This window comes from Pseudomonas sp. SDO52101_S400 (genome assembly GCF_054071635.1).
In genome coordinates this window covers 57309-101327 of the sequence record NZ_JBSVWF010000018.1, presented here as the reverse complement: position 1 = coordinate 101327, position 44019 = coordinate 57309, and the positions used below count along the sequence as shown (strand labels likewise).

Here is a 44019-nt window from a genome sequence, read left to right as displayed (position 1 = left end):
ACCCGAAGGTCGTCGGTTCAAATCCGGCTCCCGCAACCAAACATCAAAAAAGGCTGCTCGAAAGAGTGGCCTTTTTTGTATCTGTGGAAAAAGTCCTTTCGCAACAATGATCTGTCACTGTGCAGTGAACCGCTCAGGATCTTCAGACCCGCCGAGTTGCGACTATGCTTGAGTCGCGGGCAAGACGTCTGCAATCCGAGACCTGCCCTCGCCGATACCCGACGAGAGGCGTAGTATTTTGTGATTATTTTTTTCTACAGGGATTGGTAACTTGGCTGGATACCCCCATCCTGTCGCGCACAATCCAAGAGGTGATTGATGCGCGCCAACTCGTCTGATCCACAAGACACCCTCATCGTGAATCCACCGATCAAGCCTGAGCCCATGCGCTTGCTGGATCGAATCAGCAAATACCGGCAACCCATTGGTCTGGCCGTCACTTTGCTGTTGTTCGCTATCGCACTGATTGCCTGTCGCCATCTGCTCAGCGAACTCGACCTCTATGCCTTGCACGACTCGATTCTCGACGTGCCGAAGCCGGCCCTGCTCGGTGCTTTCGGCGCGACCGTCGTCGGCTTCATCATTCTGCTGGGCTACGAATGGTCGGCCAGCCGCTATGCCGGCGTGACCATACCGCCGCGCACGCTGGCGCTCGGTGGCTTCACGGCTTTTGCGATCGGCAACGCCATCGGCCTGTCGATGCTGTCCGGCGGCTCAGTGCGTTACCGTTTATATGCACGACTTGGCCTGGGCGCTTCGGAAGTGGCGCACATGACCCTGTTCGCCAGCCTGTCGCTGGGCTGCGCCTTGCCGCCACTGGCGGCGCTGGCGACCCTGAGTGATCTGCCAGCTGCCTCCCAGGCCCTGGGTCTGTCCGAGGGGCTGCTGGCCACGATTGCCTCTGCCGTGCTGTTGCTCGGCGCGATTCTGGCCATCGGCATCTATCGTCGACGCCTGCCGGAGCAGCCTTACCGTGACAACCTGCTGGTCAAGGTCGGGCGCCGCACCCTGCGCCTGCCGGGTCGACGCCTGACGTTCCTGCAACTGGTCATTACCGCTCTCGATGTGGCCGCTGCCGCCACTGTGCTCTATCTGCTGCTGCCGGAAGCTCCGCCATTCGGCGCGTTCCTGCTGGTGTACCTGCTGGCTCTGGCCGCCGGCGTCCTCAGCCATGTACCGGGCGGGGTCGGGGTTTTCGAGGCGATTCTGCTGGCCGCGTTCGCCGACAAGCTCGGCGCAGCGCCACTGGCCGCCGCCCTGCTGCTGTATCGCATGATCTACGTGGTGCTGCCATTGCTGGTGGCTTGCGTACTGCTGTTGATCAACGAAGGTCAGCGTCTGTTCCAGACGCAAACCATGCGCGCTGCCTCCGGCCTCGCAGCACCGATCCTCGCGGTGCTGGTGTTCCTGTCCGGCGTGGTGCTGCTGTTCTCCGGCGCGACACCTGAAATCGACACCCGCCTGGAACACATCGCTTACCTGATCCCCCATCGCCTGGTCGACGCCTCGCACTTCGGCGCCAGCCTGATCGGCGTGCTGTGCCTGATGCTCGCCCAGGGCCTGCGTCGCCGGTTGTCGGCAGCGTGGATGCTGACCACCATTCTGCTACTGGTGGGCGCCCTGCTCTCGCTGCTCAAGGGTTTCGATTGGGAAGAAGCCACGCTGATGACTCTCACCGCCGCTCTACTGGGGGTGTTCCGTCGCTCGTTCTATCGCCCGAGCCGCCTGACCGAAGTGCCGTTCTCGCCGCTGTATCTGGTGGCGAGTCTGTGTGTACTCGGCGCTTCGACCTGGCTGTTGTTGTTCGCCTATCAGGACGTGCCGTACAGCCATCAGTTGTGGTGGCAGTTCACCCTCGACGCCGATGCCCCGCGCGGTCTGCGTTCGCTGCTCGGTGCCGCGGTGCTGTTGCTGGTGATCGCCCTGACCTGGCTGCTGCGCACCGCACGCCCGGTGATTCATCTGCCGACCCCGGACGAGTTGGAGCGCGCCTCCAAGGTCCTGATGGCCTCCTCGCAACCGGACGGCGGCCTGGCCCTGACCGGTGACAAGGCGCTGTTGTTTCATCCCAACGATGAAGCCTTCCTGATGTACGCCCGTCGCGGCCGCAGTCTGGTGGCGTTGTACGACCCGATCGGTCCCGGCCAGCAACGGGCGGAAATGATCTGGCAGTTCCGCGACCTGTGTGACATCCACCACGCCCGTCCCGTGTTCTATCAGGTGCGCGCCGAGAACCTGCCGTACTACATGGACATCGGTCTGACCGCGATCAAGCTCGGCGAAGAAGCCCGGGTCGACCTGCATCGCTTTGACCTGGATGCCAAAGGCAAAGAGATGAAGGACCTGCGCTACACCTGGAACCGTGGCACCCGCGACGGTCTGTCGCTGGAGATCTTTGAGCCGGGCCAGGCGCCGATGGATGAGCTCAAGGTGATTTCCGATGCCTGGCTGACCGGCAAGAACGTGCGCGAGAAAGGCTTCTCCCTCGGCCGCTTCAGCGACGATTACCTGAAGCATTTCCGCATCGCGGTGATTCGCTTCGAAGGGCGCCCGGTGGCGTTCGCCAACCTGCTCGAGACCTACAGCCATGACCTGGCCAGTCTCGACCTGATGCGCTCGCACCCGGACGCCCCCAAGCTGACCATGGAGTTTCTGATGGTCGGCCTGATTCAACACTATAAGAGTCACGGATACGCGCGCTTCAGCCTGGGCATGGTGCCGTTGTCGGGGTTGCAACCCCGGCGTGGTGCACCGCTGACCCAGCGTCTGGGCTCGATGGTTTTCCGCCGTGGTGAGCAGCTGTACAACTTCCAAGGCTTGCGCCGCTTCAAAGACAAGTTCCAGCCTGACTGGGAACCCCGTTATATGGCAGTGCCCGCCGGACTCGATCCGCTGGTGGCATTGGCCGATACTGCTGCCCTGATCGCGGGCGGCTTGACTGGATTGGTGAAACGCTGATGATTCAACGCTCCCTGAAGTACATCCTGGCCGCACTGATCGTGCTGGCCGTGATTGCCGGCGGCGGTTACTGGTACCTCAAACGCCCGGCACCGGAACCAACCCTCGAACAGCTAAAACCGGCTGACGGCACCGTCATGACCCGGGTCATCCCCGGCACCAAGCCCAAGGCCCAGGTGCTGGTGGCGGTCGAGGACGACAAGAAACTCACCGACAATCAGTTGACCACCCTGAGCCGCAGCGCCTCGGCGCAGATCATCCAGGTGATTCTGCCCAAGGACTGCCTGCTGCAGAGCCGCGCGCTGCAAACCGGCCTGCGTGAACTGAACGGCCCGGCGACCCTGGTCAGCGGCATCGGCCCTGGCGCGGTGCTGGCCTGGCGCTGGTTGTCCGAACAGAAGGACGACAAGGCTCAGGCCGTGTCGGTCGATCTGGCGCTGGAAAAAGGCGGCTGCACCCACCTGCTGCCCAAATCCGCCGCCCACGGGCACTGGCTGGTGGCCTGGAACGACAACCCGGACGACACCAGTGCCGGTTTCGTGCGCGATCAACCGAACGCCGAAACCAGCATCAGCGACTACGACATCAACCTGCCGCAAGTGCTGAACAACGAACTGCGCAAGATCCTCGTCGGTGGCGACAAAGCCGCCGGCGGCCTGCAGATCCCGGTCGTGGAAGTCCCGGCCGGCCAGGCCAAGGACACCGTGACCCTGTTCCTGTCCGGTGACGGCGGTTGGCGCGACCTCGACCGCGACGTGGCCGGTGAAATGGCCAAGATCGGCTATCCGGTCGTCGGCATCGACACCCTGCGCTACTACTGGCAGCACAAGAGCCCGGAACAGAGCGCGCTGGACCTGACCGAACTGATGCAGCACTACCGCCAGAAATGGGGCACCAAGCGCTTCATCCTGACCGGCTACTCGTTCGGCGCCGACGTCCTGCCGGCCATCTACAACCGCCTGCCGGAAACCGAGCAACAACGCGTCGACGCAATCATCCTGCTGGCCTTCGCCCGCACCGGCAGCTTCGAAATCGAAGTCGAAGGCTGGCTCGGCAACGCCGGCAAAGAAGCCGCCACCGGCCCTGAAATGGCCAAACTGCCACCGGCCAAGGTCGTGTGCATCTACGGCGAAGAAGAAACCGACGAAAGCGGCTGCACCGACAAGACCGCGGTGGGAGAAGCGGTGAAGCTGCCTGGCGGCCACCACTTCGACGAAAACTACCCGGCGCTGGCCAAGCGTTTGGTGGACCTGATCGAGAAGCGTCAGGTCAAGGATCAGCCTGCCGAGTGATCTGAGGCGCATCAACGAGAAGCCCCCGCAAGCTTAGGGTTGCGGGGGCTTTTTCGTTTTAGCAAACGCCCAAGATCCTTGTGGGAGTCGGGCTTGCTCGCGATGGCGGTGGGCCAGGCAACTGATTTGTAAACTGATACACCGCATTCGCGGGCAAGCCCGCTCCCACAGGGTTCTCTACTGGATTCTGATAAGTGCACAAACACAAAAAAGCCCCCGCCAGCCACAAGACTGACGGGGGCTTTTCAGTTCAGACGGAGCCTACATCTCCACCTGCGTCCCCAACTCAATCACCCGGTTCAACGGCAGATTGAAGAACCGAAGGTTGCCGTTGGCATTCTTCAACATGAACGCAAACAGCGCTTCACGCCAACGGGCCATGCCTTCGAGTTTCGAGGCGATGACCGTTTCGCGGCTGAGGAAGTAGGTGGTGCGCATCGGGCTGAAGTCGAGGTCGTCCAGATGACACAACTTCAGTGCCTGCGGCACGTCCGGCTCGTCGGTGAAGCCGAAGTGCAGGATCACCCGGAAGAAGCCTTCACCGTGAGCCTCGACCTCGAAGCGTCGTGATGGCGGTACCCTCGGGATGTCTTCGTAGACCACGGTCAGCAGCACCACTTGCTCGTGCAAGACCTGGTTGTGCAGCAGGTTGTGCAACAGCGCATGCGGCACGGCGTCGGAGCGTGCGGTGAGGAACACGGCGGTGCCTTGCACGCGGTGTGGCGGTTGGACGCGGATACTGCTGATGAAGATCGGCAGCGGCAATGCGCCTTCGTCCAGGCGCTCGACCAGCAGTTGCTTGCCGCGCTTCCAGGTGGTCATGAGGATAAACAAGGCGATACCGGCGATCACCGGGAATGCACCGCCCTGGACGATCTTCGGCACGTTAGCGGCGAAGTACAGACCGTCCACCAGCAGGAAGCCGATCAGCACCGGCACCGCGAGCACTGGCGGCCACTTCCATAGCAGCAACATGACCGCCGACACCAGGATGGTGGTCATCAGCATGGTCCCGGTCACGGCCACGCCATAAGCCGAGGCCAGCGCGCCGGAGGACTCGAAGCCCAGCACCAGCAGGACCACGCCCACCATCAGCGACCAGTTCACGGCACCGATGTAGATCTGGCCTTGTTCATCACTGGAGGTGTGCTGAATGTACATGCGCGGGATGTAACCGAGCTGGATCGCCTGACGGGTCAGGGAGAACGCGCCGGAAATCACCGCTTGCGAGGCAATCACCGTGGCCAGAGTCGACAGACCGACCAGTGGGATCAACGCCCAGCTCGGCGCCAGCAGATAGAACGGGTTACGCGCCGCTTCCGGGTTGTCCAGCAGCAAGGCGCCCTGACCGAAGTAGTTGAGCACCAGCGCCGGCAGCACCAGCAGGAACCACGCCCGGGCGATCGGCTTGCGGCCGAAGTGGCCCATGTCGGCGTACAGCGCTTCGGCACCGGTCAGCGCCAGCACCACGGCGCCGAGGATCGCCACGCCCATGCCGGCATGCACCATGAAGAAACGCACGGCCCAGATCGGGTTCAACGCCTTCAGCACTTCCGGGGAATGGCTGATGCCGTACACGCCGAGTGCGCCGAGCACCAGGAACCAGGTGACCATGATCGGCCCGAAGAGAATGCCGATCCGCGCCGTACCGTGACGCTGGATCAGGAACAGACCCACCAGCACCACCAACGACAATGGCACGACCCAATGGTCGATCCCGTCAAACGCCAGGCCCAGACCTTCGATGGCCGACAGTACGGAGATCGCCGGGGTGATCATGCTGTCGCCGTAGAACAGCGCCGCGCCGATCAAGCCGCAGACCACCAGCAGCGAACGCAGTTTCCGGCGCTCCCCCGCTGCCCGCCGTGCCAGCGCGGTGAGCGCCATGATGCCGCCTTCGCCCTGGTTGTCGGCACGCAGGACGAACATCATGTATTTGATCGATACAACCCAGATCAGCGACCAGAAGATCAGCGACAGAATCCCCAGCACTCCGTCGTGATTGACCGGTACGCCGTAACCGCCGGAAAACACTTCTTTGAGGGTGTACAACGGGCTCGTGCCGATGTCGCCGTAAACTACCCCGACTGCCGCGACCAGCATACTCAGCGGCTTGGTGGCCGAACCCTCGGCGCCTGCCGCGTGACTACTTGCCTGACCCATCCAACACTCCTGATTTCCAGACCGGCTTCTTTGAATGAAGCACTATGCTTTTTGATGCAGCATGCGCTGTTTTACCTGTTGTTACAGTCGTTTTGTTGACTGTAAAAAATTGGTAAAGCCCAACGGCGCGAAGCATAGCGCAGCACTCGTCGTATTTCCCTGCATAAAGCTGGTCAAGTGCGCTGCTCATCGCTAGAATTGCGCACTTTTTGATCAGAGGCGCACTTCAAGCGCCCGTCCGTCGGCTTCCGCCATCAGGCAAGCGGCGTCACAAAATACCGAGGTTAGACATGTCCACCACTCCTGCGCCGGCCAATCCAAAGGTTGGCTTCGTTTCTCTGGGTTGCCCGAAAGCACTGGTCGACTCCGAGCGCATCCTGACCCAGCTGCGCATGGAAGGCTATGACGTGGTGTCCACCTATCAGGACGCCGACGTGGTCGTGGTCAACACCTGTGGCTTCATCGACTCGGCCAAGGCCGAATCGCTGGAAGTCATCGGCGAAGCGATCAAGGAAAACGGCAAGGTCATCGTGACCGGCTGCATGGGCGTCGAAGAAGGCAACATCCGTGACGTGCACCCGAGCGTGCTGGCCGTTACCGGTCCGCAGCAGTACGAGCAAGTGGTCAACGCGGTACACGAAGTCGTGCCGCCACGTCAGGATCACAACCCGCTGATCGACCTGGTGCCGCCACAAGGCATCAAGCTGACCCCGCGTCATTACGCGTACCTGAAGATTTCCGAAGGCTGCAACCACAGCTGCAGTTTCTGCATCATCCCGTCGATGCGCGGCAAACTGGTCAGCCGTCCGGTCGGCGACGTGCTCGACGAAGCCCAGCGTCTGGTCAAATCCGGCGTGAAGGAGCTCTTGGTGATTTCCCAGGACACCAGCGCCTACGGCGTTGACGTCAAGTACCGCACCGGTTTCTGGAACGGCGCACCGGTGAAAACCCGCATGACCGAACTGTGCGAAGCGCTGAGCACCCTCGGCGTCTGGGTCCGTCTGCACTACGTTTACCCGTACCCGCACGTCGACGAGCTGATCCCGCTGATGGCCGCCGGCAAGATCTTGCCGTACCTGGACATCCCATTCCAGCACGCCAGCCCGAAAGTCCTGAAGTCGATGAAACGCCCGGCATTCGAAGACAAGACCCTGGCGCGGATCAAGAACTGGCGCGAAATCTGCCCGGACCTGATCATCCGTTCGACCTTCATCGTCGGCTTCCCCGGCGAAACCGAAGAAGACTTCCAGTACCTGCTTGATTGGCTGACCGAAGCCCAGCTCGATCGCGTCGGCTGCTTCCAGTACTCGCCGGTCGAAGGCGCGCCGGCCAATGATCTGAACCTCGACATCGTCCCGGACGACGTCAAGCAGGATCGCTGGGAGCGCTTCATGGCGCACCAGCAGGAAATCAGCTCGGCCCGTCTGCAAATGCGCATCGGCCGTGAAATCGAAGTGCTGGTGGACGAAGTCGACGAGCAAGGCGCAGTCGGCCGCTGCTTCTTCGACGCGCCGGAAATCGACGGCAACGTGTTCATCGACAACGGCAGCAACCTCAAGCCGGGCGACAAGGTCTGGTGCAAGGTGACCGACGCCGACGAATACGACCTCTGGGCCGAACAGATCTAAACGTCAAAAACCCCTCACCCTAACCCTCCCGAAACGTCGGACCGCCCGGAGGGAGAGGGGACTGATCGAGTTGTTCTTTCAAGCTTCGGCGACTTGGTATATCGAGTCGAACTCAAGCTCCGAAAGCACGAAGATCGGCTCCCTTCCCCCTCGCCCCACTGGGGGAGAGGGTTGGGGTGAGGGGGAAAGCTCTTGCCGGCGACACAAACAGCAAGCCGGACACCGCGAAAAATACGAAAAGCCCCGCTCTCTTTTACGAGATGCGGGGCTTTTTTACGGCTATCGTTTGTGGGGGGAAGGACTCCCCTCATTCATGACTAAGAGGCTAACGGGCATGCGTCACCATTCGGTCATCCACACGCCGAAACTCAGCGATTACCAGGAACTGACCCGGGTCTGGGAGGCCTCGGTTCGCGCGACCCATGATTTTCTGCCGGACAGCTATATCGAACTGCTGCGCAATCTGGTGCTGACCCGTTATCTCGATGCGGTAATGCTGATCTGCACCAAGGATCGCGAACAGCGTATCACCGGGTTTGCTGGCGTGGCGGCGGGCAAGATCGAAATGCTGTTCATCGACCCCGAACATCGCGGCCAGGGTCTGGGCAAGAAGCTGCTCAATTATGCGATGCAGCACTTGAACGCCGATGAACTGGACGTCAACGAACAGAACCCGCAGGCCCTGGGTTTTTACTTCAAGCAGGGGTTCGAGGTGATCGGCCGGTCGGAAGTCGACGGCATGGGCCAGCCGTATCCGTTGCTGCACATGCGCCTGAAACAGCCGGAACAGCGCACCGCACGCGGCTAAAAGCCACACGGTACAAATGCAATCGCGATTAACCGGCGCCAGGCAGGTACAATGCCCACCCCTTTTTTGTTACGGCCCTGTCATGACTGACCCGATTCGCCTCTCCAAACGCCTCATCGAACTGGTCGGTTGCTCCCGCCGGGAGGCCGAGCTGTTCATCGAGGGCGGCTGGGTCACCGTGGACGGCGAAGTCATCGACGAGCCGCAGTTCAAGGTCGGCGACCAGAAAGTCGAGCTCGACAAGGACGCCAAGGCCACCGCGCCGGAACCGGTAACCATCCTGCTCAACGTGCCGGCTGGCATGGATGTCGATACCGCCATGCAGTCGCTGAGCGCCGAAACCCTCAGCGAAGAACACCGTTACGGCAAGCGTCCGCTGCGCGGTCACTTCCTGCGCCTGACCGCCAGCGCCGACCTGCAACCCAAGGCCAGTGGCCTGCTGGTGTTCACCCAGGACTGGAAGGTGCTGCGCAAGCTCACCGCCGACGCGGCCAAGATCGAGCAGGAATACGTGGTCGAAGTCGAAGGCGACATGGTTGCCCACGGCCTCAACCGTCTGCAGCACGGTCTCACCCACAAGGGCAAGGAGCTGCCACCGGTCAAGGCCAGCTGGCAGAACGAAAACCGTCTGCGCTTCGCCATGAAAAACCCGCAGCCGGGCATCATCGCCCAGTTCTGTGAAGCGGTCGGGCTGAAGGTCGTCGGTATCCGTCGCATCCGTATCGGCGGCGTATCGATCGGCAAGGTGCCAGCCGGCCAATGGCGCTACCTGTCCGGCAAAGAGAAATTCTAAGGCCTCTGTTGCCGCCACACATTCCGGCATCGCGCCTGCGCGGTGCCCACAGCGAACGATCAGGATTGCAAACATGGTTCATAACGACGTATTGCGCAGCGTGCGCTACATGCTCGACATCAGCGACAAGAAAGTCGTCGAAATCATCAAACTCGGTGGCATGGACGTAACCCTCGCCGACGTGGTGACCTGGCTCGACAAGAAAGAAGAAGACGAAGAAGGTTTCGTGCGCTGCCCGGACGAAGTCATCGCGCACTTCCTCGATGGCCTGGTGGTGTTCAAGCGCGGCAAGGATGAAAGCCGTCCGCCGCAGCCGATCGAAGTCCCGGTAACCAACAACATCATCCTGAAAAAGCTGCGCGTGGCCTTCGAACTGAAAGAAGACGACATGCACGCGATCCTCAAGGCCGCCGAGTTCCCGGTGTCCAAGCCTGAGCTGAGCGCGCTGTTCCGCAAGGTCGGCCACACCAACTACCGACCGTGCGGCGACCAGTTGCTGCGCAATTTCCTCAAGGGCCTGACGCTGCGCATTCGCGGCTGATCCTTGAAAAAACGGCGACTTCGGTCGCCGTTTTCATGCATGCCCCTCCATTCCCTGCAAAAATAGTGGCTCCGCTTTTCGCGGCCGGCGACTAGGGTGTACTGAACCCTAGCCCTCAGGATTCGCCATGCACCCGTATTTTTCCCTGCAAGGCCGCACCGCCCTGGTGACCGGCGGCACCCGTGGTATCGGCAAAATGATCGCCAAGGCGTTTGTCGAGGCCGGCGCCCGTGTCTACGTCTGCTCCCGAGACGCTGAAGCCTGTCACCAAACCGCTGAAGAGCTCGGCGCCCTGGGCACCTGCAAAGGCGTGGCAGCGAATCTGGCGACTGAAGAAGGCGTAAAAGAGCTGGCCGAGCGACTGGGTGAGCAGATCACCCATCTGGACATTCTGGTGAACAACGCCGGCACCACCTGGGGCGCGCCGCTGGAGAGCTACCCGGTCAAGGGCTGGGAGAAGGTCATGCAGCTCAACGTGACCTCGGTGTTCAGTTGCATCCAGCAATTCCTGCCACTGCTGCGCAAGGCTGGCTCGGCGGCGAATCCGGCGCGGATCATCAATATCGGTTCGGTGGCCGGGATCTCTTCCTTCGGCGAACAGGCCTACGCCTACGGGCCAAGCAAAGCGGCGCTGCATCAATTGTCACGGATTCTTGCCCGAGAACTGGTGAGCCAGCACATCAACGTCAACGTCATCGCGCCGGGGCGCTTCCCGAGCAAGATGACCCAGCACATCGGCAGTGACCAGCAAGCGCTGGCCGAGGACACCGCGCTGATCCCGATGAAACGCTGGGGCCGTGAAGAAGAAATGGCGGCGCTGGCGATCAGCCTGGCGAGTACTGCCGGGGCCTACATGACCGGGAATATCATTCCGCTGGATGGCGGATTTAGCCTCTGATATCGGCGGTGCGGCTATCGCTGGCAAGCCAGCTCCCACAGGTCTTGTGGTTTACACACATGATGCGAACTCCCGCGAACCCTGTGGGAGCCGGCTTGCCGGCGATAGCGAAAGTCCTGCCACCACCAGACTTGAAGCCTGCCGGGTTATCATGGCCGCCCTGCTCCGCTTCGAATGCAAATCATGACTTACAGCGTCTCCCCCATCGGCTTCGTCCGCTCCTGCTTCAAGGAGAAGTTCGCCATCCCGCGCCAGCCGCAACTGGCCCCCGCCGCCCGTGGCGTGCTGGAACTGGTGGCGCCGTTCGATCAGGGCGATGCTGTGCAAGGGCTGGAGCAGGTCAGTCATGTCTGGCTGTTGTTCCTGTTCCATCAGGCGCTGGAAGACAAGCCGCGCCTCAAAGTCCGCCCTCCGCGCCTTGGCGGCAACAAGTCCATGGGCGTATTCGCCACTCGCGCCACGCATCGGCCAAACGGCATCGGTCAGTCGGTGGTGAAGCTGGACAAAGTCGAGGCCAATCGCCTGTTCATCTCCGGCATCGACCTGCTGGACGGGACGCCGATCCTCGACATCAAACCCTACGTGCCTTACGCCGATATAATCGCTGACGCCTCCAACAGCATCGCCAGTGCCGCGCCGCAACTGATCGACGTGCAGTGGGCGGACGCGGCGCTGCAACAGGCGCACACCCACGCTCAGCGCCTTGCCGAGCCTTTGGTCGAGCTGATCGAACAATGCCTGGCCCAGGATCCGCGTCCGGCGTATCAGACGCCCGCGCCTGAACGCGAATACGGCGCGCAGTTCTGGGATCTGGACGTGCGCTGGCACTATCCGACGCCGGAGCAGATCCGCGTCCTGGAAGTCATCCCCGCCAAAGCCTAATCCCCGGAAACGAAAAAGCCCGCGCTGCCTTCTCAGGCAACGCGGGCTTTCTTGTGTGGGAGCGAGCTTGCTCGCGAAGGCGGCGTGTCAGTCAACATAACTGCTGAATGTTCTACCTTATTCGCGAGCAAGCTCGCTCCCACAGATTTGAATGTGCTTACTTCTCGACGAACGCACGCTCGATCAGGTAATCACCCGGCTCGCGCATACGGGCCGAGATCTTCAGGCCAAAGCTGTCGAGCACTTCGCTGGTCTCGTCGAGCATGCTCGGGCTGCCGCAGATCATCGCGCGGTCGTCCTGCGGGTTGATCGGTGGCAGGCCGATGTCGCTGAACAGCTTGCCGCTGCGCATCAGGTCGGTCAGACGGCCCTGATTCTCGAACGGTTCACGGGTCACGGTCGGGTAGTAGATCAGCTTGTCACGCAGCGCCTCGCCGAAGAACTCGTTCTGCGGCAGGTGCTCGGTGATGAATTCGCGGTAGGCGACTTCGTTGACGTAACGAACACCGTGAACCAGGATCACTTTCTCGAAGCGCTCGTAGGTTTCCGGGTCCTGGATCACGCTCATGAACGGCGCCAGACCGGTGCCGGTGCTCAGCAGATACAAATGCTTGCCCGGGTTCAGGTCGTCCAGCACCAGGGTGCCGGTTGGCTTCTTCGAGATGATGATCTCGTCGCCTTCCTTCAGGTGCTGCAGCTGGGAGGTCAGTGGACCGTCCTGTACCTTGATGCTGAAGAACTCGAGATGCTCTTCCCAGTTCGGGCTGGCGATCGAGTAAGCACGCATAAGCGGGCGGCCGTTTGGCTGTTGCAGGCCGATCATCACGAACTGACCGTTCTCGAAGCGCAGGCCCGGATCGCGGGTGCACTTGAAGCTGAACAGAGTGTCGTTCCAGTGATGAACACTGAGGACACGCTCGTGGTTCATGTTGCTCATGTACGTGGGACTCCTGGAGATTGATCTGCGCCTGCCCGGCTGGTCTTGAAGAATGCCGACGGTGCGCAATTGCATCGCATTCTAATAGCGCCGACAATATCTGTTAACTGGATTATTAAGATAAGGGTTATCGGTTATATCGATATGCGATTTACTCTTCGTCAACTGCAAGTCTTCGTCGCCGTCGCCCAGCAGGAAAGCGTGTCCCGTGCTGCGGGTCTGCTTAACCTGTCGCAATCGGCTGCCAGTACATCGATCACCGAACTTGAGCGCCAATCCAGCTGCCAGTTGTTCGATCGCGCGGGCAAACGCCTGAGCCTCAACGCCCTCGGCAAACAATTGTTGCCGCAAGCGGTGGCCCTGCTCGATCAGGCCAAGGAAATCGAGGACCTGCTCAACGGCAAATCCGGTTTCGGTTCGCTTTCGGTGGGCGCGACCCTGACCATCGGCAATTACCTGGCCACGCTGCTGATCGGCGGTTTCATGCAGCGTCACCCGGAAAGCCAGGTGAAGCTGCACGTGCAGAACACTGCCAATATCGTGCAACAAGTAGCGCATTACGAAATTGATCTGGGTCTAATCGAGGGCGATTGCAGCCACCCGGACATCGAAGTGCAAAGCTGGGTCGAGGATGAACTGGTGGTGTTCTGCGCCCCGCAGCATCCACTGGCCAAACGCGGCAGTGCGACCATGGAAGAGTTGACGCATGAAGCGTGGATTCTGCGCGAACAAGGCTCCGGCACGCGCCTGACCTTTGATCAGGCCATGCGTCACCATCGCAGTGCGCTGAACATTCGTCTGGAACTGGAGCACACCGAAGCGATCAAGCGCGCGGTGGAGTCAGGTCTGGGGATCGGTTGCATTTCGCGTCTGGCGCTGCGTGACGCTTTCCGACGCGGCAGCCTGGTGCCCGTGGAGACGCCGGATCTGGATCTGGCGCGGCAGTTCTACTTCATCTGGCACAAACAGAAGTACCAGACCTCCGCCATGCGCGAGTTTCTCGAGCTGTGCCGCGCCTTCACCGCCGGGGTCCAGCGCAGCGACGAGATCGTCCTGCCGACTATCGCTTAAAGCAGAATCACCGCCCACACCAGGGCAATCATGCTCAGTGCCACGAATTGCGCGGCGCTGCCCATGTCCTTGGCGTTCTTGGACAGAGGGTGCAGCTCCAGGGAAATGCGGTCGATGGCCGCCTCCACCGCGGAGTTCAGCAGTTCGACGATCAGCGCCAGCAGGCACACGGCGATCAGCAGCGCCTGCTCGACACGGCTGACATTCAGGAAAAACGTCAGTGGAATCAGCACCACGTTCAGCAGCACCAACTGACGGAACGCCGCCTCGCCGGTGAAGGCTGCGCGCAAACCGTCCAGCGAGTAACCGGAAGCGTTGAGGATGCGTTTCAGGCCCGTCTGGCCCTTGAAAGGTGACATAAAGTAGATAACCGACCAAAAAGGAGTGGGGAAGCTAGATCAACGAAAGTCAAAAAAGCGTGAAGACGCCAGATATTACTGGCTCGGAATTGACTCAAGTTGTTGCAAGAGTAAAGCCGCCTGAGTCCGGGTCCGCACATTCAGCTTGCGAAAAATCGCCGTGACGTGGGCCTTGATGGTCGCTTCCGACACGCTCAACTCATAGGCAATCTGCTTGTTGAGCAGACCTTCGCAGACCATGGTCAGCACCCGGAACTGCTGGGGCGTCAGGCTTGCCAGGCCATCGCTGGCGGCTTTGGCTTCGTCCGATACGCTGACGGCTTCGAATGCCTGTGGCGGCCAGAACACGTCGCCGTCCAGTACTTTGCGCACGGCTTCCTGAATCACACTCAAGTCGCTCGACTTGGGAATGAAACCGCTGGCACCGAATTCCCGCGATTTGACCATCACCGAAGCTTCTTCCTGCGCCGAAACCATCACCACCGGAATCTGCGGGTACTGCCCGCGCAACATCACCAGTCCGGAGAACCCGAAGGCGCCCGGCATGTTCAGATCCAGCAGCACCAGATCCCAGTCAGCCTTCTCGGTCAGACGGGCTTCCAGCTCGGCAATACTCGCCACTTCCACCAGACGCACATCCGGGCCGAGGCCCAGCGTCACCGCTTGATGCAGTGCGCTACGAAAAAGAGGGTGATCATCGGCAATCAGGATGTCGTATGTGGCCATTTTTCAAATGATCCTGTTTTTGATGGCAGACCCGATGCATTCGAGTCTCACCAAGGCAACTCAAGATGCCGACGCTTTTGCAGCGGCATCCACAGGGGCACGTTCAACGCCAATCACGGACAAAAACGGCGTTTCAAACCTTGGCCGCACCCCAATCGGCGCCAAGCATGCCCAGCGAAGCCGGGGTGGTCAAGCAACACGGCCACTGCTTTAGCAGTATGGGCCAGTATCAGACGGGCACCGGCTGCGCGTTTTGAATGAACGGCAGCAACTCGGCATGGGCCGGCGTCGACACATTCACATCAAGCTGCTGTTTGGCGCCCAGATAATGCTGGCTGAACACGTCGAAATAGGCATCCAGGGCCGATGCGGCATCCGTATCGCCCGCCAGTTCCAGGCACAGCGCCGCCACTTCGGCGGTGCACAGATGCTCGCTGCGGGTCGAGCGGCGCAGACGATATCGCGACAGTTTGTCGGGCAACAGACTGAGGATCGGCAGGCGATCGAAGTACGGACTCTTGCGGAAGATCTTGCGCGCCTCGGTCCAGGTGGCGTCCAGCAGAATGAACAGTGGTCGCTTGCTGCTATCGAGATTCACGGTGTTGGTGACCCGCGAAGGCTCGACGTACTCGCCGGGAAACACCAGATAAGGCTGCCATTGCGGGTCGTTCAGCAGCGCCAGCAGTTGCTCGTCGGGTTCGGTTCGCGACCAGATGAAGGCGTGATTGTCCCGCACGATATCGGCGATCAACCAGCCGGTGTTGCTTGGCTTGAACACTTCCTTGCCGGTCATGATCAGGCAGACACCGGAGCGGGTTTCAACGGTCGGGCGCCAGGCGCACAGGCAATGACTGATGATGACCCGGCAGTCACGGCACCGTTCGGAGCGAAAGCCACGGGCCTGGATCGGCTTGATACCCTCATCCTCGCGCTGATCGCGCAAGCGGGCCACGGCGTTGGGGGCATGGTTCATTGCGGACGACGCCGACTGACAGAAAAACTCGACACGAACAACTCTCGGCAAGGCAATAAAGGCCGGCAGTTTATCAGAGCGCCGGGCACAAGCCTGTACCCTCCCGACCGGCTCCCCTATAATTCGCCGCCACTGAACGCACAGCCACGGGGCTGGTCGAACCACCAGTCACTGAATCAGGAGAGTTTCATGCTGCGCCTTATCGTTCCTACCGCGGCCATTGCGCTTGCATTGTCCTTCAGCGCACAGGCTGCGTCCCTGAAAGAGCAGAACCTGAACAAGGAACTGCAAAACGTCGCCGCTCAAAGCAGTGCCGGTACGCCACGAGCAATCAACGAAGACATCCTCGATCAGGGTTACACCGTCGAAGGCACCACGCTGATCAACCACCTGAGCGTTCAGGCAAGCCATGCTGAAAAGATGCGCGCCGATCCAAAGGCTGTGTACTTCCAGCTGGGCGCTTCGGTCTGCAACAACCCGTCGTACCGCAAGCTGATGGCCAAGGGTGCCGTGATGCGTTACGACTTCAGCGAAGTGAAGACCAACAAGGCAATCGGCTCCGCCAGCTATCAGGAATCGGATTGCCCGAAAGCTGCCCCGGCCAAGAAAAAGTAACGCTGCGGAAAAGTAACTATCTGGAATTGGCGCGCCGCTGTTCATCCTCGGCGCGCAGTTCGGCCAGCAAGGCCTGCAGATAACGCGAACGGCGATCCCCTCCCGACAAGCGCCGGCAGCACTCCTCTTCGAGACTCACATGATTGGTCTCGGCCGATGCTTTCAGCATTCGATACAGCTGCGTATCGATCTCCAGAATGACTCTGGTCATGTGTCCCGCCTCCTTGCCACCCGCAAATCCTTGAAGTGCGTGCACCTTGCGTACGGTCGTTGACGCAAAGTTGTCGTACGGCGCCTTTAACTTAGTAAATCAGAGCATTCAGCCCTCGACGTGGCATCAGACGAGCGGTGAAAACACTTCGCAAAGCGACAATAAGCAGTTGCCAGGAAAGACTTTGCGGCGCAATGCTCAATGAGCGAAAAATGCTTTGAAGGTCTAGATTCAAAGTATTCCCGTTCATCTTTTCGACGGCAGGAAAGGAGCTGCCGGATGTTTGTTTTCTTGCAGCGCGGCACTGACGCCGCACGTCAGGGCCGAAGGCTCTGTGCAGAAGGAGAAGTTGCATGCCTTACCAACCGAATGACCTGCTCAGCCGTCATTTTCAGGAAAGCGGCCACGACCTCACCGGCAAGGTCGAAGAACAACTCAACCTGGTTTCTCCCAATAGTCCGAACATCCCCATCTACCGCGACATGATCCTGACCGTGCTGCGCATGGCCCAGGAAGATCACAACCGCTGGAATGCCAAGATCACCTTGCAAGCCCTGCGTGAGCTGGAGCAAGCGTTTCGAACGCTCGAACAGTTCAAGGGCCGGCGCAAGGTCACGGTGTTCGGCTCGGCGCGCACGCCCGTCGAGCATCCGCTGTACGCCATGGCTCGTGAACTGGGCGCAGCACTGGCCAGATCAGACATGATGGTCATCACCGGTGCCGGTGGTGGAATCATGGCCGCGGCGCATGAAGGGGCCGGTCGCGATCACAGCCTCGGGTTCAACATCACCCTGCCCTTCGAACAGCACGCCAACCCTACCGTGAACGGTACTGGGAACTTGTTACCCTTCCACTTTTTCTTCACGCGCAAACTGTTCTTCGTCAAGGAAGCCGATGCCCTGGTGCTGTGCCCCGGCGGTTTCGGCACGCTGGATGAAGCACTGGAAGTACTGACCCTGATCCAGACCGGCAAAAGCCCCCTGGTACCGGTGGTACTACTGGACGCGTCAGGTGGCACGTTCTGGCAAGGCGCGCTGGATTTCATCCGTCATCAACTGGAGGAAAACCGCTACATCCTGCCAACCGACCTGAAACTGATGCGGCTGGTCTACAGCGTTGAAGAGGCGGTGGAGCAAATCAACCAGTTCTACAGCAACTTCCACTCCAGCCGCTGGCTCAAGCGGCAATTCGTGATTCGCATGAACCACAAACTCAGCGACCAGGCACTCGATCACATGCAGGAAGCCTTCGCCGATCTGTGCCTGAGTGACCAGTTTCATCAACACGCCTACAGCGGCGAGGAACAGGACGAGGCCCGGTTCAGCCATCTGACGCGACTGGCCTTCACCTTCAACGCCCGAGATCACGGGCGCCTGCGTGAACTGGTGGACTTCATCAACCTGCCGGAAAACTGGGCCCATTCCAGGCCACAAACGACACAACACAGCCGCGAACCGTCGAAGGTAATCTGAAGGCAAAAAAAACGGCCCGCTATCGAAATAGCGGGCCGTTTTTTTTATTTTTTGATTGAAGCTGGAGCCGATTTAATCGTCCATCCCTCTGCCGCTGAACAAGCGGTTGATCATCTCCATCGAGAACCCCCGGTACGCCAGAAACCGACCTTGCCTGGCTCGCTCCTTGGCGTCGACGGGAAGCTGTCCGGAGAACTTACGTTGCCAAGTGTCCGTTAGCTGTTCTTGCCAACTGATACCGCTCTCGCGCAAGGCAAGTTCGATATCGGCACGCTGCAAGCCGCGCTGGCTGAGTTCCTCACGAATCCGTAACGGGCCATAACCTGAACGGGCGCGGTAAGAAACAAAGCTTTCCAGATAACGGGCTTCGGAAAGCAGCCCTTCTTCCGTCAAGCGGTCGAGGGCTGTTTCGATCATCTCGGGTGGGGCGCCGCGCTGACGCAGCTTACGCGTCAGCTCGACTCGACCGTGCTCGCGGCGAGCGAGCAGGTCCATTGCGGTTCGCCGCACCGCGACGAGGGTATCGAGTACGGCGGTTGTCATCGGTGCAATCAGATGTCAGCGTCAGCCAGGTCATCTTCGGTCTCTTTGACCGCAGAAGCCTTGGAGTCGGCGATCACGGCTGGCGACAGCAGTTTGTCACGCAGTTGCTTCTCGAGCTTGGCCGCGACTTCCGGGTTGTCTGCCAGGAACTTGGCCGAGTTGGCCTTGCCCTGACCGATCTTGGTGCCTTCGTAGGCATACCAGGCGCCGGACTTCTCGACGAAACCGTGCAGCACGCCAAGGTCGATCATCTCGCCGTTCAGGTAGATACCCTTGCCGTAAAGAATCTGGAACTCGGCCTGACGGAACGGCGAAGCCACCTTGTTCTTCACAACCTTGACGCGGGTTTCGCTACCGACCACTTCGTCGCCTTCCTTCACCGCGCCGGTACGGCGGATGTCGAGACGAACCGAAGCGTAGAACTTCAGCGCGTTACCACCGGTGGTGGTTTCCGGGCTGCCGAACATCACGCCGATCTTCATGCGGATCTGGTTGATGAAGATCACCAGGCAGTTGGCGTTCTTGATGTTACCGGTGATTTTACGCAGCGCCTGGGACATCAGACGGGCTTGCAGGCCCACGTGCATGTCACCCATTTCGCCTTCGATTTCAGCCTTCGGCACCAGTGCAGCCACGGAGTCGACGATGATCACGTCAACGGCGTTGGAGCGCACCAGCATGTCGGTGATTTCCAGGGCCTGCTCACCGGTGTCCGGCTGGGAAACCAGCAGGTCATCGACGTTGACGCCCAGTTTGCCGGCGTACTCAGGGTCGAGGGCGTGTTCGGCGTCGACGAATGCGCAGGTCGCGCCGGCCTTCTGGGCCTGGGCGATCACGGACAGCGTCAGTGTGGTTTTACCAGAAGATTCAGGACCGTAGATTTCAACAATACGGCCTTTTGGCAGACCGCCGATGCCGAGCGCGATGTCCAGACCCAGAGAGCCGGTGGAGATAGCCGGGATCGCCTGACGATCCTGATCGCCCATACGCATTACGGCACCCTTGCCGAATTGACGTTCGATCTGACCCAGGGCCGCAGCCAAGGCTTTCTTCTTGTTGTCGTCCATTAAAGTCCTCACGTAATCAATAAGGCCTGACGGCCAACACCTGTATAAGTAGCCAGTATTATTCCACAGCGTTCGCGGATCGCCTACCCCTGATTTTCGATTTCTCGTGCCGCTAGTCGCAGGAGCCCCTCTAGCGCGGCCTTCACCGTTTGTCGGCGGACTTCATCGCGGTTGCCGGGGAAGTGCTGCACCTCGCTGGAAACCGCGTCGCCGACACCCCAGGCCAGCCACACCGTGCCCACCGGTTTGTTCGGTGAACCGCCATCCGGCCCGGCGATACCGCTGACCGCCACGGCGAAACGCGCACGGCTGTGTTTCTGCGCACCGCGCACCATCGCCTCGACCACCTCGCGACTGACGGCGCCCACCGTGCCGAACAGTTCCGTGGGGACGTTCAGTTGCTGGGTTTTCTGACGGTTGGAGTAGGTCACATAACCGGCCTCGAACCATGCCGAACTCCCCGGAATCCGGGTGATCGCTTCGGCGATGCCGCCGCCGGTGCAAGACTCGGCCGTGGTGACGTGGGCATTGAGCAACTGCAAGCGTCGGCCAAGTTCGGCCGCCAGTTGGGTGAGATCTTTCACGGCGCTCTCCAGATCAGGTGGAATGGCTACCACCGTACACGAGCCGGTTGCGCTTTCAATACACAGACTCATTCAAAATGTGCAGGCGCCAGCGCTCTGATATAGGCCTGACAAGCCTGAAGGGCAATCAGTCCGCGGTCGCCTTCACCGGTGATGGCGACAATTCGTTGAGCATGCGCCGGGTCAAGTCGGGCGCGTACGGTTGCATGATCCACGCCGCCGGTGCCGGAGGCGGCTGGCACACCACAGCCTTGGGCAGCGTCGCCTGCGTCGATGAGGACTGACAGGCGCAGATCAGCAGTGGCAAGACGATCGCGCAGGCGATCCTGATCACGTTGGGCATCGTTCAGTGCTCGATAATGGGTTTGTTCGCTGGCCGCGAGCCGTTGCTCCAGGGCCAGACGCTTGTCCTGCTCGGCCTGTTGCGCGGTGGCGGCCGCCTGGGTCATTTGATTGAGGGTTTCGGCGTGCAGCCGCGCCTGCTCGGCCAGTTGGCGGCCATAGCGCCAGTCCTGGAATTGCCAGGTCAGCGCCGCCGCCCCCGCTGCCAGCAACATCAGGCCGATCAGCCGCCCGATACTCAGACTGAAGGCAGGCATAACACCGCCCTCGCCCGCCCCCAAAGCTCCAGCCGATCCTGCAAACCGTTCAACCCGCCGTTGATACGCCGGGTGATGCTGTTGAACTGGTCACGGTCGGCCAGATCATTCAAACCGTTCTGCTCCCAGAACCAGGCGGCAGACTCGGCCGCCCACTGCGGTTGCTCCAGCAGTTCGGGCAAGGACAGCAGCCGCTCATCGCCGAACAGTCCAAGACTGCACTGGCGATAGTTGGTGCGGCCGGTGATCTGGATCAGCCCGCGACCGCGATACTTCTGCCCGTCACCATCGGCCTCGGGCGTGTTGCCTAGACGCAAGGCCAGCGTACCGGTGTCGTACTTGCTCAGGTATTGGTTGTTGCCAAGTTCACGCACGTACTGCAATTGGCCGGACTCATGCCCGACCTGGGCGAGAAATGCGGCGATGCGCTTGGGCGTGTCGATGCGATGGCGGGCCATGGCGTCGTTGAGCGGTGAAACAAAAACGCCCGCTTGTCGGCGGGCGTTGGGCATGATGTTGAGTAAGTTGTCTTCAGTAATTTGCATAATGCTTGATCCTCCCTGGATGTGCTGCGATTGAATCATGACTGGAGACCAGGGCCTGCCAGCCATTTCTTTCCGGAGTTTTCCGCGCCAGGATCCTTGTGGAATACAGCCGACTCAAAGTGCCGTTGCCAACCAGCGCGGCGCCACTGGACGATGCTCGCTGAACGGGAAAAACGAAGCCTGTGGCCAGTCCCGCAATGCACGCCGAAACGCTTGCAGTTCGGCATATTGCTCGGTGGTCAGCGTGGTGCCCCCGCCGTCCTCCAGCTCATCGCGGTCGCGGGCCACCAGGCCATCGGTGGCTGCCAGTTGTGCGGTTCGCCAATTGCGTTCGGTTTCGCCCGCCTGTTCTGCCGAAGGAGGCGGCGGATCGACCAGTATCGGATAACCGGTTTGCGCATCCACACCGATGACTTTCGCAGTGACCGCCAGTTGCTGGAGCAATGAAATCCAGTAGGCCTTGGGAATTTCGATGACGTCGTCCGGAATGTCCGACGAATTGATTCCCGGCACATAAACCCCTCGGGTACGTGCACTGAATAAAACGTTGAAGTCGTTCATTTAATAGCCCTTGGCAAAATAAAATACGGTCCAGCCAGCCGCGACCTGGTTGAGCGCGTTGCGTACTTTCAAGCGAACGCCTTGTTTGGTGGCCGAGCCGCCGATAACAATGACCATGGCGCCGTCACCGCCAACATGAGTGGCGACACACGAGAAAAACGCATTCGGGAAGGAAATCGGGAAACTGACCCACATTTCACCATTGGCATCGGTAGTACCGAATCCCCATTGATCGATGTTTCCACTGGCGTGTTTCTGGTATCCAGGGTTACCAGACCAGCCGGAAAACAGCGCTGCATATTTCAGACTGGCCGTGCCGTAAACCGTCCAGATACCGTTCTCTTTGACAACGTTGGCACTCTCGCCGCTGTTCATCACAATCGAGCTCAGATAGGCGCCTTGCGGACTTATTTGCGTATTGCCCATGCAGGCAATGGTGATCGCTGCGTTGCTGCGACAGTGAAAGCCGATCGTCGCGCCGTTGGGCAAGTTGAGGATGTCCGGCAAGGTCACGGTGTATGCCGAGTTGCCGCCCAGGCCGATTGAACATCCGACATCCGCGGCCGTCAGTTGTGTGGCCGCAGACACACCGCGCGCGCCGGCATAGTTGCCAAGTGCGCGCTGGACAAACTCGGACGTCGCCGCAGAACGACTGACATCGAATGGCGCAGCCGTCTGGAACAGTTGAGAGCTGCGAAGTGCCCCCAGCAATTGCGTATTTGACGCCTCGCTCGGCGTCAGACCGCCGGCACGCACAACACTCAGAATTTCCTGTGTAACACCGTTGCCCCAACTGGCTGGAATCAACGATCCCGGTTTACCTGTGATCAGGTCTTCATCAACAAACCGGCCATTGACCAGGCCGGCGCTCGGGACGCTGTTTGGATAGTCCATTGCACTTCTCCCTGTGTGGAAATCAGATATTCACCGTTGTGCCGGGCACAACGGGCCAGGTGATTTCCACGGGGAAACCAGTCTGTTTTTCGATACGGTTCAGTTCCACGCTGTAGAGCTTCCATTCGAGCAACTGCAGTTGCTCTTCGTGGCTGGCATCGCCGATGTCTTCGGCGTATTGCAGAGGCGCAATGCGCAGGACAGCGTCACGCAGCAGCGCGTCACGCGTCTCCCTGGCCTGTTGGCTGATACTGGCCAGACGGACTTGCGCATCCAGTTGCCAGGCGTTGTCGCGCCACACATGGAACTCTCCGGGCCAGGGTTGCGCCGTCAGGGTGTCGGGCAACTCGCCCAACTCATTCCAGATCTGTTGCGCGCCGCCGTCCTTGCGATAGACCAGACCACGTCGGTCAATCACCTCTCGCGGTACTCCATTGATCAGCGCCCAGGCGTGACCGCTTTCCAGTTCAGGCAATTCGAACGACAACTGGACTGCGTTACTGGGCAGTTGAATACCGATACCTGGTGTCACGAAAAACTCGACAGGCCCGGACAAGGCGCCCGAGCCATCAAACAGATAATTGAACATAGGTACCTCAGATGAGTTTGATACGGCCGGGATAGGCGATGTTGCGGGGGCGGGACTTGAAGGCCAGCAGCAGGGTATTGGCAGCATCACGCTGGTAAGTCGTATTGGCAGGGAAAATGGGGCCGCCATTGAGTAGCCCGGATACGTATTGCGGTTCTTCACGGGTTTCGGCACCGAAGCCGGTCAGACTGTCCGACCAATACGCTCCGACCGCACCGCTACCATTTGCGCCTTGGGCGTAGGAGTGAATCGAACCGCCCTGAAAGGAACCCATGGCCCGTGCCGCGTCCACGCCCCGGCCCTCGTCCAGCACTCGCAGAAACTCGCCTCGCCCTTCCGGGCCACGGAAGGTCGCCGCGCCGTCGCCCGAAGTCCATTTACCTTCGTTGCCTGCACGCGCCGCTTCAGTGCCCAGCATTCCGGAGAGCTGGGCGTGATCCCACAGCCACGGCCACTCGGTACGCTTCATGACCGTGCCGTTGAGCGCGCCGTAACCACCGGGGCTGAGCAACGTGGTCGTCTCGAAAAACGGCCGTCCAAGGGGGGTGTTGTCGAAGCGACCGACTGGCCACCAGCTTCCAGCGCCGTCGCTACGCAAATGCCACCAGTCACCGCCGCCCATCAGCACCAGAAACGGGTAACCGCTCGCAGACAAATGCGTATGAAAACGGATCCGGTCGGTTCCGGATGCCTGCACCACCATTCGATTGCCGCTGTTGTCGACACGACGAACAATCACGTCGCGCACACCCAGTCCGACAGTGGCGCCGGGCAAGGTGATCGTCGTGGCACCGGGGCTGCCATCGATCAGTACCAGACCGAGTTCCTGATCAATCAGTGCCTTCGAAGCGGCAAGCCGTGTCACCACCGAACGCATTGGGCTGGCGGCACCGATGATCGATTGAATGGCTTTGAACAACTGGCCGGTATCGACCTCGTTGGCCGTCATTCCGGCACCGCCGATCACGTTGAGAATTTCTTGTGTAACGCTGTTGCCCCACACCGCCGGAATCAAAGAACCCGGCGTGCCTGCCACCGGGTTTTCATCGACGAAGCGGCCGTCGACCAGGCCGACGCTGGGGACGCTTTTTGGATAATCCATGGGATGTTCGTTCCTCTGTCATGACAAATGAAACGTCGCGGCGCGAAGGCTTTCGCAACGGCGCAAACGCTTCTGTTCCTGAAAATAAAAAGCCCACGGTGACGTGGGCTTGGGTGAGGCGGGATGCGATTACGGGTTGGCGTTGTCCGTCAGTCCACGAATGGCCAGCAGCACTTCGTCCGTGGCGGCACGCGCCTGTTGCAGCTGATTTTTGCTGGCGTACTCACGGATCCGGGTCTTGGCCTTCAGGCGCAAGGTGCGCAGGGTCAGCAGGCTGTCGCTGACCTGAGCAGCCTTGTCGAGGATCTGCTCGGCCGCCTGTTTCGCAGACCTGCCTTTGGCGACCCACGCGGCCACGGACAGCGGCACTTCCTTCTTCGGATAACCGGCGTCCTGAAAGGCCTGAGCGTCAATGGCTGCCTGGGCGTACTCCAAAGCCTTGAGCGGATCACCGGCCAACACGCTGCGCGCACTGTCGGCGGCAGCATCGACCCGGGCAAAGAGGCGTGCGGTTTCCTGTTGTTCCAGCAGCGCGACTTTCTCAGGGTTGACGACCCATTGTTCACCGTCCCAGTCATGGGTGGCGGACGGCTGCGCAGGAAGCAACTCTCCATCGATCTGATGGAGTTCCTGAATGACGATCATCGAATGAGCTCCCACGACAGCTGCACGTTCACAGCATCAGAAAAGTTGATCGGAATACCGACGCTGTAGTCGGTTTGCGGATGGTTTTTGATGCCCATGCTTAACAACAACTCATCGCTATCGGCTATGGTTTGCCCCAGCGTGTGTTCAGCCTGGAAGCTCTGCCAGAGCGAGCGCAATTGCATATGGTCGAAACTGGCGGCCAGGGTCGACACCGTAACGTCATTGAGAACGTTGTTGGTAAACAGCACGCATGGATACAACGTCGCCGGATTCCAGCCGGTAGCGTTGTTGGCACTGGTCGTCGCAGTAGGTGACAGATAGCAGTAGTTGCCACCGGACCATCCCGTGCCAGGGAAAGCCATAGTGGTGACAGCGGTCGAGGAAGGCGTCGGGTTACCCACGATCAACCGTGCAGCACGTGCATGCGGATCCAGTGGCAAAAACACCGCACCGGTGCCATTGACCGTCTGCGTCCAGGTCAGACGCGCCCGGTTGTAGATCGCACGCACTACCGGAACGGAGCCCGGCGCGCCAGTCACCACCCAGGCCAGGCACATGTCCAGCACCGAACTCTGGAAACCACCGCCTGCAGCACCATTGACCGTGCCCTTCAGAGTGTCGGGCGTCACGTCGTAAATCGTCCCGCGCTGCATGTAGAACGTCAGTGCACCACTCACCACCTGCGCCCGCAGAAAGTAACCCGAACTCGGCAACAGATCGGCGCTGCTCCAGGCCTGAGTGGTGAACGTCCGCGAACGTCCCAACTGCCCCGCCACCACTTCCTGACCGATGCTGACGTAAACACCCGCCGGCACCGACACCCGACCGCCACTGGTCGAAGCGGCAGCCGGTGTGATCGACATTCGCGCATCCGGTGTAGCGACGGTTGGAAGCGGCAATGCCGCCAGCGGCAATGCCAGATCCTGATTCCAGCCCTTGGCCGAAACACTCTGGATCGCCTGCAACAGCTGGTCGTATTTCTTCTCGTCCGGGTTCAGATCCCCGGCCTTGATCACGTTGAGAATTTCCAGCGTGACACCGTTGCCCCAGTCTGCCGGAATCAACGATCCCGGCGTCCCGGTCATCGGGTTTTCATCCACAAACTTCCCATTCACCAGACCGGCGCTGGGCACACTCTTGGGATAATCCATCCCATCACTCCTTTCTAGTCATAATTGATGTGCACCTTGGTGTGCGCCGGTGCCGCCCGGTGGATCATGCATTCGAGCGCCGAGCCCGGGTTCACGCCGAAGCGTTCGCCCCAGTAACTCGCACCGAAGCGCCGGCCGAGCAGCAGTCGGCCGCCAGTGTTGAGCGTCCACATGAACTGCGCTTCCCAGGTCCCCCAGTGCGCCGCGCCGAAGCGCGAACGCCCCATGCGCGGGGCTTCGAGTTCGGTGATGGTGGCGTTGGGGTAACCCTGGCTCTTGGCGATTTCCAGGTAGTAGCCGACGGCCTGGCTGCCGACCGCCAGCAAGCGGCGGCGCACAGCGAGGCGACGGTCGTCGAACAGCGGTGTGGCGCCCAGGCACGGGTCGGGCAGGTTCATCACCTGCTCCCAGTCAGGCACCAGTTCGCTGACACCGGCAGGGTCCATCTCGTTGAGCAGATCGGCGGCGCGGGCGTCGAGGCGTGCCAGTTCGACGGCGACGCCTTGCAGCACTTCATCGAGCTCCGGCACCCGCTCCGGATCCCACGCCGGACCGCTGGGCAGCAAGGCGCGCAATTGCGCCTGGTATTGCGCGGCGGTTCTTATGCCCCCCATACGCAACCTCCGAAGGTCAGCAGCTCGCTGTCACCCGCGGCTACGTTCGCCACCGGGGCCGAAAGCACGTGATCGGTCTCACCCGCTGCGCTGCTGATTGCTTCGCGGATATGGCTGATCAACAGATCCGCGCCGAGGTCGGCCTCGCGGTTATGCAGATCGCGCAGCTGGGTTTCGACCGCGGCGCGCACGGCGGTGGTATCGGGCGTCAGCTTCAACTGATAGGTCACCGGCTTCTGCACCGGTGGGAGCACATGCACTTCGGCGGTCACCGGGCGCAGCGGTTCGATGTGGGCCTGCACTTCGGCCAGTTGATCGGCATTCGGCACCGGTTGCGGATCGTCGTCACGCATGATGTACACGCCCACGGTGCCCGGCCCGAGGAAGCCACCACGGCACCATGCACGTGTCACGCCTGGCACTTCCAGCGCCCAGGTCTCGTAGTCGCTGGCCGAGCCGCCGTGGGGGATGACGCGATAGGAACGAATCACCCGCGAGCGCAGCGACTCCAGGCTTTCGCGCGCCACCCCGCCGTTGAGCCCCGGCGCCATCACCACGAAGCTGTTGCCAACCACACCGGTGATCGGCTGCACCGGCGTCAGCGCCAGACCGGCCTCGGCATTGCCCAGGCTGCCGGCATCCAGCGCGGCGATGCTGGTGCTGTTGACGCCATTGACGGTGGTGCGGGCGGCGGTGACTTTGAAGGTACGACCGTCGCTCGACTGCAGCAACGTATCGACGTCCAGCACCGCGCCCGCCGTCGCGTTGAAGCTGACGTTGCCGGTGGCCACTTGCGCCGGTTTGCGCGGCTGGTTCAGGCGCAGCGCGGCGATGCGTTCCAGGGTCGACTCATCGGCGGTGTCGGGCAGGATCTGCTCGGCAATCCAGTCGAGGTAGCCATACAGGCCATACGCGGCGCCGCCGAGTGTGCGGGCCAGGACTTGCGCATCGGACTGGCGCAGCGAATCGCCGGCCAGGTCGCTTTGGGTGCGCTTGATCAGCACCGGCAGCGAAGGGGTTTCAAACGGCATAGATCACCTGCCAACTGTTTTCGGGGTTGATGTCCAGACGTTCGCCGTCGGCCAGGGTCAGGACCGTACGCAGGTTCAGGCGCTGGGCGTCGAGGCGTTCGCTGATGATGTCGATGGCGCTGCAATGGCCGTCGTCGATCAGCCATTGCAAGGCTTCGCGGGCATAGAACTCGGCGTCCATCTGGGTCTGTCGGGTCAGCTTGACCCGGCGCAGCAGCCACAACCGCGAACCGATGCGGTCGTCGGCTACGGTGGGAAAGGTGTCGCCCCACCAGCCGTAGCGTTCCTCGTCGTCGAGGGCATCGTCGTCGGCCGCGCGGCGCCAGGTGAACAGGCTGATCAGCACAGCACGGGTCAGTGCGGCATGGAGGTTTTGACTGAAGAGCATCATTGACCTCCTGCCGGCGCACCGGTCTGTCCGCTGCCGCTCTGCACGCCGCCATGCACGTGCTTGATCTGGCTGATGCCGCCAGCCAACTGATCGCCTTTGGAAACGATCTTGCCGCTCTGGTTGATCACCGGCGTCTCGAAGTTCACGGCGGTGCTGGCGCGGATGTTGAGGGTGGAGGTTTCGATGTCGATGATCCGCCCGCGCTTGAAGTGGATCCTGTCGCCTTCGTCGGTGTAGATCGCGACTTCACCAGCAGCCAGCGATTGCAGGCGATAACGGCGATCGGCGACTACCAAAGCGATGGCGTGGGAACGGTCGCCGCCCAAAAACGTTACGACGCCTTCGGCACCGGCCAGCGGATGGCTGGTGAAGCCGTAGGGCTCGAAGTGCTCCATGTCGTCGTTCACTTCACCGGCGGTGAGGCGCATTTGCAGCGATTGCAGCTTGGAGGCCGAACTGGCGAGCACGACAGTGCCGCGCGCCAGCAGGCGTGTCAGTAGGCTCATAGGGTTTCCTCTAGACCTCGGCCAGACACTGGCAAACCCTGTGGGAGCGGGCTTGCCCGCGATGGCGGTCGTTCAGGCAAAGATGTGTTGCAGCCACCACAGCTTTCGCGGGCAAGCCCGCTCCCACAGTGTCCGGTGGTGTTTGCAGAACTTGGGCTCAGGTCTTTTTCGGGGGAGTCGGGTTCGCGTCGAAGGTATGCGGCGGCGCCACTTGCAGGGTGGTGATCGAGCCTTGCGCCGACAGCGAGTACGTCACCTTGGAAATCAGCATGTCTTCATCGAACCCGAGCACCGGATCCTTGACCCGCACCAGGGTGTTGTGACGCCACAGGTCGCCGTTGGACTGACGCCAGCCCTGTACCTGATACGTGGTGGTCAGTGCCCGGCCCATGCGCGTCGCGCTCTCCCATTGCGCCCGTTGCTGGGCCAGTTCGAAGGTCAGCTGCGAGCCTTCGTTGATGATCGTGGTGCGCCGGCGTTTGAAGCTCAGGTCGGCCGCCGTCGATTCCACTTCGCTGGCCGCCGCCCCGCTCTTCTTGTCGTTGCCCTTCTGCTGACCGATCACCCGGTACTCGGAAAACACCTGGCTGAAATCCATCGGCGCATTGGCCGAAAGAATGTTCTTGCCCAGCTCCAGCGCGTCACTGGCGCGACCGGCGCTGCCGGGTTTGGCGAGCACCAGCCGGCCTTCGGCGTCATCGGTGGAAAACACCCGGTACAGCGAGAGCAGACGATCGATCGACTGAAACACCGTTTCACCCGGGACGATCGTGTGTTTGCTCAGACGTGCGGTCTCGGGAATTTCGTTGACCACCATCAACGCGTACTCCATGGCCAGGGCCTGGACGATATTCAACAGCGACTGATCCTGCCATTGGCCAGGGTTGTTTCGTGCCGCACAATCCACCAGATCCTGGGTCTTGGAACTGCCTTCGATGCTCAGGCTGATCTGCCGCCCGTCATAGCTGATCGGGGCCTTGAACACATACCCGGTGAGCACCAGATCCTTGCCGATCCGCACTTCGCACGGGTCGCCGGCCTTGATCCGCTGATCCACGGTCTGCCCCGGCCATTGCCAGGTGATGTCCAGCTTGAAGGTGCGGAACTGGCGCTCCAGGTCCGCGGTGATCTGCACGCTTTTCCAGCCGCCGTATTCCATGTTGCCGACGGTCAGCGTGACGCGGTTGTCAGTCTCGTTCATGGCTCACTCCCCGGAGACTTTGACTTCGTTGGGGGCATACCCCGGATGAGCCAGACCATTGCGCTGAATGACCTCGGTCACACGGGTGGCATCGCCAAACTGCTTGTATGCCACGACCACCGCCGGAAAGGTTTCCTGGAAGGTTTTGCTGACCAGTCGCACACCGGACGAAGCCACTGACTTGAGGTGCGCGATCAGCGCTTCCTTCACATCGGCGATGGCCTGGTAGTGCGCGGGATCGGCCTTGTCCTGAGCCATTTGCAGCACTTCGTTCAACGCTTTTTGCAGCGTTTGCAGGTCATCCGTGACCGGCACTTCCTGACGGCTGACCGGCTGTTTCGATTGCTGGTCCAGCGAAGGAGTCGAGTTGAGTTTCACCGGCCTCGACGCCACCGGCATCGAGGCCACCCACTGCGCCACTTTGACGATCAGTGTGTCCTGCACCAGATTGGCCAGGGCCTGCGCCGCAGCGGTGGTGTCCTTGCCGGTGGTAATTTTCGGAGCGTCGGCCTTGCGGATGGCTTCGATCTGTTGGGACACGTCGGCAATCACGCCACGGTAGCCCTCCTTCGCGAATTCCTTCAGCTCCTTGATATCGCCGAGCAAACCCTTGAACTCCGCCGCCACTTCCTTGGGCAGCTCCTTGACGGCCCTGACCAGTTCGGTGATCTGCTTGTACTGCGCGATCAGCGGTTTGAGTTGCTCCTTGATCACGTCGTACACGCCGGTGAGGCTGTTGCGCAGATTGGTGATGCCGATCCGCGCCGCCTTGATCAGGATCATCGCCTGTTCGAAGCGCGCCACCGCCGAACCGAGCAATCCGTCGGCCTTGATCAGCAGGACTTTTTGCGTGCTGACTGTCGCCGTCGGAAACGGCAGCGGCCGGTCGGGGTAAAACTTCAGGGTGAAGGTCACCATCCCGCCGTCCTGGCGGGTATGAGTCATGTCGCACTCGCCGACCTTGACCTGCAAGCGTCCCAGCCACGGATGCACCAGTTCGCCGCTGCCCTGTTCCAGCGCCTGGAGCAGCTTGTCGCGCTGCTCCAGGCAATCGGCACCGATGATGAACGCCGTCAGATCGTGGGTCTTGGCCTGCTGGCCGAGATCCTCGAAAAACGGCAGATCGCGTTGCGGGTATTCGTGCAACTGCCCCTTGCGACCGACCGGGGTTTTCGCCTGGTCGATCCAGAAGCCGACACCCCGAAAGGATGCCGGCAACAAACGGTCACGCCAGTTCATTGGAACCTCCTGCCGACAGCGAGCGATAGCCGATGCGCGAACTGAGCGCCAGCCCCGGTTGATTGGTTTGCGGTTGATCGGTGCGCAACCCCGCCGGCGCATTTTCGAAGCGAACCGTCAGGCCGCCTTCGAGTTGCGTGCGGTTGTTGACAGCGCTTTGCTGGATCAGTGCGCCGGAGGACTGCGGCAAGGAACCGCCCTGCAACGCACTGCCACCCTCGGATTTCGGGCTGGCTCCGAAGAAGGCCGGCGCCAGTTCACCCTTGCCTTCGGCATTGGTCTGGCGTTGCGCTTCGGTCAGAGTTTCGACCTTGCCGGTGACCTTGGCGATCAGCCCGGCGAAGCCGCCATCGAACAGTTCCTTGATCGGTGCGATGACAGTTTGCAGCTTTTGCCATAGCTCGCCGAACCATTCGGTGATCGGTCCCCAGTTCTTGATGATCTGCCCCAACGGAGTCCATTCGAACATGTTGTGCAAGAACTCCAGCACCGGCGCGGCCAATGCCTGCACCACGCCCCACAGCGCCGAAAACACTTCGCTGATCGGCTGCCAGTACTGCGCGATCTGCTCCAGCGGCGACCATTCGAACAGGCTCTGGAAGAAGCTTTTGACCTGCTGTGCCGAGGCTTGCAGCGTGGCCCAGATCGGTTCGAAGAACGTCACGATGGCGCCCCAGTTGTTGATGATCATCCCCAGCGGGGAATAGTCGAACAGGGTGCCGAAGAAGTCCTTGATGGCTTGCGCCGCCGGTTGCAACGCTGCCCAGATCGAGGCGAAGAAACCGGTGATCGCGCCCCAGTTGTTGATGATCATGCCCAGTGGTGTCCAGTCGAACAGCCCCTTGAGGAACGAAATCACCGGCACACTCAAGGCCTTGAGCAATTCCCAGATCGCCGAAAACAGACCGGTCAATGGCCCCCAGTTTTCCAGGATCATGCCCGCGGGCGACCACGAGAAAACCGACTTGAAGAAGTCGATCACTGGCGCGGTCACAGCCTTGACCTTGTCCCAGATCCCCGAGAAGAAACCCGTGACCGGTTCCCACAGCGCCGCCATTGCCTCCAGCGGCCGCCAGTCGAGCACCGAACGCAACGTCGCCATTGCACTCGCCCCGGCGTTTTTTACGCCCTCCCACAATCCGGTGAAGAACGCGGAAATCGGTGTCCAGTTGGCAACGATCAGACCCGCCGCCACGGCAATGCCCATGGCGATCAGCATGATCGGATTGGTCTTGAGCACCATGCTCATGACGTCCATCACCTGAGTCATACCAGTGACGGCGGTCTGCATGGCGGAAAACGCAATCGCCCCTGCCGCCAGGCCTTCAACCAGTTTCGGGTTATCGGCCAGCAGGCTGCCGACCTGGGTCAGCATCGGCTCAAGCCCGACCACCAATGCGCCCACCGCCGGCACCAGTGCGGCGTCCACCGCAGCGGAGACCTTTTCCATGGACGCGCTCAACACGTTCATGTTTTGTGCGGCAGCCTTCGGCGCGGTGGGCAGGTCGACGGCTTTCGCCGATTCGTTGACCTCGGCCAGCTTGCCCTGAAAGGCCGCGGCGGATTTGATGCCGTCCACGAACGGCGTAATCACGCTGCCACCCTTGAACAGACCGCTGATGTCCAGTTTGCCGAGGCCGGTCTGTTCGAGGTTTTTCTTGAAGTCATCGACCTTCACTCGCAGGGCGCCGAGTTTGGGTGACAGTTCGTCGATGCCGGTAAGCAGCACCGACGCTTTAGCTTTGGTTTCTTCTGCCATCACTGCACCTGCTGCATCGCATTGATCCGTTGCGCGTGCTCCAGCGATTCGCGGAGCACATCCAGTGGCCTGGCCATCATCTGTTCAGGGTCAACCTTCCAGAACCAGGCCAGGTCATAGGCGACCGAAATCAGGTCGGTGATGGCTCCGACGCCGCACTCATGAAAAAACTCGCAACGGCCCAGCTCAGCGCGTTGAGGTCAGCCAGATCCAACTGGTTGACCGACGACGGCGGAATGCCGGCGCACACGGCGATGTATTTGGCCGCCACGTCCATGTCGAGGCTGACCTCTTCGCTCTTGTCGATCTTGTACGGCAGCGCCTTGATCGCTCGCACCTCCTGCACCGTCGGACGGCGCAGGACGAGTTCGGTCAGGGGCTCGCCGTGAGCTTCGATCGCAACTTGAAGCTTCACGGCGCCGCTCATTGCCAGGTCCCCTTGATGCCTTCGAATTTCAGTTCGATGGTGGCGTCATCGCCTTTGGAGACTGGCTCTTCGACCAGGTACGCACCGGCCAGCACATAGACTTTGCCGTTGCTGAATTCGCAGGTGACGGTGATGTCGGTGCCTTCGATCAGCTTCTTCAGCGGGAAGTCGGCAGTGTGCAGCGCGGTCACCTTGAACGACGGCGCAATGTCGGTTTCCTTGTAGAAACCCGGTACGACGGTTTCGCGTTTGACGGCCATCAGCGGGGCTTCGCAGCCGCCATTGATAGTCAGTTGTGCACCGTCGACCTTGACGTAGCAGGTGCCTGCAATCAGTTGACCCATGGTGTTACTCCCTTCAAATAAAAAGCCCACGCGAGGTGGGCTGAAATCACAGTGTCAAACGGGCCGATCAGGCGACGTCGTCGTACTGCAGACGGAACTGGTTGAGCAGTGCGAACACGCGCAGACCGTTGATGTAATCAGGCGGGAACAGCACGTTTACGCGGCTCGGGTCCTGCACGTCGCGTTCGACGATCAGGTGCTCGGCGAACAGCTCGGCGTTTTCCACGTGGCCTTCGAGTTCGAGCTTGGCGTACTGAGCGATCAGCTCACCGCGAATGGTCGCCGGGGTGACGATCGGCTGGCCGGCGCCGAAACGGGTGCCGTCGGAGGCCAGTTTGTGGCGACCGTATTTGCTGGTGATCACGCTTTGCAGACGACGTACGATGAACGCCGACTGGTGCATGGTTTCGCTGTCCAGGTACGAGTTGTCGGCTTGGCCGTAAGCGTTTTTCTGGTAGGTGGTGATCGAGCGCTGGATGCGCACGTAACCGCCTTCGTAGTACGCGGTGGCGATGCCGTAGTTGAGCAGCGACTGACGCTCGGTCAGGGTGAAGCGCTCGCTGGCCGGCGCCGGATCAACGCCGGGCAGGCTGCCGCTCTGGGTCGGACGGCTGGCGTCAGCCGAGATGAACACCGAAGTGCGCGCGGCCAATGCTGCAGCTTGTACCCACACCGGTTGCGGAACGCCCGGCTCCAGCGCCTGAATGGTCATGTGCTGGTCGTTGCGCGCCTGACCGGCCGCCACCAGAGTGCCGACGGTGCCGCGCTTGGCGCTGTAGACGTGACCGAACAGTTGCTTGGCCCACGACCAGCGACCGGTGCTGTCGTCCATCACTGCTTGCCAGGTGTTGAGGGTGGCCAGGTCGGACCATGGCAGCGTGATGAACTCAAACGGCTCATCGCCCAGTGCTGCAACGGCAGCCACTTGATCCGGTACACCCACGCCGCCAGTCATGGCAGTGATGGCGGTGGTCAGGCCGGCCGGGGTTTCCTCGCCGTTGCTCTTGCCCAGGCGATTGAATTGCAGGCTGATGTCGTTGCCGCTCTCGCCGGTCCATTTGGCGTTCAGGGTGACCACGCCTTCGGCAGCCGCAGCGCTCACCGGCAGATCGGCGGTGGCGTTGATTTTCTGCGCCAGGGCGGTGGCCGCCTGGGCAGCGGTGGCACCGTTGACCACGGTAGCCTGCACACGGACGCCGCCGACATACAGGTTGAGCAAACCAGCCTGAGTCGCGGTGCCGGTCAGGGTCAGCACGCCTTTGGCGATTGCGCCGGTGGCGTTGTGCAGCGGCAGGCACCAGATCTCACCGATCGGGTCGGCCTTGCGGAAGGTCTCGTACATCGACGCCAGCATCGAGCCCTGGCCACCAATGCTCTTGGCCAGTGCCACGCTGGAGACCAGCACCAGTTTGCCGACTTCGCTTGGGGCGATGTTGTCGTTGACCTGCGCCACGATCAGGCGACGCATGGACGAGGACGCGCTATTGGCGGCCGAATTGTCCATTTCGGCATAGAACAGCGGTACACGAATGTCCGCAGGGATGTTGCTGAATCCGATCGCCATTATTTGGCTCCCTTTTGTTTAGCTGTTGCGGTTTTGAGGGTGATATCGCCGTCGGCCAGACGCCGGCGCCACCAGGCGCTGTCCAGCACTTCACGGCCTTCCAGTGGCAGCAGGTCGCCGGCTTCCGGGTCCGGCACGGCACGGCCGGCGGCCGGCACTACGGTGATGCGGTTGCTCATGGGGTTACGTCTCCAGAGAAAGTCATTTCCACGCGCCCGTCAGGGCCGGGATGTTTCAGATTGGGGTCGGCCGGGTCGATCGCATCGACCCGCACGGTGACCCCGGTAAAGGACGACAAACCGTCCAGTTCGCGTTCGTGCCAACTCTCCGCAGGCTGACTTGGCAGATTGCGGCCCAGCTGGAACTCGGCAAAAAAGCGCAGCCGGTAGAACGCGCGGCTGCTGTTGATCGAGACCGTTTCGCCGCCGTCATAAACGATGGCGCTGTAGTCGGAAGCGGGCTTGAAACCCACCAGCGCACGCCACAGTTCGGCGCGCAGTTCGTGCAACAGATCCAGCGCTTTTGTGGCGTCCGTGGCATCAAGTGCCAGGATGATTTCGAAGCGGTCGCGGATCGGTTGGCTGAGGGAGTTCTGTGCGGTGTTGGCGCTGGCCAGATCGGCCAGCGGTAAAACATGTGCCGAGGGTGTCGCCAAATTCGGGTCGCCTTGCAGAAGCGCCAGGTCGATACCTGTCGCGATATGGCCGGCAAGGCTTGGGCATTGCGCACGCAGCTGCGTGAGGATCGGGGAGATCTTCATGGGGAGCGTTCCAGGTTTTGTGAGTGGCCACAGTGAGGGGGGGTGGCGGTGAGATCGGGGGATCAGTCCTTGGCTTTTGCCTCGGGATCCCGGCCGTTTGCTTCGATCAGGCAGCGATAGCTTTCTTCGGGCTTGCCGCTGGCAGTCACCTTTTCAATCGACCAGCGACCGCGCATGAAGTCCGGCCAGGTGTCATCGAGCACCAGCAGTCCCTCGGCAACCAGCAGCGGATCGCCCGGGCAGGTGACCTTCAGCTTGTATTTCTCGCGCAGCATCTTGCGCACTTCGGCTTCACCGATGGCTTTGGCTTCTTCCACACTGGCCTGTTTCTGACGAACGACCTTGTAGGGTGCCGAGCCGGTTTTCACCTCCACCTGCTTGCCGGCATTGGCGTCCCAACAGCAGACTTTGCACCCCTGATTCTGGGTGCGGGCGGTTTCTTCCAGCGTGGCGCTGATGAAGGCGTGATCGCCCGGCCGATTGTTGTGGGTCACCGACAGCCTCACATTCGGTATCACCTGACCCGAGAGGTTTTTGAGCTGCGCCGGTTTCGCCAGTACGTAGAGGTCGTTGAACGGTTTGGCCACCGCGTCGTACTTCTTCGCCAGTCGCGTGATGAAACCCATGTCGGTTTCGTTCGACTGGTCGACATGAGCGATCCTGATCAGCGCCAGTTCGGGATCGACGCGCGGCGAGAAACCGTGCGGCTCGACCAGTTTGCGAAACAGCCCGCCAAGCGTCGTGGGGCCATGACTGGCCGTGCGCCGTTCCTTGAATCCGGTTTCGTCCTTGCCGCTGAAAGGCGCGGCGGTCGCGACCAGCGTCAGGCGCAGCGGGAACAGCGTCGGTGTCAGTCGAGTGACCTTGAACTGACCCTTTTCGACCAGCCCGGTCTCCAGATACCCCACCCGCAGGCCGATGACGCCGCCCAGGGTCGGCAAGCCCTCAAGGCCTTCCATGTCGAGCACCAGCGTCAGTTGATCGGACTCCATCCCGGCAGCATCGATGTGTTCCCAACTGATCAGGCGCTGGTTCAGCAGGTCCTTGTTGGCGCCGTAGATTTCGATCGCCGGCGTAAATCCCTGTGCCATGCAGCCTCCTTAATCCCAGGCCAGAACCGGTTTGATCGCGGCCGGTTTGCTATCGAGTTCCGGCAGTGTCACCCAGACACCCGCCGGCAGGATCGGACCGTGCTCGGCCAGGGTCGGGTTGAGTGTCCACAGGGCTTCTTCAGCGCTGTCATCGCTGCGACCGGTTTCGCGGTAGAGCAAAAGATTCACCGAATCGCCGGCCACGCTTCGTACCTTACGCATTGTTGAACTCCGTCAATACGATCACCCACTTGATCACCATCGCGGTGCCATCATCGATGACCTCGCTCTGGTTTTCGTCGATGCTGGTGATCCGCCACAAACCCCAGTTGCGGCCAATGCCATCAATCAACGGCAGCGGTACTCTCAACGCTTGCAGCGCACGCAGCTCATCGAGCCGGTCCATCGCCACGGCGTACATCGAGGTGCCGGAGATGGTCAGGGTTTCAGGCTTCTGTCCTGTCTGGTGGGATCTGGGTTTGCTGTTGAGGATCTGCAGCTCGGTCCAGCCACCCTCGGACTTTCGCGACAGCGTGCTGTACGCAAACTCCCGGGACAGCCCGAAGATGAAACTGCCCAGTGCCATTTGTTGTTTCATGTGGCGACTCCATCGGTCAGGGCTGCGTCACGGCGGGTGGCCAGTGGGTTGCTGTTCATCAGCGGTGTGAATTGGCTATCGAACTGACTCTGCAGTTGCTGCGTTACCAGCAATCCAATGTTTTCCGAACTGCCCGGATCGCTGCAGTACACCTGAACCGAAGGCGCGTACGTGACTTGCTGGTTTACAGCCTGGGCGCTGGCCAGATCCTTGCTGACCTGGCCGGGGGCAGACAGTGTGTCTGGCGCAATGAATACAAGCCTTTCAGCCAGCCCAACGCTTGTGTCCCTGTCTGAGGCCGGAACAACTTGTGAGCGAGGGTCGATTGAAACGGCCGAACGCAACAGGCCCGGCGCGTCGCCCCATGACGGTTGTTCGCCGACTTTCATTACCCTGACAGCAGCGGGATCCAGACTGGCAATTCCCGTCACGGGCGTATCCGTTGGCAGCCTTGTTGCAGAATCCTGGGTAGACGTCAGGTCGGGTTTGTCAATGGTCGCCTTGCCGGGTAGCCGTTTTCTTACACGGTCTTTCGCCTCATCGACAGCCGCGTCCAGCAGAATATCGAATATCTTTTTCAGGGCTGAACCCACGACGATAACCGCAGCGCTTATGTTCGGATGGGTCTCGGCAAAATCGCTCATTCGGTCAGTGTTTTTTCCAGCAAACTCAAGCACCTCAGGAGATGGCGACACCGCATTGGCGCTGGCGATGGCCAGACGCTCGTTACGCGCAAGCTGAACGTTCCATTGACCTTGCTGGGTATTGGAGAGTGCCAGTGCAGACTGGCGCACCGAACTCTGCTCACCGGCCTTCGAAGTCGCGTATTGCCCCTTGTCCTTTACTTGCGAAAAGGCCTCGTTGACGCCACCAAGGTTCTGCGCCAGCAACTGTGCGGCATCATCGCTATCGGCAAACAGTGTCCGCGCCAGCGTGGCGCGTTGCTCGACCGGTCTGGCGTTCAGCGCGGCAAGTACCGAGAGTACCGCACCCTGTGCATTTTGCTTGTCCGGGTCGCGCATTGCCGCCGCCACGGCGACGGGATCAAGCCCCAGTTGTTTCCAGGCAACACGCTCGGCGCCCGATGTTTTGTCACCTTTGCCCAGCGCAACGGAAAGGCTCTTCAACGCCTCGCCGGCATCGTCTTTCTTCATCCCGCTGTTAAGTAATGCTGCCGAGAGCGCAGCGGCCTGCTCGGGTTGCAGACCTGCCGAGATCGCCGATTCACCTGATTGCTTGAGGACTGCACCGATGTCTGACGGTTTTGCCCCACCCGGTATTTTGCCGAGCTGATTGGTCGCATCCGCGAGATCAAACGCCTGATCGCGACTGAGCTTCATCGAGGTGCGCCACACCACCATCATTTCAGCGACATCCTTGGCGGGGACTTTGAACGCTGACGCAATGATCGCAGCGTCATTGGCGAAATTGAGCAACTCAAACGGTTTGTCCGACGCCTCGGCCAGGCCATTGCCAACTCCCGCATCGGCCGCAAGCGTTGCGACCTTGATCAACTCGATCCCGCGAGTTCCTCCCGCAGCCACCAGTGGCTTGCTGGCCATGACCAGGCTTGCCAGCTCTATCTCCTTGGTCTCTTTTTGTGACAGTTGTGCGGTGCTGCCCAACTCGGCCGCAGCCAGGTTCAGGGCAATCGACGGCTGAAGAAACCCCGGCGCTTCAGTCCGTTCACTTGACTCCTTCGGCGTCGCTGATTCACCGCCGTAGTCATCTTTGGCAGTGGTATTCGCCGAAATTGAACGGTGGGTGGACAGTGCCAACCTCAATGCATCTATTGCAGTGGTCAGCGAATCGATGCTGGCACTTGCTTTAACGAGCGCCTGATCAAGGATGGAAATCCGGTCTCCGGCAATTTGCCCAGAGCCATTGATCGACGCCAGGTTCAAGCTGATATTGCCGGGCGCTACGGCTGAATTCTCACTGGCGTACATGAGCGCATTCTTGCTCTCTGCCATGCCGCTCTACTCCTTTTTCACGCCAAGGCGAGTGATCGCTATGTCGTAGCGGCGCAACGCCTTTTCGGCGTCCCACTCCAGAATTTCCGCCTCACTTACCGGGTAAATGAGCGGCACGATATCGAGGATTACTTCGATGTCGCGCTCTGAAAGAAGGCCGCCGGCTGGTTTAAAAAATCGTCGATGCGCACCTGCAATTGCGTCCAGTCCGGGACGGTCATCAGGGCCAGATCGGGAATCATCAGGCCGGTGCAATGGGCGGTGATGAACTCGGCGCGTTCCTTGGCCGTTTTCAGTTTCTTCATCACTTTCGTGGCCCGCAGCGCCGGCATTTCCAGGCTCAGCGAGGTCACGGTGCGGCCGGTCACGGCGAGCGGTTGCAGCAGTTGCACCTGATCGGGGTCGTCGGACTTTTCCGCGTCTTCGACCTGGTCGAGAAAGTACGACGCCGGACGGGTCGACATCTCGTGTACGTACTGCGCGATGCTCACGTAGTCCGGACGTTTGAGCTGGTCGAGCTCCTTGACCGACAGCCCGGTGGCCAGCAGCGCCAGTTCGAAGAACTGATCGTCTTCGTCATCGCCGGCGCGTTCCAGCGCTTCTTTCTGGGCGGCGTAGAAGAGGGGCTTGAGCTGGATTGATTCGATCTGCGAGCCGTCGTCACCGGTGATCGGCGATAGCAGGTCATGCTTGGGTGGCATCCACGACATGTATGAATTCCTTGGTGATTCTTGAGGGGGTGTTGCAGTCCCTTGTGGGAGCGGGCTTGCCCGTGGTGAGGTCGGCACATCCAACATTGATGTCGATTGATCCGCCGCCATCGCGGGCAAGCCCGCTCCCACAGGGTTTGTGCACGGTCTGCCGAAAGGCTTACGGCATCAGCACCGCACGACGGGCATCGCCGAGGATGTCGACGCCGTTGAGCACGAACTTCTGGGTGCGCACGTCGATGTCGATCACCGGGATGCCGTTTTCCAGGCGGGTGTAGGTGCGGCAGGAGAGCTCCAGGGTGGTCTTGGGTTTCTCGCCCATTTTGATCGTGCCCTCATCGAGGATCTTCAGCTTGCCGCCCACGGTGTGGTAGGTGAACCAGGTGTTGCCGTCCTGATCCTGACCGGCTTCACGCACGTTCAGCAGGATGTCTTCGCCCAGCTTCACACCCAGTGCAAGCATGATTTCCGGGCCGGTGCCCTGCAGGATCAGCTTGGCGCCAAGTGCCTTGGCACTCTTGGCCATTTCCTCGACGATGAAGCGGCCGCCGGTCATGTTTTCCACGTCGAATTCGATCTTCGGCGGGGTGAACTCTTCCACGGTCGCCGACAGCGGCAGGCCTTGCAGGGTCGCCGCGATGGCTTGTCTATTGCGGTTGGTAAACATTAGAGAACGTCCTCCAGGAACTGCTCGATGATTTCATCGCGGGCGTTGAGTTGATAAACCATGTGTTCGTTCGGCGCGTAGCGGCCGTAGTCGATCACCACGTACCAGGTGCCGTTCTTGTACTTCTCGACGCTGTTGAGTTCCGGGTGCAGGTAAACGCTGCCGCCAGGAATGGTTTCGTCGGCGACCAGGGTTTGCAGCCAATCGTTGATGCGTTTGACTTCCTGATCCATGAACGACTTGGTCAGGTTCTTGGCCATGGCTTTCTGGCCGGCCTTCACCAGCTTGCGGCTGATGGCGTCTTCCAGACCGACGTAGCTGATGAACTTGCCGGTGATCGAACGGTTGCCCAGCAGCGAGAAGCCGCCCAGGATGGTGCGGGCGTAGTAGCTGACGCCGTAGCGGTTGAGCAGATCGCCTTCGGTGGAGGTGTCGAGGATGTTGTATTCCACGACGCGGGACACGTCTTCGGCGTAGGTCACCTGGTTGCCCGGGCTTTCCCATTGCTTGACCTTGGCCAGCGCGGCAATCGCCAGGCTGGATGGCGCGAGGAAGACGTTTTTCTTCGCCGCTTTCGAGTACACGGCGGGCATGTTGTGCACCACCAGGCAACGGTCGAAACCGAGGTCGGCGCCGCCCAGATCCTTGCTGTACAGCACTTGGTCGGCAACCGAAGCGTCCTTGCCGTCCAGCACTACACGAGCCTTGATGCGCTTGCCGAACGAGGCGAACTCGCTGGCCACCGCTTTGGTGCCGGTGAAGCCCGGCGCGCCGATGATGGTCAGGTCTTCCGGGACGCTGCCCAGTGCCGCCAGACCAAGCTTGCGGCCGGTGGCTGGCTCAACACCGCCGATCACCGCGTTGACGGTGTCAGCCGGAGTCGCGCCCGCTTCGACGATCACTACGTAGACCGGCACCTTGACCACTTTGAGGATCTGGTAAACCGCGTGGTACAGGGTGCCCTCTTCGGAACCTGTCGGATCGAGCAGCGCGTGGGTGGTGAAGCTGTTGATGCGAAACGGTGCGTTACGCGGAATCAGCGGATCGGCTTTCGGCGCGGTGCCGACCAGACCGATGACGTTGTCACCCAGGCCACCCATGGCCTCAGGGGATTCGGTGGCATTGACGGTAATGCCGTTGTGCTCGAAGTTCAGAACCTCAGCCATATTCAGTCAGCCTTCTTGGCAGCGGCCTTCACGGCCTTGGTGGTAGGGGTTTTCAGCTCCAGTCGACCGGCGCTGTGCAGGGCACTGGCCTCGACATCGAGCAGATCGAGTTCCTGGCCGACGCTCGACCAGTGACCACCCCCGGTGGGGAATGGAACGAGCACGGTGTAGGTTTGGCGGGTTGCCATTTTTCGTTTCTCCATAAACGGGAAAGCCCCTCGGAGGGAGGGGCTTGGCGGGTGTTGAAGGTTTTGTGGGGAAAAAACTCCCCGGGGTACAGGGCGCTTATTGAAGTGACGGTTCAGGTTTCCCGATACCCGTCACAGCTGCCTGGATAGACTTGACTGCCTCGTCGGCAGCCTGTCGGGCCTCATCGATTGCGCCAGTCGCAATCCTGTCTCTGATCAGCTCTTTCGCCTCCAGGCGACGTTCGCGGACTAGATAGAGTACTTCTGCGTACCTGGCTGCTTCAGTCAGCATGCTTTCGGCAGCTTCCTGAGGCGTGCGACCCATGATTGCCCAGGCAGCGACGGAGCGTGGCACTGCGTCTGCGGGATAGCCGGCATCCTTGAAAGCTTGCGCTTCGGTCGTCGCTCGTTCGTATTCGAGCGCCCGCAGCGGGTCGCCTGCAACAGTCTGCCGTGCCTGGTCGGCGTAGCTATCAATCCTTGTGCACAACTCGGCGATGGTCGGCACAGGCTCGCCGTCATGCTCCCATTGACCTTTCCATTCGCCGGTATCCGGGATTCGTGTTCCCTTGAATCGCGGATTCCAGCAAGGCTGAGGCAATTGGACCGCCGTCCAGTTGGCCGCGTCCACCGGGGTATCGGCGGCGTAAAGAAACCGGCCGTTCTGATCAATCACAAAAATCATATTTCCCCCTTAAACCGTTTGAACGCAGAAGCTGAATTGACAGGCAAATCCGCCCGCGCCGGCCGTGGAACCCATCGCGTAATCCAGGACCACCTCGCCTGTAGCTTCCGCTCGCCACGACAACCACCCGAACGCGAGCGGGCTGTTGGTAGCCCAATCGCCCGTCCCGCAAACTCGGGTGATGGGCCTGTAACCTGGCGGAAGCGTGAACATGATCAACGGATCGAGACCGTTACTGATCCAGCGTGAAGCATCGATGCTCACGTAGACATTGCCGTTGGCCTTCCAGTAACGGCAGGCATTTGCGTCGGCAAAACCATTGATGAACGCCGGTACCTTGATGCTTGTCGCTGAAAAGTTTGCGAAAGCGGTGGTCACTACACTGTTGGTCTGGGCCTGGGTATAGCTGTCGGTAATTCCGTAACCCGCCAGCGAATTGGGTTTGCCTGAGGTGATCTTGCTCCAGTCCAGCGCAGGGATGTCGGATGCGATCAG

General features: G+C 60.8%; 50 protein-coding genes (1 of these 50 cut by a window edge). 11 read left to right on the top strand and 39 right to left on the bottom strand.

What is annotated here, in order from left to right:
* Positions 1-384 precede the first annotated feature (384 nt).
* Positions 385-2958 carry a bifunctional lysylphosphatidylglycerol flippase/synthetase MprF gene (gene mprF / locus ACW9HX_RS11860; RefSeq protein ID WP_457380751.1) on the top strand — a complete coding sequence of 858 codons (2574 nt, stop codon included), beginning with the start codon at positions 385-387 and terminating at the stop codon, positions 2956-2958.
* Complete coding sequence (locus ACW9HX_RS11855; RefSeq protein WP_457380748.1) at positions 2958-4250, top strand: virulence factor family protein; 1293 nt, start codon at positions 2958-2960, stop codon at positions 4248-4250. Before mprF ends, ACW9HX_RS11855 begins: the two co-directional genes overlap by 1 nt.
* Before the next feature lie 261 nt (positions 4251-4511).
* Here ACW9HX_RS11855 and ACW9HX_RS11850 read toward each other — a convergent pair whose 3' ends face one another.
* The gene (locus tag ACW9HX_RS11850) at positions 4512-6353 is read right to left on the bottom strand and encodes a potassium transporter Kup (RefSeq protein WP_457380750.1); all 1842 of its coding nucleotides are present in this window, start codon (positions 6351-6353) and stop codon (positions 4512-4514) included.
* A gap of 350 nt (positions 6354-6703) precedes the next feature.
* Between ACW9HX_RS11850 and rimO the strand changes: the two genes are divergently transcribed.
* The 6 genes from rimO to tsaA all read left to right on the top strand — a co-directional run bounded on the left by rimO (position 6704) and on the right by tsaA (position 11963).
* Positions 6704-8041 (top strand): 30S ribosomal protein S12 methylthiotransferase RimO, encoded by a 1338-nt coding sequence (gene rimO / locus ACW9HX_RS11845; RefSeq protein WP_096819558.1) that lies wholly within the window; start codon positions 6704-6706, stop codon positions 8039-8041.
* Between the two features lie 334 nt (positions 8042-8375).
* On the top strand, positions 8376-8849 hold the full coding sequence (locus ACW9HX_RS11840) for a GNAT family N-acetyltransferase (protein ID WP_457380749.1): 474 nt from the start codon (positions 8376-8378) through the stop codon (positions 8847-8849).
* Positions 8850-8931: 82 nt separating this feature from the next.
* Positions 8932-9642: an rRNA pseudouridine synthase gene (locus tag ACW9HX_RS11835; RefSeq protein WP_457380747.1), complete on the top strand. Its 711-nt coding sequence runs from the start codon at positions 8932-8934 to the stop codon at positions 9640-9642.
* Positions 9643-9715: 73 nt separating this feature from the next.
* Positions 9716-10183 carry a DUF1456 family protein gene (locus tag ACW9HX_RS11830; protein WP_457380746.1) on the top strand — a complete coding sequence of 156 codons (468 nt, stop codon included), beginning with the start codon at positions 9716-9718 and terminating at the stop codon, positions 10181-10183.
* 127 nt (positions 10184-10310) lie between these two features.
* Entirely contained in the window at positions 10311-11081 is a 771-nt protein-coding gene (locus ACW9HX_RS11825; RefSeq protein ID WP_457380745.1) for an SDR family oxidoreductase, read from the top strand.
* Between the two features lie 183 nt (positions 11082-11264).
* Positions 11265-11963: a tRNA (N6-threonylcarbamoyladenosine(37)-N6)-methyltransferase TrmO gene (gene tsaA / locus ACW9HX_RS11820; RefSeq protein ID WP_457380744.1), complete on the top strand. Its 699-nt coding sequence runs from the start codon at positions 11265-11267 to the stop codon at positions 11961-11963.
* Positions 11964-12120: 157 nt separating this feature from the next.
* On the opposite strand, the gene fpr is transcribed toward tsaA, so the two are convergent.
* Positions 12121-12900 (bottom strand): ferredoxin-NADP reductase, encoded by a 780-nt coding sequence (fpr, locus tag ACW9HX_RS11815; RefSeq protein WP_007908723.1) that lies wholly within the window; start codon positions 12898-12900, stop codon positions 12121-12123.
* A gap of 144 nt (positions 12901-13044) precedes the next feature.
* On the opposite strand from fpr, the gene ACW9HX_RS11810 reads away from it, so the two are divergent.
* Positions 13045-13971, top strand: a complete 927-nt coding sequence (locus ACW9HX_RS11810) for a LysR family transcriptional regulator (RefSeq protein WP_249485140.1) — start codon at positions 13045-13047, stop codon at positions 13969-13971.
* Here the strand turns inward: ACW9HX_RS11810 and ACW9HX_RS11805 are convergent.
* The 3 genes from ACW9HX_RS11805 to ACW9HX_RS11795 form a co-directional block, all read right to left on the bottom strand.
* Positions 13968-14330 carry a diacylglycerol kinase gene (locus ACW9HX_RS11805; protein WP_003222276.1) on the bottom strand — a complete coding sequence of 121 codons (363 nt, stop codon included), beginning with the start codon at positions 14328-14330 and terminating at the stop codon, positions 13968-13970. The two genes, ACW9HX_RS11810 and ACW9HX_RS11805, sit on opposite strands and share 4 nt — an antisense overlap.
* 75 nt (positions 14331-14405) lie before the next feature.
* On the bottom strand, positions 14406-15056 hold the full coding sequence (gene erdR / locus ACW9HX_RS11800; protein WP_095119237.1) for a response regulator transcription factor ErdR: 651 nt from the start codon (positions 15054-15056) through the stop codon (positions 14406-14408).
* Positions 15057-15285: 229 nt separating this feature from the next.
* Positions 15286-16029 carry a tRNA-uridine aminocarboxypropyltransferase gene (locus ACW9HX_RS11795; protein ID WP_457380743.1) on the bottom strand — a complete coding sequence of 248 codons (744 nt, stop codon included), beginning with the start codon at positions 16027-16029 and terminating at the stop codon, positions 15286-15288.
* 189 nt (positions 16030-16218) lie between these two features.
* Here ACW9HX_RS11795 and ACW9HX_RS11790 point away from each other — a divergent pair, with 189 nt between their 5' ends.
* Positions 16219-16644 carry a PA3611 family quorum-sensing-regulated virulence factor gene (locus tag ACW9HX_RS11790; protein ID WP_457380742.1) on the top strand — a complete coding sequence of 142 codons (426 nt, stop codon included), beginning with the start codon at positions 16219-16221 and terminating at the stop codon, positions 16642-16644.
* Positions 16645-16660: 16 nt separating this feature from the next.
* On the opposite strand, the gene ACW9HX_RS11785 is transcribed toward ACW9HX_RS11790, so the two are convergent.
* Positions 16661-16855 (bottom strand): hypothetical protein, encoded by a 195-nt coding sequence (locus ACW9HX_RS11785; RefSeq protein ID WP_096819566.1) that lies wholly within the window; start codon positions 16853-16855, stop codon positions 16661-16663.
* A 353-nt stretch (positions 16856-17208) separates the two neighbouring features.
* Here ACW9HX_RS11785 and ACW9HX_RS11780 point away from each other — a divergent pair, with 353 nt between their 5' ends.
* Positions 17209-18327 carry an LOG family protein gene (locus tag ACW9HX_RS11780; protein ID WP_457380741.1) on the top strand — a complete coding sequence of 373 codons (1119 nt, stop codon included), beginning with the start codon at positions 17209-17211 and terminating at the stop codon, positions 18325-18327.
* 72 nt (positions 18328-18399) lie between these two features.
* Here ACW9HX_RS11780 and recX read toward each other — a convergent pair whose 3' ends face one another.
* The 33 genes from recX to ACW9HX_RS11615 all read right to left on the bottom strand — a co-directional run.
* Positions 18400-18870 (bottom strand): recombination regulator RecX, encoded by a 471-nt coding sequence (recX, locus tag ACW9HX_RS11775; protein ID WP_096819568.1) that lies wholly within the window; start codon positions 18868-18870, stop codon positions 18400-18402.
* 8 nt (positions 18871-18878) lie between these two features.
* A complete protein-coding gene (gene recA / locus ACW9HX_RS11770; RefSeq protein WP_003222269.1) occupies positions 18879-19937 on the bottom strand; it encodes a recombinase RecA in 1059 nt (352 codons plus the stop codon).
* A gap of 83 nt (positions 19938-20020) precedes the next feature.
* A complete protein-coding gene (locus ACW9HX_RS11765) occupies positions 20021-20521 on the bottom strand; it encodes a CinA family protein (protein ID WP_457380740.1) in 501 nt (166 codons plus the stop codon).
* A gap of 68 nt (positions 20522-20589) precedes the next feature.
* Positions 20590-21120 carry a lysis system i-spanin subunit Rz gene (locus tag ACW9HX_RS11760; RefSeq protein ID WP_457380739.1) on the bottom strand — a complete coding sequence of 177 codons (531 nt, stop codon included), beginning with the start codon at positions 21118-21120 and terminating at the stop codon, positions 20590-20592.
* Complete coding sequence (locus ACW9HX_RS11755) at positions 21102-21665, bottom strand: glycoside hydrolase family 19 protein (protein ID WP_457380738.1); 564 nt, start codon at positions 21663-21665, stop codon at positions 21102-21104. Before ACW9HX_RS11755 ends, ACW9HX_RS11760 begins: the two co-directional genes overlap by 19 nt.
* A gap of 114 nt (positions 21666-21779) precedes the next feature.
* On the bottom strand, positions 21780-22226 hold the full coding sequence (locus ACW9HX_RS11750; RefSeq protein ID WP_457380737.1) for a hypothetical protein: 447 nt from the start codon (positions 22224-22226) through the stop codon (positions 21780-21782).
* Complete coding sequence (locus tag ACW9HX_RS11745; protein ID WP_457380736.1) at positions 22227-23120, bottom strand: gp53-like domain-containing protein; 894 nt, start codon at positions 23118-23120, stop codon at positions 22227-22229. It abuts the gene before it with no gap.
* 22 nt (positions 23121-23142) lie between these two features.
* Positions 23143-23709, bottom strand: a complete 567-nt coding sequence (locus ACW9HX_RS11740) for a tail fiber assembly protein (RefSeq protein WP_457380735.1) — start codon at positions 23707-23709, stop codon at positions 23143-23145.
* A gap of 7 nt (positions 23710-23716) precedes the next feature.
* Complete coding sequence (locus tag ACW9HX_RS11735) at positions 23717-24811, bottom strand: phage tail protein (protein ID WP_457380734.1); 1095 nt, start codon at positions 24809-24811, stop codon at positions 23717-23719.
* A gap of 129 nt (positions 24812-24940) precedes the next feature.
* Complete coding sequence (locus ACW9HX_RS11730) at positions 24941-25456, bottom strand: phage tail protein (RefSeq protein ID WP_457380733.1); 516 nt, start codon at positions 25454-25456, stop codon at positions 24941-24943.
* Entirely contained in the window at positions 25453-26610 is a 1158-nt protein-coding gene (locus tag ACW9HX_RS11725; protein ID WP_457380732.1) for a phage tail protein, read from the bottom strand. Before ACW9HX_RS11725 ends, ACW9HX_RS11730 begins: the two co-directional genes overlap by 4 nt.
* Before the next feature lie 14 nt (positions 26611-26624).
* Positions 26625-27224 carry a YmfQ family protein gene (locus tag ACW9HX_RS11720; protein WP_096819582.1) on the bottom strand — a complete coding sequence of 200 codons (600 nt, stop codon included), beginning with the start codon at positions 27222-27224 and terminating at the stop codon, positions 26625-26627.
* A complete protein-coding gene (locus ACW9HX_RS11715; RefSeq protein ID WP_457380731.1) occupies positions 27212-28255 on the bottom strand; it encodes a baseplate J/gp47 family protein in 1044 nt (347 codons plus the stop codon). The genes ACW9HX_RS11720 and ACW9HX_RS11715 overlap by 13 nt, the downstream gene beginning before the upstream one ends.
* On the bottom strand, positions 28245-28643 hold the full coding sequence (locus ACW9HX_RS11710) for a phage GP46 family protein (RefSeq protein WP_457380730.1): 399 nt from the start codon (positions 28641-28643) through the stop codon (positions 28245-28247). The genes ACW9HX_RS11715 and ACW9HX_RS11710 overlap by 11 nt, the downstream gene beginning before the upstream one ends.
* Positions 28643-29152 (bottom strand): phage baseplate assembly protein V, encoded by a 510-nt coding sequence (locus ACW9HX_RS11705; RefSeq protein WP_457380729.1) that lies wholly within the window; start codon positions 29150-29152, stop codon positions 28643-28645. Before ACW9HX_RS11705 ends, ACW9HX_RS11710 begins: the two co-directional genes overlap by 1 nt.
* A gap of 157 nt (positions 29153-29309) precedes the next feature.
* A complete protein-coding gene (locus tag ACW9HX_RS11700) occupies positions 29310-30353 on the bottom strand; it encodes a phage baseplate assembly protein (protein WP_457380728.1) in 1044 nt (347 codons plus the stop codon).
* Between the two features lie 3 nt (positions 30354-30356).
* Positions 30357-31592 carry a DNA circularization protein gene (locus ACW9HX_RS11695; RefSeq protein WP_457380727.1) on the bottom strand — a complete coding sequence of 412 codons (1236 nt, stop codon included), beginning with the start codon at positions 31590-31592 and terminating at the stop codon, positions 30357-30359.
* Complete coding sequence (locus tag ACW9HX_RS11690) at positions 31579-33351, bottom strand: phage tail protein (RefSeq protein ID WP_457380726.1); 1773 nt, start codon at positions 33349-33351, stop codon at positions 31579-31581. The genes ACW9HX_RS11695 and ACW9HX_RS11690 overlap by 14 nt, the downstream gene beginning before the upstream one ends.
* Positions 33352-33481: 130 nt before the next feature.
* Entirely contained in the window at positions 33482-33778 is a 297-nt protein-coding gene (locus tag ACW9HX_RS11685; RefSeq protein WP_003222226.1) for a phage tail assembly protein, read from the bottom strand.
* Positions 33775-34122, bottom strand: a complete 348-nt coding sequence (locus tag ACW9HX_RS11680) for a phage tail tube protein (RefSeq protein WP_007908779.1) — start codon at positions 34120-34122, stop codon at positions 33775-33777. Before ACW9HX_RS11680 ends, ACW9HX_RS11685 begins: the two co-directional genes overlap by 4 nt.
* 67 nt (positions 34123-34189) lie before the next feature.
* The gene (locus ACW9HX_RS11675; protein WP_457380725.1) at positions 34190-35686 is read right to left on the bottom strand and encodes a phage tail sheath subtilisin-like domain-containing protein; all 1497 of its coding nucleotides are present in this window, start codon (positions 35684-35686) and stop codon (positions 34190-34192) included.
* Entirely contained in the window at positions 35686-35865 is a 180-nt protein-coding gene (locus ACW9HX_RS11670) for a DUF2635 domain-containing protein (protein WP_007954893.1), read from the bottom strand. Before ACW9HX_RS11670 ends, ACW9HX_RS11675 begins: the two co-directional genes overlap by 1 nt.
* Positions 35862-36446: a phage tail terminator protein gene (locus tag ACW9HX_RS11665; protein WP_457380724.1), complete on the bottom strand. Its 585-nt coding sequence runs from the start codon at positions 36444-36446 to the stop codon at positions 35862-35864. The genes ACW9HX_RS11670 and ACW9HX_RS11665 overlap by 4 nt, the downstream gene beginning before the upstream one ends.
* Before the next feature lie 62 nt (positions 36447-36508).
* The gene (locus tag ACW9HX_RS11660) at positions 36509-37537 is read right to left on the bottom strand and encodes a phage late control D family protein (protein ID WP_457380723.1); all 1029 of its coding nucleotides are present in this window, start codon (positions 37535-37537) and stop codon (positions 36509-36511) included.
* Positions 37538-37546: 9 nt separating this feature from the next.
* Complete coding sequence (locus tag ACW9HX_RS11655; protein WP_007954888.1) at positions 37547-37759, bottom strand: tail protein X; 213 nt, start codon at positions 37757-37759, stop codon at positions 37547-37549.
* Positions 37752-38135: a phage tail protein gene (locus ACW9HX_RS11650; protein WP_457380722.1), complete on the bottom strand. Its 384-nt coding sequence runs from the start codon at positions 38133-38135 to the stop codon at positions 37752-37754. Before ACW9HX_RS11650 ends, ACW9HX_RS11655 begins: the two co-directional genes overlap by 8 nt.
* Positions 38132-40108, bottom strand: coding sequence for a phage tail tape measure protein (locus ACW9HX_RS11645; RefSeq protein WP_457380721.1), 1977 nt, complete (start codon positions 40106-40108; stop codon positions 38132-38134). Before ACW9HX_RS11645 ends, ACW9HX_RS11650 begins: the two co-directional genes overlap by 4 nt.
* Positions 40109-40236: 128 nt before the next feature.
* On the bottom strand, positions 40237-40818 hold the full coding sequence (locus ACW9HX_RS11640; RefSeq protein WP_457380720.1) for a phage tail assembly protein: 582 nt from the start codon (positions 40816-40818) through the stop codon (positions 40237-40239).
* Between the two features lie 160 nt (positions 40819-40978).
* Complete coding sequence (locus ACW9HX_RS11635) at positions 40979-41485, bottom strand: phage major tail tube protein (protein ID WP_085712871.1); 507 nt, start codon at positions 41483-41485, stop codon at positions 40979-40981.
* On the bottom strand, positions 41485-42651 hold the full coding sequence (locus tag ACW9HX_RS11630) for a phage tail protein (RefSeq protein WP_457380719.1): 1167 nt from the start codon (positions 42649-42651) through the stop codon (positions 41485-41487). The genes ACW9HX_RS11635 and ACW9HX_RS11630 overlap by 1 nt, the downstream gene beginning before the upstream one ends.
* A gap of 2 nt (positions 42652-42653) precedes the next feature.
* Complete coding sequence (locus ACW9HX_RS11625) at positions 42654-42839, bottom strand: hypothetical protein (RefSeq protein ID WP_039771239.1); 186 nt, start codon at positions 42837-42839, stop codon at positions 42654-42656.
* A gap of 97 nt (positions 42840-42936) precedes the next feature.
* Positions 42937-43524 carry a phage tail protein gene (locus ACW9HX_RS11620; protein ID WP_457380718.1) on the bottom strand — a complete coding sequence of 196 codons (588 nt, stop codon included), beginning with the start codon at positions 43522-43524 and terminating at the stop codon, positions 42937-42939.
* A 9-nt stretch (positions 43525-43533) separates the two neighbouring features.
* Positions 43534-44019, bottom strand: the 3' portion of a protein-coding gene (locus ACW9HX_RS11615) for a phage tail protein (RefSeq protein WP_457380717.1). The gene runs 1128 nt beyond the window's last position; 486 of the gene's 1614 nt are visible here — the last part of the coding sequence; its start codon lies off the right edge, out of view; it ends in the stop codon at positions 43534-43536.

Bases quoted from the DNA above. Each gene is read 5' to 3' on its own strand.
- ACW9HX_RS11750 (WP_457380737.1), bottom strand. From the start codon at position 22,226: ATGAACGACTTCAACGTTTTATTCAGTGCACGTACCCGAGGGGTTTAT.
- tsaA (WP_457380744.1), top strand. From the start codon at position 11,265: ATGACTTACAGCGTCTCCCCCATCGGCTTCGTCCGCTCCTGCTTCAAG.
- ACW9HX_RS11855 (WP_457380748.1), top strand. From the start codon at position 2,958: ATGATTCAACGCTCCCTGAAGTACATCCTGGCCGCACTGATCGTGCTG.
- ACW9HX_RS11760 (WP_457380739.1), bottom strand. From the start codon at position 21,120: ATGCCTGCCTTCAGTCTGAGTATCGGGCGGCTGATCGGCCTGATGTTG.
- recA (WP_003222269.1), bottom strand. From the start codon at position 19,937: ATGGACGACAACAAGAAGAAAGCCTTGGCTGCGGCCCTGGGTCAGATC.
- ACW9HX_RS11675 (WP_457380725.1), bottom strand. From the start codon at position 35,686: ATGGCGATCGGATTCAGCAACATCCCTGCGGACATTCGTGTACCGCTG.
- ACW9HX_RS11835 (WP_457380747.1), top strand. From the start codon at position 8,932: ATGACTGACCCGATTCGCCTCTCCAAACGCCTCATCGAACTGGTCGGT.
- ACW9HX_RS11715 (WP_457380731.1), bottom strand. From the start codon at position 28,255: ATGCCGTTTGAAACCCCTTCGCTGCCGGTGCTGATCAAGCGCACCCAA.
- ACW9HX_RS11805 (WP_003222276.1), bottom strand. From the start codon at position 14,330: ATGTCACCTTTCAAGGGCCAGACGGGCCTGAAACGCATCCTCAACGCT.
- ACW9HX_RS11680 (WP_007908779.1), bottom strand. From the start codon at position 34,122: ATGGGTCAACTGATTGCAGGCACCTGCTACGTCAAGGTCGACGGTGCA.
- ACW9HX_RS11670 (WP_007954893.1), bottom strand. From the start codon at position 35,865: ATGAGCAACCGCATCACCGTAGTGCCGGCCGCCGGCCGTGCCGTGCCG.
- ACW9HX_RS11705 (WP_457380729.1), bottom strand. From the start codon at position 29,152: ATGAGCCTACTGACACGCCTGCTGGCGCGCGGCACTGTCGTGCTCGCC.
- ACW9HX_RS11840 (WP_457380749.1), top strand. From the start codon at position 8,376: ATGCGTCACCATTCGGTCATCCACACGCCGAAACTCAGCGATTACCAG.
- fpr (WP_007908723.1), bottom strand. From the start codon at position 12,900: ATGAGCAACATGAACCACGAGCGTGTCCTCAGTGTTCATCACTGGAAC.
- ACW9HX_RS11660 (WP_457380723.1), bottom strand. From the start codon at position 37,537: ATGGCACAGGGATTTACGCCGGCGATCGAAATCTACGGCGCCAACAAG.
- ACW9HX_RS11785 (WP_096819566.1), bottom strand. From the start codon at position 16,855: ATGACCAGAGTCATTCTGGAGATCGATACGCAGCTGTATCGAATGCTG.
- ACW9HX_RS11635 (WP_085712871.1), bottom strand. From the start codon at position 41,485: ATGTTTACCAACCGCAATAGACAAGCCATCGCGGCGACCCTGCAAGGC.
- mprF (WP_457380751.1), top strand. From the start codon at position 385: ATGCGCTTGCTGGATCGAATCAGCAAATACCGGCAACCCATTGGTCTG.
- ACW9HX_RS11810 (WP_249485140.1), top strand. From the start codon at position 13,045: ATGCGATTTACTCTTCGTCAACTGCAAGTCTTCGTCGCCGTCGCCCAG.
- ACW9HX_RS11850 (WP_457380750.1), bottom strand. From the start codon at position 6,353: ATGCTGGTCGCGGCAGTCGGGGTAGTTTACGGCGACATCGGCACGAGC.
- ACW9HX_RS11720 (WP_096819582.1), bottom strand. From the start codon at position 27,224: ATGGGGGGCATAAGAACCGCCGCGCAATACCAGGCGCAATTGCGCGCC.
- ACW9HX_RS11730 (WP_457380733.1), bottom strand. From the start codon at position 25,456: ATGATCGTCATTCAGGAACTCCATCAGATCGATGGAGAGTTGCTTCCT.
- ACW9HX_RS11640 (WP_457380720.1), bottom strand. From the start codon at position 40,818: ATGTCGTGGATGCCACCCAAGCATGACCTGCTATCGCCGATCACCGGT.
- rimO (WP_096819558.1), top strand. From the start codon at position 6,704: ATGTCCACCACTCCTGCGCCGGCCAATCCAAAGGTTGGCTTCGTTTCT.
- ACW9HX_RS11725 (WP_457380732.1), bottom strand. From the start codon at position 26,610: ATGGATTATCCCAAGAGTGTGCCCAGCGCCGGTCTGGTGAATGGGAAG.
- ACW9HX_RS11620 (WP_457380718.1), bottom strand. From the start codon at position 43,524: ATGATTTTTGTGATTGATCAGAACGGCCGGTTTCTTTACGCCGCCGAT.
- ACW9HX_RS11740 (WP_457380735.1), bottom strand. From the start codon at position 23,709: ATGTTCAATTATCTGTTTGATGGCTCGGGCGCCTTGTCCGGGCCTGTC.
- ACW9HX_RS11645 (WP_457380721.1), bottom strand. From the start codon at position 40,108: ATGGCAGAGAGCAAGAATGCGCTCATGTACGCCAGTGAGAATTCAGCC.
- ACW9HX_RS11665 (WP_457380724.1), bottom strand. From the start codon at position 36,446: ATGAAGATCTCCCCGATCCTCACGCAGCTGCGTGCGCAATGCCCAAGC.
- ACW9HX_RS11655 (WP_007954888.1), bottom strand. From the start codon at position 37,759: ATGCGTAAGGTACGAAGCGTGGCCGGCGATTCGGTGAATCTTTTGCTC.
- erdR (WP_095119237.1), bottom strand. From the start codon at position 15,056: ATGGCCACATACGACATCCTGATTGCCGATGATCACCCTCTTTTTCGT.
- ACW9HX_RS11735 (WP_457380734.1), bottom strand. From the start codon at position 24,811: ATGGATTATCCAAAAAGCGTCCCCAGCGTCGGCCTGGTCGACGGCCGC.
- ACW9HX_RS11700 (WP_457380728.1), bottom strand. From the start codon at position 30,353: ATGAACGAGACTGACAACCGCGTCACGCTGACCGTCGGCAACATGGAA.
- ACW9HX_RS11780 (WP_457380741.1), top strand. From the start codon at position 17,209: ATGCCTTACCAACCGAATGACCTGCTCAGCCGTCATTTTCAGGAAAGC.
- ACW9HX_RS11825 (WP_457380745.1), top strand. From the start codon at position 10,311: ATGCACCCGTATTTTTCCCTGCAAGGCCGCACCGCCCTGGTGACCGGC.
- ACW9HX_RS11745 (WP_457380736.1), bottom strand. From the start codon at position 23,120: ATGGACTATCCAAACAGCGTCCCGAGCGCCGGCCTGGTCAATGGCCGG.
- ACW9HX_RS11685 (WP_003222226.1), bottom strand. From the start codon at position 33,778: ATGAGCGGCGCCGTGAAGCTTCAAGTTGCGATCGAAGCTCACGGCGAG.
- recX (WP_096819568.1), bottom strand. From the start codon at position 18,870: ATGACAACCGCCGTACTCGATACCCTCGTCGCGGTGCGGCGAACCGCA.
- ACW9HX_RS11630 (WP_457380719.1), bottom strand. From the start codon at position 42,651: ATGGCTGAGGTTCTGAACTTCGAGCACAACGGCATTACCGTCAATGCC.
- ACW9HX_RS11755 (WP_457380738.1), bottom strand. From the start codon at position 21,665: ATGCAAATTACTGAAGACAACTTACTCAACATCATGCCCAACGCCCGC.
- ACW9HX_RS11790 (WP_457380742.1), top strand. From the start codon at position 16,219: ATGCTGCGCCTTATCGTTCCTACCGCGGCCATTGCGCTTGCATTGTCC.
- ACW9HX_RS11625 (WP_039771239.1), bottom strand. From the start codon at position 42,839: ATGGCAACCCGCCAAACCTACACCGTGCTCGTTCCATTCCCCACCGGG.
- ACW9HX_RS11710 (WP_457380730.1), bottom strand. From the start codon at position 28,643: ATGCTCTTCAGTCAAAACCTCCATGCCGCACTGACCCGTGCTGTGCTG.
- ACW9HX_RS11695 (WP_457380727.1), bottom strand. From the start codon at position 31,592: ATGAACTGGCGTGACCGTTTGTTGCCGGCATCCTTTCGGGGTGTCGGC.
- ACW9HX_RS11795 (WP_457380743.1), bottom strand. From the start codon at position 16,029: ATGAACCATGCCCCCAACGCCGTGGCCCGCTTGCGCGATCAGCGCGAG.
- ACW9HX_RS11690 (WP_457380726.1), bottom strand. From the start codon at position 33,351: ATGGCAGAAGAAACCAAAGCTAAAGCGTCGGTGCTGCTTACCGGCATC.
- ACW9HX_RS11830 (WP_457380746.1), top strand. From the start codon at position 9,716: ATGGTTCATAACGACGTATTGCGCAGCGTGCGCTACATGCTCGACATC.
- ACW9HX_RS11650 (WP_457380722.1), bottom strand. From the start codon at position 38,135: ATGAAACAACAAATGGCACTGGGCAGTTTCATCTTCGGGCTGTCCCGG.